We start from the raw sequence: 54,515 nt of genomic DNA, 5'->3' as shown, positions 1-54,515 counted from the left end.
CAGGCACCGAAAAGCTGCACGGGATGCCGCCTGCGGTGATGCTGGCCCGGCTGGTCAAGCGGATGGAGACAGAGCTGCGGCTTTCCGGCTCCATCGGGCTCAGCCATAACAAGTTTCTGGCCAAGCTCGCCTCTGATCTGGACAAGCCGCGCGGATTTTCGGTGATCGGCCGGGCGGAGACGCTGGATTTTCTCGCCCCCAGACCCGTCCGCATGATCTGGGGCGTGGGCGCGGCGGCGCAGGTATCGCTGGAACGCGCGGGCATCCGCACCTTCGCCGATCTGCGCCGGTGGGAGCAGCGCGATCTGGAGGCGCGTTTCGGCAGCTTCGGCGAGCGGCTGTGGCATCTGGCCCGGGGCGAAGATCACCGCCGCGTCTCCGCCAACGCCCCGATGAAAAGCATCTCCAACGAAACCACGTTTTTCGAAGACACCTCGGACCCCGACATTCTGGACGGGCATCTGTGGCGGATGTCCGAAAAGGTGGCCGACCGCGCCAAGGCCAAGGGCAAGGCCGGGCGCGTGGTGGTGCTGAAGCTGAAGCGCGCCAATCACAGCCTGATCACCCGCCGCGTATCGCTGCATGACGCCACCCAGATGGCCGACCGCCTGTACCGCACCGCGCGCGATCTGTTCGATCAGGTGGGCGATCAGGGCCCCTATCGCCTGCTGGGCGTCGGCCTGTCGGATCTGCACCCCGCCGACACGGCCGATCTGTCGGGCGATCTGCTGGACCCGCTTGCCGGAAAACGGGCAGGCGCCGAACGCGCGACCGATGAAATTCGCCGCAAGTTCGGCAGCGATGCGATCGTGAAAGGGCGCGCCCTGCGCTAGCGCCTATTCGGCGGCCATCGGCAATTCGTCGCCCCGGCCGATGTCGGCGATCTCGGCCATGACACCGGCCAGCAGCCTCCGGAAACCGTGAAAATTACCGTTGGGCCGGATCATCTGTTCATTCATGTAAAGCGACCGGTCAATCTCGATCTGCACGGCGTGCTGCCCGCGCGAAGGCAGGCCATAGTGCTGCGTGATGTAGGCCCCGGCGAAAGGCGCATTGCGGCCCACCTTCAGCCCCGCGCTCACAAAGGCCGCTTCGATTCGTTCGATGATGTCGCGATGCGCCGCCGCGCCGAAACGATCGCCCAGAACAACCTCGGGGCGCGGATGGCCGATGCGGGTGATGCTGTCGATCGCCTCATGCGGCATCGAATGACAGTCGATCAGAATCGCCTCGCCAAACGCAGCATGGCTTTCATCCAGCAGCGCCTGCAGCCGCGCATGATAAGGGTGCCAGTGCGTATCCAGCCGCGCGCGGGCCTCGTGCAGCGAGATCTTGCCGGACTGAATCGCCCGGCCGTTGGCCACGACGCGGGGAATCACCCCCAGGCCAGAGCTGATGCGCGGGTTATGCGCCGTCTTGCGCACCCCTTCGATCAACGCCGGGTCCAGTTCGTCGGCGCTGCGGTTCAGATCGACATAGGCGCGCGGCACCGTTGCCGCCAGCAACGGCGCCCCGAGCGTGGGTGCATCCGCGAAAAGCAGATCGACAAAGGCATCCTCGGACGAGCGCACGGCCATCTCGTCAAGCACCGACTTTCGCAGAAAAGCCCAAGGGTAATCCCGCCCGCTGTGCGGCGAGGAAAACACGACGCTGGTCGTGCGGGTCCCTGGCAGCAAGAGTTTGAACGGCGGTTTCGGCATTTACGCTCCCTCTTCCCCATCTGTATAACGACATTTACGAAGTTGCCAAAAGCCCTTGAACCATTTTCCGACTCCTTTTATAGACCTGCGAACCGACGCGGCCCCTCCGCGTCCTATTTGTTTGGGACAGGCGGGATCGGGCGGTCATGGGCGGTTAGCTCAGCGGTAGAGCACTACGTTGACATCGTAGTGGCCACTGGTTCGATCCCAGTACCGCCCACCATGAATTCTCTGCCGTTCAGGCAGCAATGTAACCTAGGCGCACGCCGCGCCGCGATTGAGGAGAAGACCCATGAAGGTCAGGAACTCGCTCCGCTCGCTGAAGCAGCGTCACCGCGACTGCCGCATCGTGCGCCGCAAGGGCCGCGTCTATGTGATTAACAAGACGCAGCCCCGCTTCAAAGCCCGTCAGGGCTGAGCAAGCAGAAAAGCTGAAAAAAGGCCGTCCCGTATCCCGGGGCGGCCTTTTTTCTGTTCAACGTGCGGCAAAGGCCCCCACAATTTGCGCCATCTCAAGGTGGGGGCTTCGAAAATCTGACATATCTATCGTGTCATAGTATGAAACCCGCAACGTTCAGCGATGCCATGAGGGCCTGATGACTGCTCCCAAATCCTCGGAAACCGCGCAAACGCCCACGACCAGGGCCGGCACGCCCAATGTTCCCGCCATTATCGAGCCTGCTTCCGCCCCGCCCAACGGGCACCGGTCGCATCAACATTCCTATGAAACGCTCGACCGGGCCAGCCGGGCGCTCACGGCGCGGCTGACCAATGGCGTTTCCCCCAATGCGGCGGGCGCGGCCTTCAGCGATTTCATGCTGCACCTGTCACGCGCACCGGGCCGTCAGATTGAACTGGCCGAGCGCGCTCAACAGAATTTGATCAAGCTTTTCCTGCACGCAACCGGCCTGACCAGCACCATCGAGAACAGGCCGCCTTTCGAACCGAAGCCCGGCGATCGCCGGTTCGACCATGAAGGCTGGCAAAAACCGCCCTTCAGCCTGTTCAAGCAATATTTCCTGGCCTCGCAGGATTGGTGGGATACGGCCACCGAAGAGGTGCGCGGCACCCGCCGCCGGAGCACAGACCGCGTCGGGTTCATAACCCGGCAGATGCTCGACGTGATGTCGCCGTCAAACTCGCCCTTCCTGAATCCGGAAATCCTGGCGAAGACGATGGAGACAGGGGGCATGAACCTCTATGAAGGCTCCCGCCATTTCGCCGATGACATCATGCGCCAGTTCACCCACACCCGGGCGGAACCGTCCGCCGAATATGAGGTCGGGCGGAACCTGGCCTGCACGCCGGGACAGGTGATCTATCGCAACGAGCTGTGCGAGCTGATCCAGTACAGCCCGCAGACGGACAAGGTGCAGGCGGAGCCGATCCTGATCGTGCCGGCCTGGATCATGAAATACTATATCCTCGATCTCAGCCCCGAAAATTCGCTGATCCGCTATCTTGTCAGCCAGGGCTTTACGGTTTTCACCATTTCCTGGCACAACCCCTCTGCCGACGAGCGTGATCTTTCGCTCGACGATTATCGCAGGCTGGGCGTGATGGCCGCCCTCGACGCGATTTCAAAGATCTTCCCGGGCACCAAGATCCATGCCTGCGGCTATTGCCTCGGCGGCACGATCCTGTCGATCGCGGCGGCCACGATGGCGCGCGACAATGATGATCGGCTCGCCTCTGTCACGCTTCTTGCCGCGCAGACCGATTTCACCGAGGCCGGCGAGCTGATGCTGTTTCTCGACGAAAGCCAGCTGGCCTTTCTGGAAGACATGATGTGGGATCAGGGCTATCTGGATCAGGAACAGATGGCGGGCGCCTTCCGCGCCCTGCGGGCCGAAGACCTGATCTGGACCCGCGCGGTGCGCCGGTACCTGCTGGGCCAGGACGAAGAAGAGTTCGACATTTCCGTCTGGAATTCCGATTCCACCCGGATGCCCTACCGGATGCATTCGGAATATCTGCGCGGGCTGTTCCTCGAAAACCGCCTGACCTCGGGCCGGTTCGCTGTGGAAGGCCGGGTAATCGCGCTGAAAGACATCAACGCGCCCTTCTTCATCATCGGCACAGAGATGGATCACATCGCCCCCTGGCGCTCGGTCTACAAAACCACGCTGTTCACCGACAGCGAATTGACCTTCGTGCTGACGAAAGGCGGCCACAACGGCGGCATTCTCAGCGAGCCCGGCCACCGGGGGCGGCATTACCGCATCGGCCACCGGACCCCCGAAAAGCTGTACCTCGACCCCGATACCTGGGCCGAGCGGCATCCCCCCAAGGAAGGTTCCTGGTGGGTCGAATGGGGCAACTGGCTGCGTGAAAAGAGCAGCCCCGAGATGGTGGCGCCTCCCGCAATGGGCGCCCCGGACGAAGGGCTTTCGCCGCTGGTCGCGGCGCCGGGCACCTATATCTTTCAGTCCTAACGCAGCCCCGGCAGGCAAGCCAGGGCGCCAGTAAAAAGGCCGGTCGAAAGACCGGCCTTGATGCATCTGGCTGTGGGCGGGCCCGTTACGGCGCGCGGCGCCCGCGGATCAGTAAAGATCCTCTTCCAGATCGGTCACGTCATAGTTCAGCGCCTCGAGCCCGCTTTCCAGATAGTCCGACAGTAGCGGCACCCCGAGAAGGTAATCGGCGGTCGGCGTATCGGCCTCGTCGCGGGCGGTCTGGATTGCCTCTTCCAGATCATCGGCACCAAACGTATCCCGGCCGATCCACATCACGGCAACCAGGCTCGCCTGCTCATCCGCGTTGAGGCCGTTGATAAAGGCCCGCAGCTCTTTCTCCGTCGCATCGCCGGCGCGCGCTTCGAGAATCGTATCCGCATCGGCCACATCGCCGGGGCTGTCCCAGCGCCCGACCTTGGCATCGATTTCGCGGGCACGCACGATCACATGGGCCACTTTGTTGGGGCTAATTTCAAGCATCCGAGTCCCCTCCTTCCGAGTTGACGGCAAGTGTCCTTCGTCTTGCCGTGATGCACAAGGGGGAACCGGCGCGATCGGCCCGCCGCCGCCTAATCGCGCTGCGGCAAGGGCACCACGCGGGCGTCTTCTTCGGGGGCCAGTTCCTCGAAATCGAAATTGTCCAGCTTGGCGGCCCGTTTACCCGCGCGCTCGGCCGCGGTGCCGATCCCTTCCAGATCGCCGCGGGCCTGCGCGAAATGGGTATTCAGCTTGCCTACACGCTCCACCACGATCTCGACATCCCGGTGCAGCATTTTCAGCGTCTTGCGGATCGCGCCGGCCTGTTCGCGCATCCGTGCATCCTTCAGGATCGCGCGCATCGTGTGCAGCGTGGCCATGCAGGTGGTGGGCGACACGATCCAGACCCGCGCATCGAACCCCTCGCGCACCAGTTCGGGGAAGTTCGAATGCAGCTCGGCATACACCGCCTCGGACGGCAGGAACATCAGCGCGCCATCGGCGGTCTCACCCTCGATGATATAACGCTCGGAGATCGCCTTTATGTGCCCCTTGACCGATGCCCGCAAAAGCTTGGCGGCCTCGTTCAGCTCCCACTTGGTATCGGCGCGGCGCAGCGCCTCGTAAGCCTCGAGCGGGAACTTGCTGTCCACCACGATGGGGCCCGGCGGGTTCGGCAGGTGGATCAGGCAATCCGCCCGCTTGCCGTTCGAAAGCGTCGCCTGAAGCGTATAGCTGTCTTTCGGCAGGGCCTTGCTGACGATATCGTTCAGCTGGATCTCCCCGAATGCGCCGCGGGTCTGCTTGTTCGACAGAATGTCCTGCAGCGACAAGACATCCCCCGACAGTTTCTCGATATTCGCCTGCGCCTTGTCGATCGTCTCCAGCCGCTGCTGCAGATCACCCAGGGATCGCGCGGTGCGGGTTGCCGTGCCCTGCAGGTTCTCGCCCATCGCCCGGCTGACCTCGGCCAGGCGCTGCTCCATCAGATGCAGCATATTGGTCTGGCTGGCCGCCTGCGCCTCCGACACATGGGTCAGCCCGCCGGCAAGCTGCTGCTGCCCGTCCGACAGCATCTGCACATGGCGGCCCAGCTGATCCATCTGATAGATCAGCGGCGCGCTCATCTGCGCCGAACGCCCGGCCCGGCGCACCGCCATCACCAGAAGGATCAGCACCAGCAACAGCACCGCCGCCCCGGCCAAGGCGGCCAGAACAGGCGGATCAGTCAGAACATAGGTCGTATCGCCGATCTGGATCATGTGCGCCCGAACAGCCTTTCGATATCGCTCAGCTTCAGCTCCACATAGGTGGGCCGCCCATGGTTGCACTGCCCCGAATGCGGCGTGGCCTCCATCTCGCGCAGCAGCGCGTTCATCTCTTCGCCGCGCATCCGGCGCCCCGAGCGGATCGAGCCGTGACAGGCCATCCGGCTCAGAATCGCCTCCATCCGCGCCTTCACCATCTGGCTGTCGCCCAGATCATCCAGCTCGTCCAGAATGTCGCGCAGCATGGCCTGCGCATTCACCTCGCCCAGAATCGCGGGCGTCTCGCGCACCGCTACGGCGCCGCCGCCGAACGGCTCGATCACCAGCCCAATCCGCGCCAGATCCCCGGCAACCTCCAGCAACCGCGCGCAATCGCCCTCGGACAACTCGACGATCTCGGGGATCAGCAGCGCCTGCGCCGCCACGCCGTTCTCGGCCATCTGCCGCTTCAGCTTTTCATACACCAGCCGCTCATGCGCGGCGTGCTGGTCCACGATCACGATGCCATCCGATGTCTGGGCGATGACATAGTTTTCATGCACCTGCGCCCGCGCCGCTCCCAGCGGCAGATCCGCCGGTTCCACGAGTGGCTCCTCCACGCGCGCCGATGGTACGGCCGCCTCGGCAAAACCCGGCGCCTGCGCGGCATGGCTCGCCGCCAGCACCCCAGGCGAAGGCCGGTCCATCTGATAAACCCGCGCCGGCCCGGCAGGTTCGGCCCGCATCGCCCCCAGAACCGCCCCTGCCACGGTGCTCGAGGCCCTGTGCCCCGCCCCGGCCAGCGCATGGCGCAGGGCCGAAACGATCAGCCCCCGCGCAACGCCGGGCTCCCGGAACCGCACCTCGGCCTTGGCCGGATGCACATTCACATCCACCAGATGCGGGTCACAGTCCAGAAACAGCGCCGCGGCCGGATGCCGATCCCGGCTCAGGAAATCCGCATAGGCCCCGCGCAACGCGCCCACCAGCAGCTTGTCGCGCACCGGCCGGCCGTTGACGAACAGATACTGCGCCACCGCAGAGCCGCGCGAATAGGTCGGCAACGCGGCATAGCCGGTCAGATGCAGCCCCTCGCGCCCGGCGTCGATCCGCAGCGCATTCTCGGCAAACTCCGCCCCCATCACCCGCGCCAGGCGCCCGTGCAGCGCGTCGAACATATCGCCGGTCTCGGCGTCGGCGCGAAACGTCACCCGTCCCTCGCCCCCGCCCGACATGTCGCGCAGGGTAAAGCTGACAAACGGCTCGGCCATCGCCAGCCGCTTCACCACCTCGGAAATCGCCTGCATCTCGGCCCGGTCCGAACGCAGAAACTTCAGCCGCGCCGGCGTCGCGAAAAACAGATCCCGCAACTCCACCACGGTGCCCTGGTTCAGGGCCGCGGGCTTCACCGCGCCCATCTGCCCGCCGGCCACCAAAATCTCCGCGGCTTCCGCCCCCGCGCGCGACGTGATCTTCAGCCGCCCCACGGCCCCGAGCGACGGCAGCGCCTCGCCCCGGAACCCGAAACTGTGAATGTTCAAAAGATCAGATCCGTCGATCTTCGATGTCGCATGGCGCGACAGGGCCAGCGGCAGATCCGCCGCCGCGATCCCGTGCCCGTCATCCGCCACCCGGATCAGCGTCTTGCCGCCAGCCGCAACCGCCACATCCACCCGCCGCGCCCCGGCATCCAGCGCGTTCTCCACCAGCTCCTTCACCGCAGAGGCCGGCCGCTCCACCACCTCGCCTGCGGCGATCCGGTTGATTGCAGCCTCATCCAGCTGCCGGATTGCCGGCCGCTCAACGCCTATGTTGGGGTTATACGAATTCATACCACAAGCCATAGCATGGCCCGGCCCGATTCGCCCATGTCCGTTTCACACCGGAAACCCGTCGCCCGCATCTTTCATCTTTCCGGAAATATCCTCGGGGGTCCGGGGGCAGACAGCCCCCGGCCACAACCACAGGCTCAGTTCGTCGTCTCGAGGCCCACCGGCTGCCCCACCACCACGAAATGCAGCGCATCGGCATCCAGAAGCCGCGCCGCCACCCGCCGGATATCGCTCAGCGTCACCGCGTTGATCTTGTCGTTGCGGGTGGCGATGTAATCCACGCCCTGACCCTGCATCTGCATGCCCACCATGATGTTGGCGATCGGCCCGTTCCCGTCGAACCGCAGCGGATAGGCGCCGGTCAGATAGGTCTTCACCGCGTCCAGCTCGGCCTGGGTGATGCCCTCCTGCGCGACACTGGCCCATTCGGCCCGGATCACATCGATCGCCTCGGCCACACGGTTGTTGGCCGAGGCCACCTGCCCCAGCATCAGCGCGGCATGGTCCATCGGGTAGAGATAGGAATACACCCCATAGGTCAGCCCGCGCTTTTCGCGCACCTCTTCCATCAGGCGCGAGCTGAACCCGCCAGAGCCCAGCACCCCGTTCAGCACATAGGCGGCAAAGAAATCCGGGTCGTCCCGGTCGATCCCCTCATGCCCGAACACGGCAACCGATTGCGGCGTGTCGAAAGGCACCACCGTCACCCCGCCCGAAAGCCGGTATTCGGCCTTGCCGGGCATCGGCGCGCCGCGCTCCGGCAGCCCGGCCAGCAGATCGTCCAGCAACACGCCAAGCTCCTGCGCGGTGATGTCGCCCACCGCGCTGACGAACAGCCGGTCGCGCGTCATGACACGCGATTTCGCCTCGATCACATCGGCGCGGGTCAACGCGGTCACATCCTCCTCGCGCCCATTCACCGGCGTGCCATAGGGATGATCGCCGAAGGCCAGTTCGTTGAATGTGTGAGAGGCGATCTTGTCGGGATCCTTGGCATCCGAACGGATCGCTGAAACGACCTGCGCGCGCACACGCTCCACCGCGTCTTGGTCAAACCGCGGCTCGGTCAGCGCAAGGCGCAGAAGATCGACCGCCGCCGCCCTGTTTTCGGTCAGGAACTGCGCCGAAACCGACAGCGCATCGTTGTAGACGTCGAACTCAAAGCTCGCGGCCAGCGCGTCGCGGGCGGTGGCAAAGGCCCGCGCGTCCATCTCGCCCGCGCCCTCTTCCAGAAGACCGGTCATCAGATTGATCGCCCCGCGCTTGCCCGGCGCGTCCAGGCTGGCGCCGCCCTGAAACCGGATTTCCAGCGCCACGAACGGAATTTCGTGGCTTTCGACCAGCCAGGCGTCGATGCCGCCCGGGGATGTCACTTCCTGAATATCAACAGCCGCCCGAACCGGCAGCGCGGCCACGAGGGCCAGAATACAGGCGCATGCAAAGCGGATCATTGGGTCACCTCCGGAACATCTTCGCGCATCAGCCATCCGGTCACCGCCTTCTTGCGATCAAGCACCGCATGCGCGGCCGCCATCACATCCTCGGGCGTCACCTGATCCAGCACATCGGGCCAGTCCTGCACGTCCTGCACCGTCAGGCCCGAGGCCAGTGCCTCGCCATACATCCGGGCCAGCCCCTCGACATCGTCCTTGGCATAGATGTTCGACGCGCGAAGCTGCATCTTCAGGCTCGCGAACATCTCGGGATCGACGCCGGTTTGGAGAAACTCGGCGAGAACCCCGTCCATCGCATCTTCGGCCTGCTGCAGGCCGACCCCCTCGGCGGGCACCACGATCAGCCCGAAGGTCGTGTCATCCAGCGAGGTTCCGCTGTAAAAGGCCGAGGCATAGACAGCCGTCCGGGTCTCGAATTGCAGCTTCTGGCCCAGCAGCGATGTCGCGCCATCGCCGCCCAGCAGGTTGGCCAGATAGACCAGCGCCGCCGCCTCGTCCTGGTCGCCCGCATCGCGTTCGGGCGCCAGATAGCTGCGGATCACATAGGGCTGCGCCACGCGCGGATCGGCAAAGGCGATTCGCCGTTCGGCCAGTTGCGGCGGCTCCTGCGGGCGGGCGCGGGCGGCCCGCGCGCCGCTGGGGGCCAGCGGCCCGTAACGCTCCTGCGCCAGCGCGCGCACCGCGTCGGGCGTTACATCGCCGGCCACCACCAGAATGGCGTTGTCGGGCGTGTAGTTGGCCTTGTAGAAATCCAGCGCGTCCTGGCGCGACAGCGTCTCCATCTCGGCCCGCCAGCCGATGATCGGAATGCCGTAGGGGTGGTTCAGATATTGCGCCGCGCTGCGCTGTTCGCCGAACAGGGCGCTGGCGCTGTTTTCGGTGCGCTGGTTGCGCTCTTCCAGAATCACGTCGCGCTCTGTCAGCACGTCGGCCTCGCTGAGGGTCAGGTTGACCATCCGGTCCGCCTCCAGCGCCATCATCAGATCCAGCCGGTCGGCCGCGACGCGCTGAAAATACGCGGTGTAGTCATAGGATGTGAACGCGTTGTCGGAGCCGCCGTTGGCCTCGACGATTTCAGACACGGCCTTGCCCGGATAGGCGTCGGTCCCCTTGAACATCAGATGCTCGGTGAAATGGGCGATGCCCGACCGGCCCGGCGGCTCATCCGCCGCGCCGACCTTGTACCACACCATGTGAACCACGACCGGCGCGCGGTGATCCTCGATCACCACGACATCCATGCCGTTGTCGAGGGCAAAGCTCGTTACCTCGTCGGCATGCGCGGGCGCGGCCAGAAGGGAAAGGGTGAACAGCAAAAGGCCGGGCAGGCGAGGCATGGCAAACTCCGATCAACGATATATCCAAGCTACGCCGATGCGCCGCCGGTTCAAGACCGGCAAACGCGGATGTGAGAGGCGCCTATTGGTCGGCCAGTGGCGGCGGCGCGCCAACCGTGCGCACACCCGCCCGCCGCCAGCGGGAAAGCTCGGCATCCTGGTCGATCGCCTGGGGGCGGTAGACCTTGAAATAACGCGTCGTGCCGACCAGCCGCTCCAGCAGGCGGCCCCTGTGCGCGCTGCGAAACTCCAGATCCTCGGCTGCCAGCGTCTGGCGGATGCTGCCATCCATGCCGAACCGCGTGGTCTGCGCCACCAGCGCCGCCTCGCGCCCGGGAACTTCAGCGCCCGACAGCCGCGCCGGATTGCCGCCAAGCGCCAGAACCGCATCGGCGATCGGCGTCGGATCCACCCGGTTGGCCCCGCCCGGCGTGGGCGGCGGCAGCGCGGCAAGGTCTTGCGGAACCTCCAGCGGCTTGTTCGGCAGGATCGCAAATTCATCGGGCGTGGAGCTGGAGGAACGGATTTCCATCAGGCTCGGCTCCTTGCCGCCGGAACAGCCCGACAGGGCCACAACCGTGGCCAGAGGGATTGCTGCGAAAACGCGCATGGCACGCATGAAGGCCTCCTTCTCCGGTCTTCGGGTTTGTTTAGCGCAAGGCCGCGGGCGCGTCACGGGGTCTTCTTCGCGTCGGCGAAAAGCACCAGCCCGAGCGCCCCGGCGAAGATCGCGATATCGGCGATGTTGAACGAATAGGGATTGTCGAAGCCGCAGCAGGACATGTTCAGGAAATCCGCCACCGCGCCGTAAAGTACACGGTCCACCACATTGCCCAGCGCGCCCCCCACAAGGCACCCCGCCGCGATCTGTGCCACCGGTGCCAGCGCGGCGCGTGCGGCCCAGCGGATCACCCAGCCCGAGATCACCAGCGCGACCGCCACCAGCACCCAGCGCATGATTTCCGCGCTGTTGGAAAGCAGGCCGAAATTGACCCCCTGATTCCACGCCATGCGAAAGTTCAGATAGGGCGGCCAGACATCGACTGACAGCCGCTCGCGCAGGTTCAGCCCGAACACCACAAGGTATTTCGTGGCCTGATCGGCCACGAAAACCAGAAGCGCGGTAAGGGCAAGAAGGCGCATCCCGATCAGTGCCGGAAATGGCGCATGCCGGTAAAGACCATGGCCAGCCCGGCCTCGTCCGCCGCCGCGATCACCTCTTCATCCCGCACCGATCCGCCGGGCTGGACAACCGCCGTGGCGCCCGCCTCGGCCGCCGTCAGCAAACCGTCGGAGAAGGGGAAGAACGCATCCGACGCCACGACCGAGCCCTGGGTCAGCGGCGCGGCCAGGCCCAGCGCCTCGGCCATGTCCTGGGCCTTGCGGGCGGCGATGCGGGTACTGTCGACCCGGCTCATCTGCCCGGCGCCGACGCCGACGGTGGCGCCATCCTTCACATAGACGATGGCGTTGGATTTCACATGCTTGGCCACGGTCCAGGCAAACAGCAGATCCGCGATCTCCTGCTCGGTGGGCGCGCGTTTGGTCACCACCTTCAGATCGGCGGCGCCGATCGCGCCATTGTCCTTGTCCTGCACCAGAAAGCCGCCCGACACCTGCCTGAACGCCAGCGACGCCACGGACGGATCGGGCAGGCCATCGGTGGTCAGCAGGCGCAGGTTCTTCTTCTTGGCAAAGATCTCGCGCGCGGCCTCGTCGGCGCCGGGGGCGATGACGACCTCGGTGAAGATGTTGGAAATCTCCGCCGCCGTCGCGCCGTCCAGCGGCTGGTTCAGCGCGATGATCCCGCCGAAGGCCGAGGTACGGTCACAATCGAAAGCGCGGCCATAGGCCTCGGCCAGCGTCGCGCCGCGCGCCACACCGCAGGGGTTGGCATGTTTGATGATCGCACAGGCGGGGCCGGAGCCCGCCCCGAATTCCGCCACCAGCTCGAACGCAGCGTCGGTGTCGTTGATGTTGTTGTAAGACAGTTCCTTGCCCTGCCACTGCTTCGCGGTGGCGACACCGGGCCGGGCTGACCCGTCGGTATAGAACGCGGCCTTCTGATGCGGGTTCTCGCCATAGCGCAGGCTCTGGGCCAGCGTCCCGGCAAAGGCCCGGCGGCGCGGGGTCGTCTCGCCGATCGCGGCCGCCATCCAGGTGGAAACGGCCGCGTCATAGGCCGCCGTGCGCGCATAGGCCGCCTGCGCCAGACGCTGGCGGAAGGCAAGCGTGGTGCGGTCGTCATTCGCGTCCAGCTCGGCCAGCAGCGCGTGATAGTCCGCCACATCCACCACCACGTTGACAAAGGCGTGGTTCTTGGCCGCCGCGCGGATCATCGCCGGGCCGCCGATATCGATATTCTCGATGCAGTCGTCATAGGCCGCGCCCTTGGCCACGGTTTCCTCGAACGGATAAAGGTTGACCACCAGCAGGTCGATCGGCGCGATGCCGTGCGCCTCCATCGCGGCCAGATGCTCCTGATCATCGCGCAGGGCCAGCAACCCGCCATGCACCGCCGGGTGCAGCGTCTTGACCCGCCCGTCCATCATTTCGGGAAAGCCGGTCACATCGGCCACGTCACGCACGCTCAGCCCCGCCTCGCGCAGCGCCTTCGCCGTTCCGCCTGTAGACAACAGCTTCACCCCGCGGGCATCAAGCGCGCGCGCGAAATCAAGCAGCCCTGTCTTGTCGGAAACGGAAATCAGCGCGCGGCGAATGGGCACGAGGTCGGTCATCTGCAAAGGGTTCCTTGGTCAGTTCACTCAGACAGCGGGCCATCGTCATCCTGAACCAGGTCCCGCACGCCCTGCGGTGTATCCTGCGCCTTGGCGAGCGTCCAGTTGATCTGCGTCGCCGTGTCCAGCACACGCGAAGAAAGAAGGATCTGGCGGGTCGCGCGCGGCTTCAGCCGGCCTTTTTCAAGATAGACGCTCGGCTCCACCCGCAATTCCGCGTGCCCATCGTGGCGAAACACCCAGATCTCGCCGCTTTTGAGCGCGAGCGATACCGCCGCCCCGCCCATGTCGATCGCCGCATCCACATCCGGGTGCAGATGAAACCGCAGCGCATAGGCGATCCCCTGCAGCTTTGCCCGGTCCATCGCCTTGTCGAACGTCTTGCGATGCGCGTCCGAAAACACCCCCAGCGTATCTTCGCCGCCAAGCTGCCGGCCGTCGGCCGACAGTTCCAGCCGACGCGCATGGGTCAGGCCGTGGCTGCGGACATAGCCGTCATGCCAGGCCACCAGGCTGATCCCGTCGGGCCCGCTGTGCCGTTCCAGCCCGACCTCGCGCGGGCCATCCACCAGAACCTCGGTCATGCGCCGGCCCAGCCCCGCCCTGGCCTTCAGCCGGGCCGAGGAGCATCCTTCGATCGCCAGCGTGGAATGGGATTGCGTCGCCCGCCCCGCGCGCCGCCATTCGGCTCCGAAAGACGCGCCCGACCCGCAACTGACCACCAGCGGCCTGCGCCCCGAGGTCAGCTCCATCGCCAGGGTCGAGGCATGGGCGTTCACCGATGCGGATTCGGCCGGCGGCGGGCCGGCGTCGACGATCACGCTGGTGCGCCCCGCCGACAGCCGCGCATAGCCCATCGCCCGGCCGGCGGCGGCCACGGCCCGCACCCCGGCCGCGGCAAGCGCCTGATCCAGCCGCCCCTCGGCACCGCGCCCACCGCCGTGAAACCGCGCCAGCCCGCCATCGGCATGGCGCAGCGCGCGCAGCGTGGGCGCGATGCGCTCGATCGCTTCGAACTGGTCCTTCGGCGTCATCATGCCCGCGCCCGACAGGGCCGAGGCGGCCCATGTCAGCAATGTGAACACCTCCAGCAGCTCTTCGGGGTTGCGGGTGGGAATGCCGCCTTCGGCGTCGATCTGTTCCCGGCATTCGCGCGCCAATGCCTTTGCGGCGGGGGCAACGTGCCGCTCCATCCCTTCCAGCGCCAGCCCGGCATAGATCAGCCCCGTCAGCGCCTCAAAGCGCGGCAGGCCGGGCGCGGCGGTCTTCCAGCGCCGGCTCAGGAATATGGTCTGCTGCGCGAGCGAGCGGAAATAAGCGTCGGACCCGACCTTTTTCTGCCCGTTCAGCAGGAACAGCGCGTGGTTGATCCAGCGGATCAGCCGCCGCCCCGTCAGATCGGGCGACCAGCCGGCGCCGCGCCCGCGCCCGTGCCTTGCGATCCAGTCCGCCGTCCAGCCCTGCGCGCGGATCCGGGCGGGGCCATCACCGACCGCGGCCAGATCATCGAGCCATGCGAAACCGTGCAGCTCTTCCTCGAACGCGGGCGAGGGCATCGGCAGATCCCAGATCGAGCGGCCCGGCGCCTCCACCAGATAGCCGGCGAACAGGAAGTTGCCGCCGATCAGCTGCCGCCCCTTGGCGAAAGACCCGATCGTGCGCGGCTCCGGCTGCGAGGTAAAGGCCGCCGCCGGCTTCGCCATCGTGGCGATCCGCGCGTGAATGCCGTTCATCCAACGGCAATGCCGGGCTTGCCAGCTTTCGGGGTGCGAAACGCCTGCCATCGTGTCGGGTACTGCTCTGTCGGGCGGCTGAACCTGCTCTTGGCGGAACAATACATTTCGGACGCCGACCTGTCACCGACGAAAAGCCTTCGCGGCCGGCATGGGCCCGAAAAACCGCCCACGGCCGCGCCGGATCAGGCCGCCTTGTGCAAAGCCGCCATGTAAAAGCCATCCAGCCCGCCGCGATCGGACCACATATCGGGGCGCAGGCGCAGCCCGCCCCGCGCCTCGCGCCAGCCGGCTTCGATCCAGGGCGCGGCGGGCTTTTCCACCCGCAGCCCCGGATGGCGCCCAAGCGCCGCGGCAAGCTGATCCTCGCCCTCTTCGGGCAGCAGCGAGCAGGTGCAGAACACCAGCCGCCCGCCCGGTTTCAGCAGTGCGACCGCCCGGTCGATCATCTGCGCCTGAAGCGCGAACAGCGGCTTGATGTCCTTGCCGGTGCGCGTGAACGGCAGGTCGGGGTGGCGGCGGATCGTGCCGGTCGCGGAACAGGGCGCATCGAGCAGCACCGCATCGAACGGCGCATCGGGCTGCCATTCCAGCGCGTCGGCCACCACGATCTTCGCCTCCAGTTCCGTCCGGGCGAGGTTCTCCTCCAGCCGCGCGAGCCGCTGCGCGGAGATATCCAGCGCCGTCACCGTGGCCCCGGCGGCGGCCATCTGCATCGTCTTGCCGCCCGGCGCGGCGCAAAGATCCAGCACCCGTTCGCCCGGCCGCGCGTTCAACAGCTTTGCCGGAAGCGCGGCGGCGGCATCCTGCACCCACCACGCGCCCTCGCCATAGCCTGGCAGCGCCGACACCTGCACCGGCCCTGTCAGCCGGACACTGCCCGTGGGCAGCAGCGCCCCGCCAACCGTGGCGGCCAGCGCGGCGCCATCGCCATCCCTCGGCGTCAGATCCAGCGGTGCGCCCCTGGCATGCGCCGCCTCCATCGCCGTGACGACGGCCCGGCCATAGCTGCTTTCCAGCCGCCCGCGCAGCCAGCCCGGCATGCGCTGCGGCGGCAGCGCAGCCCAGTCTTCGGGTGCCGTCTCGGCCACCTTGCGCAACACCGCATTGGCAAGCCCGGCCATGTGCCGCGTCTTCTGGCCGCGCCGCAGGTTCGCCACGGCCGCATTCACCGCGCCATAGGCGGCGGCGCCGTCTTCCATCATCTCGACGGTGGCAAGCCGCAGCACGTTCAGCACCGCAGGCGGTGGCGGTTTGCGCAGCAGCGGCTTGAGCAGGGCATCGGCCCGCCCCATGTGCCGCAGCACCGAAAGCGCCAGCCGCTGCGCCCGCGCCCGTTCGGCCGGTTCCAGATCGGCAAGCGGGCCATCCTCGCCCGAAATTTCCGCCATCTGCCGATGCTCTTCCAGCACCAGGGTCAGCAGCAGCACCGCCGTTCCCCGCGCCTTGTCGAAACCTTCCGCCATCCGGTGCCCTTCTCTGCGCTTGCCGCCGATCCGCCCGCAGGTATATCAACGCAAGGAAGCCCACAAGGAGGCGCCGCGATGCCCGACGACACGAAAAAAGACCTGCCCCCCGAGGCGATCCGCGCTTTGGCCGAGGCCGAGGAACGCCGCAAGACCGCCGCCGCACAGACGCTGCCCAAAGAGCTTGGCGGCCGCGACGGCCCCGAACCGGTGCGCTATGGCGACTGGGAAAAGAAGGGCCTGGCGATAGATTTCTGACCCGGCGCCGGGTCAGAAGCCCAGCACATCCGCCATGCTGTATTCACCCGGATGCCGGCCCTGACCCCAGAGCGCGGCCTTCAGCGCCCCACGCGCGAAGATGCGCCGGTCTGTGGCCACGTGGCGCAGGATCACCCGCTCGCCCTCGCCCGCGAACAGCACGTCATGCTCGCCCACGATATCGCCGCCCCGGACTGCGGAATAGCCGATCGTGCCCGGCGCGCGCGCACCGGTGATGCCGTCGCGCCCGCGCACGGCCATTGCCGCGTGATCCACGCCGCGCCCCTCGGCGGCGGCCTCGCCCAGCATCAGCGCGGTGCCCGACGGCGCATCGACCTTGTGGCGGTGATGCGCCTCGATCACCTCGATGTCGAAATCCTCGTCCAGCGCGGCGGCGACCTTCCTGGTGATCTCGACAAGAAGGTTGACCCCGAGGCTCATGTTCCCGGCCCGCACCACAATCGCGTGGCGGGCGGCGGCGGCGATCTTTTTCAGATCGCCCGCCGTCAGCCCGGTGGTGCCGATCACATGCACCGCGCGGGCCTGCGCGGCCAGCATGGCCACCTCCACCGTCGCGGCGGGTGTGGTAAAGTCGATCACCGCCTGCGCCTGCGCCATTGCCGACAGCAGATCGTCGGTGACGGCAACCCCCGTCTCCGGTTCGCCCACCAGCGCGCCCGCGTCGCGCCCGATCCATTCGTTGCCCGCGCGCTCCACCGCGCCGACCAGCCGCGCCGCGTCGCTTTCCAGCACGGTGCGGATCAGCATCCGCCCCATCCGGCCCGACGCGCCGGTCACCACAATCCCCGGCCGATCCGTCATCGCATTCTCCTTCGCAAACTTCGGCCCGGTTTAGACCAGCCGCCCGGAGTTGGCAAAGCCTGCCTTGCACGAGGCGCCGGCATCGCCTAGATGCTCTGCATGGCAAAGAACAGGTTCGATACCGGCCCCGGGCCGTCGCAACGCCAGCTTCGCGTGGGCGAACTGGTACGCCGCACATTATCCGATGTGCTGGCGCGCGGTGACATTCACGACCCCGAGCTGAACCGCATGTCGATCACCGTGGGCGAGGTGCGCACCTCGCCCGATCTGCGCATCGCCACCGCCTATGTGCTGCCGTTGGGCGGGCACGGGGCAGAGGATGCGCTTGCCGCGCTGCGCCGCAACCGGCACGAATTGCGGCGGGCGGTGTCCAAGGCGGTGACGCTGAAGTTTTCGCCCGAGATCCGCTTTGCCATCGACGAGACATTCGACCGGATGGATGAAACGCGCCGCCTGTTCTCGCAGGAAAGCGTGCGCCGCGATCTGCAAGAGGATGACGATGAAGAGGCTTAGGCGCCTCTTTGCCGCTCTTCCGTTTGTGTTCCTTCCGGCCCTGGCCAACGCCACCTGCGCGCCGATGGACCATGACGGAACTCCCTATACCGTATGCGCCGTCAACCCGGCGCGCGAAGAGTTGCGCCTGTTCCGGCTGGACCCGGAGGGGCGCGTTCTGGGCAATTTCGGGCGCATCGAAAACATGCTGAACGCCGGCGGCGAGACGCTGACCTTTGCGATGAACGCGGGCATGTATCACCCCGACCGCTCGCCGGTGGGGCTTTACATCGAGGATGGCGAGCAGCAGCGCGGCGCCGTCGCCTCGGCCGGGCCGGGCAATTTCGGGCTTTTGCCCAACGGGTTGCTGTGCCTCACGCAGGGCCGCGCGCGGGTGATCGAGACCCGCCGCTATCTGGCCGATCAGACGGAATGCGACCATGCCACCCAATCGGGGCCGATGCTGGTGACAGGCGGCGCGCTGCACCCGCGGTTCCTGATCGACAGCACATCGCGCTATATCCGCAACGGGGTTGGCATTGCCCCTGACGGCACTGCCTATTTCGCCATCTCCGAACGGCCGGTCACCTTCCATGAATTCGGGCGGCTGTTTCGAGATGCGCTGGGCACACCCGAGGCGCTGTTCCTGGATGGCAATATCTCGCGCCTCTATGCGCCGGAGCTGGGGCGCAACGACGGCGGTTTCCCGCTGGGGCCGATCGTGGGCACCGTCGCGCCACTGCCCCGTTGACGCGGGCCCCGCGCTTGGGTAGCACGCGCACCTTACTTCGCACGGGAGGCAGAACATGGGCCGCAGCCGCAAGGGACGCGACATTTCAGGATGGCTGGTGGTCGACAAGCCTGCCGGGATCACCTCCAGCGCGGTGGTGAACAAGGTCCGCTGGGCGTTCGGCGCCAAAAAGGCCGGCCACGCCGGCACGCTGGACCCCGACGCGACGGGTGTTCTGGCCATCGCCCTAGGCGAGGCGACAAAGACCGTGCCCTATATCACCGACGCGCTGAAGGCCTATCGCTTTACCGTGCGGCTGGGTCAGGCCACCAACACCGATGATGCCGAGGGCGAGGTGATCGCCGAAAGCAGCGACCGCCCCACCGATGAAGAAATCCGCGCCGCCCTGCCCCGCTTTACCGGCGACATCATGCAGGTTCCGCCGAAATTCTCGGCCGTGAAGATCGACGGCGAGCGCGCCTATAAACTGGCCCGCGACGACGAGGAATTCGAGATCGCCGCCCGCCCGCTCTATGTGGACAGTCTTGAAATGGTGGCGCGGCCCGATGCCGATCACGTGACGCTGGAGATGGTCTGCGGCAAGGGCGGCTATGTGCGCGCCATCGCCCGCGATCTGGGGCAGGTTCTGGGCTGCCATGGCCATGTGCGCGATCTGCGGCGCCTGTGGTCGGGCCCGTTCGACGCCGAAGACGGGGTGACGCTGGAACGGATCGAAGAGCTGGCGAAAACCCCTGCGCTGGATGATCTTTTGTTGCCGCTGGAGGAAGGGCTGGCCGATCTGCCCGAACTGCGCTGCACCCCCGAAGGGGCGGCGAAGCTGCGCAACGGCAACCCCGGCATGGTTCTGACCTCGGATGTCGAATATGGCGACGAAGCCTGGGCCTCGTTGAATGGCGAGGCCGTGGCCGTGGGCATCTACCGGGCCGGAGTGCTGCACCCGAGCCGCGTGTTCAACCGCCCGCCCGCGACCTGACCGGCGCGCGTTACCGCGGCGCCGGGCCCGGTTCCAGCGCGGCCAGCACCTCGGCCACCGGCACGTCGCGCGCCAGGGTACCGCTCAGCGAACCGATGGCGCCGGCGTCACAACGCAGGGGGCTTTGCGCGGTGCTGTAAAACAGGTTGACGGCATCGGCCAGAACCTCTGGATCTTCGTTCAGAATGAGCGAGGCGCCGGTGGTCGCGGTTCTGACCCCGGCGCGGCTGCGCCATGTCTGCGCCATCCCTGCGATCTTGCGGCCCGCGACCGCGATGTCGTAGCGGCCCGGGCAGAACGCCGTCTCGCAGGTGCCGACCTGCGCCGAAAGGCCGAACCGGCCCAGCAGCCTTTCGATCAGCGCAACCATCTCGGCATAGGCCGCTTCGATGGTCAGCCCCCCCGCGACCGGGCGGCTTATGGCAAACTGCAACGTGCCGGGCGATACCGGGCACAGCCCCCCGCCCGCGCGACGAACCGCGACAGGCCATCCCGCCGCGGCACAGGCCCGCGCCGCGTCACCGAACCCCGCAAGGCGGGAATCGGACGGCGCCGCGAGCAACCCGCGGGGCGACTGCCAGACCAGCAGCGAAGGCTGATCCGGCGTAAAGGGGCTGGTGTCAAAACCGTCCTGCCGCCGAAGCGCTTCCTCTGCCGAGGCAAAGCGCTTCAGCTGCCGCGCGTATGTGGCGGGCGCCGCCGTGTCAGGCGGCATCCACCGTTCCGATCGCCACACCGGGGCGCACCACGCCGTCCTTGGGAATCACGCGGTGCAGAACTCCGGCCTCCGGGGCCTCGATATCGAAGGTCGATTTCTCGACCATGATCTCGGCCACCACATCGCCCTTGGCAACCGCCGCGCCCTCGCCGAAGAACCAGTTGGCGACGATGCCCTCGGGGTTGAGGTCTGTATCCCAAAGACCGGCGGGTATCAGAATGTCGGCCATGTCACGCGGCCTTGCCAAGGCTTTCGCGCGCGGCGGCGGCAATCTTGTCGGCGCTGGGCAGAACGAACTGTTCCATCGGCCGGCTATAGGGGATCGGCACATCCGGCACGGCCAGACGGCGCGGCGCGGATTTCAGGCAGGCCGGATCACGCTCGGCCACGGTGGCGATGATCTCGCCGCTCAGCCCGAAGCTCTTGTAATCCTCGTCCACCACGATCAGCCGGCCGGTCTTGGCGACCGATTTCAGGATCGTGTCGCGATCCAGCGGCACGACGGTCCGCAGGTCGATCACCTCGGCCTCGATCCCGTCTTTCGCCAGCGCATCCGCCGCGTCGAGCGCCTTGTGCACCATCATCGACAGGGTCACGATGGTCACATCCTTGCCTTCGCGCACCACCTTGGCCTGACCAAAGGGGATGGCGTAATCCTCTTCCGGCACGACCGTCGCCGCGGCATCGGGCGAGGCCATCCAGGCAAGGCCCTGCAACCCCTTGTGGAACATGAACATCACCGGGCTGTCGTCACGGATCGCGGTTTTCATCAGCCCCTTGGCGTCATAGGCGTTCGACGGCGCCACGACCTTGAGCCCCGGCAGATGGGCGAACATGCCGTGCAGCGTTTGCGAATGCTGGCCCGCGTCGGAATACCCGCCGCCGGTGGCCGTCATGATCACCATGGGCACCTTGAAGTTGCCGCCAGAGAAATAGGTGTTCTTGGCCGCCAGGTTATAGATGGCATCCATGCAGACGCCGAAGAAATCGACGAACATCAGCTCGACGATCGGGCGCATGCCGGACATGGCCGCGCCAACGCCCGCGCCGATGAACCCGGTTTCCGAAATCGGCGTGTCGCGCACGCGTGCTTCACCGAACTCGTCAAGCAGGCCGGTTGTGGCCCCGAAGATGCCGCCATAGGTGCCGACATCCTCGCCCATCACGAAAACGGACGGATCGGCGCGCATTTCCTGGGCGATGGCTTCGGAAATGGCGCGCGACATGGGAAGAATACGATTGCTGGTCATGATCTGACTCCTCGAACTGATGTCACGCGAAAACGGCTGTCAGCGCGTCTTCGGGGGCGGGATAGGCAGAGGCGCGGGCAAAGGCGAAGGCCTCATCCACTTCGGCATGGGCCCGGGTGCGGGCCGCGTCGGCCTCGGCCTCGGTGATCGTGCCGTCGGCGATGGCCGCATCGCGCAGACGCCTGATCGGGTCCTTCGCCTTCAGCTCGGCAACCTCATCCTTCGGGCGGTACATCTCGGGGTCGCCCTGGAAGTGGCCGTAGTAGCGGTAGGTCTCGACCTCGATCAGCGTCGGGCCTTCGCCCCTGCGGGCGCGCGCGACCGCTTCGCCCGCCACTTCGAACAGTTTCAGCGTGTCATTGTCGGCCACGTGAAAGCCCGGCATGCCATAGCCCGCCGCCCGCACGCTGTTGTCCGGCACGGCGGTGGATTTCGCCTTGGACACCGAAATGCCCCAACCGTTATCCTCGATCACGAAAATCACCGGAAGGTTCCACAGCGCGGCGAGGTTCAGCGCCTCGTGGAACCCGCCCTGGTTGGCCGCGCCATCGCCAAGGTAGGAAACCGCCACCGCATCCGTGCCCTTGAGCTTGGCGGCTAGGGCCGCGCCGACGGCGGGGCTGGTGCCTTCGGCGATAATGCCGCTGCACGAGAAATTCACCGCCGGATCGAGCAGGTGCATATGCCCGCCGCGCCCGCCGGCAAGGCCGTCAGCCTTGCCGAAAATCTCGGCCGTCATCTTCTTGAGGTCCACGCCCTTGGCGATGGCCACATGGTGCGGCCGGTGTGTTGCCGTCACCGCATCCTCGGTTTTCAGGTGAACACAGACGCCGGCGGCGCAGGGTTCCTGCCCGGCGGCAAGGTGCATCTCGCCGGGGATGGTACCGGCGCCGATGTCGAACTTGGGTGATTTTCCTTCCATGTAGACGGCGGCCATCGTGTCTTCGTAATAGCGCGCCTTCTCCATGGTCTCGTACATCCACAGGATTTGCGATTTATCTGGCATACGTTCGTCCCCCCAATGGTTTGAACTGCTGTTGCACGACAGAAGGGCGGGGCCGTGCGACCCGTGAAACCGGGGTAGGGCAAACCCCACCGTGCCGCATTGATGTGGATCATGGGCGCGGCCCGCTTGAAACCACGGGCCAAACGTTTCACAACACGGGGCATGATCACGCGCACCCATCTGAAGGGCGATGCCGCCTCGACCGCCGTTTATTCCGACTGCGAGCGGTACCGCTATACCCTGACCCGGATCTGGGCACCGGAAGGGGACAAGGCGCTGTTCGTCATGCTCAACCCCTCCACCGCGACAGAGGTGCAGAACGACCCCACCGTCGAACGCTGCGAACGCCGCGCGCGTGCACTTGGCTTTGGCGGGTTCCGGGTGACCAACATCTTCGCCTGGCGCGATACCGACCCCAAAAAGATGCGCACGGCGGCCGATCCGGTGGGGCCCGAGAATGACATCGCCATCGCCGAAAGCGCCCCCTGGGCCGATCGGATCATCTGCGCCTGGGGCACGCATGGCGCACATCTGCAGCGTGGCCCGGCGGTAGAGCGGCTGTTGCGTGCCACGGGCCTGCAGCTGTTTCATCTGGGGCTGACCCAGGCCGGGCATCCCAAGCACCCGCTCTACATCGCCTACACCCAGCACCCCGAAGCCTGGCGCTAACCTCCGGCTAACCATCCGGTCAGAAATCCGCAGGTGGCGGGGCGATTGACGTGTAACCTGAACGTGGTGGTTCCCGTCGCGCGATCGCGGGCGGGTGGTTTCGGGAAGGGTAAGGGTGATGTTTGGCTTGGCAGGTTTGCTGGGTCTTCTGGTGGTCGGCGTGTCGGGGGTTTTCCCGACAGAAGGCCCGGCCGAAGAAGACGGCGAAAACAACGGCGACGGCCCGTTTGCAGAGGGCACGAATGAAAACGACACGATCGAGGGGGGCGATGAAGGCGACTCCATCCTGGCGCATATGGGCGACGATGTCGTCTATGGCGGGGCCGGGGATGATATGCTGGACGGCGGCGCGGGCGACGACCTGCTGATCGGCGCAGAGGGCGATGACACGCTGATCGGCGCCACCGGCGATGACGATCTGCCCGGCGGCCTCGGCGATGACCAGGCCGCGGGCGGCGAAGGCGATGACATGCTTCTCGGCCAGGCCGGGGACGACATTCTGAACGGCGGCGGCGGCGATGACCAGATGATCGGCGGGCCGGGCGACGACATCCTGTCGGGCGGCGAGGGCAACGACGGGCTGATGGGCGGCGAAGGCGATGACATCGTTCTTGGCGGCGGCGGCGCGGATGTGCTGAACGGCAATGCCGGCGATGACACGATCCTCGGCATCACCCCCGATGAGGAATGGGAGGATGACGGCCTTCGCGATTATCTCAATGGCGGCGAAGGCGACGACATGCTGTTTGCCGGAGCCGGGGATAACGTGAACGGCGGCGAAGGGGCCGATGATTTCATCCTGGGCGACTGGATCGACGATGGCGGCCCCGCGCTGATCGAGGATTACGACGCATCCGAAGACACGCTCGCCGTGGTCTATGACGACGAGACCCACCCCGCGCCCATGCTGACGGTCGAAGCCTCGGATGAGGCGCCGGACAACGCGCTGCTGCTGCTTGACGGGCTGCCGCTGGCAGAGGTGGCCGGGGCGGCGGGGCTGGATCTGTCGCAGGTAACACTGGTGCCCAAAAGCGCCGTGGCCGAAGCGATGCGCGCCGCCGCCTGATCCCGGCTTGGCGGCGGCGGGCGGGGCCGTTAGTGTCGGGGCGGACGATCCTGCAAAGGGCAGCGCGCGTGACCGAAAACACCTCCGACACCGACCGGCTGATCGCAGAACTCTCTGCCCTGCGCGAAGAGGTCGACAAGCTCAACAAACACCGCTTCCTGCGCGCGCATGACAATGCCTTTCGCATGATGGGCTACAATTTCCTGCGCGGCCTTGCGGTCGGGCTGGGCACGGTGGTCGGCGCCACGATGCTGGTATCGGTGGCCGCTTATTTCCTGGCGCAGATCGACTTCATCCCGATCATCGGCGACTGGGCCAAGATCATCGCACAGGAGATTCAGATGAACCGGATGGAGCCGGTGCAGTAGCCGCGCACAAGCATCGAGAGCAGCGTTTTCCAGCAGACGGGAATGAAGACGCTGCGCCGGGGCGCCGGGTGCCCGTTCATTCCCCTTCCCTTTCCCGCCGAAATCCCCTATACGCGCGCATCCGCTGGTGAAGCCGGCGGCACACTCTCCATGGGCCCTGCTGGACGACATCCCGGCTTGCGCCATCAACCCTTTTCAGAAAAGGAGACCCCGATGTCGATTACGGCTGAAGAAAAGAACCGCCTAGTCAAGGAATTCGCCACCAAGGAAGGCGACACCGGTTCGCCCGAAGTGCAGATCGCCATCCTGACCTCGCGCATCAACACGCTGACCGAACACTTCAAGACCCACAAGAAGGATAACCATTCCCGCCGTGGCCTCTTGATGATGGTCGCGCAGCGCCGGAAACTTCTGGATTACCTCAAAGGCAAGGAAGAGGCGCGGTATACCGACCTCATCAAGCGCCTCGGCATCCGCCGCTAAATTCGAAGGACGCGCCCTTGTGGCGCGTCTTTGCTATCCCGGGCATGGTTCGGGGCCTCCCCTTCGGGCTCAGTGGGGCAGGGCAGCAAAACACAGATGGGCCACGGGGCAATCAGCCCCGTACGCAATCGGGGGAACGGGAGGGTCCCGCCCCCAACATAGGAAACGAGATGTTTAACGTTACGACGAAATCGATGCAGTGGGGCGACGAGACCCTCACACTTGAAACGGGCAAGGTTGCCCGCCAGGCCGATGGCTCTGTCATCGCCACCCTCGGCGAAACCTCGGTCATGGCCAACGTGACCTTCGCCAAGGAACCCAAACCGGGGCAGGATTTCTTCCCGCTGACGGTTCACTATCAGGAAAAATACTATGCCGCCGGTAAAATCCCGGGCGGTTTCTTCAAGCGCGAGGCGCGCCCGACCGAAAAGGAAACGCTGACCGCGCGCCTGATCGACCGTCCGATCCGCCCGCTGTTCGTGCCCGGCTTCAAGAACGAAGTGCTGGTGATGTGCACCGTGCTGAGCCACGATCTGGTCAATGACCCCGATATCGTTGCGATGATCGCCGCCTCGGCCGCGCTGACCATTTCCGGCGCGCCCTTCATGGGCCCGATCGCCGGTTGCCGCGTTGGTTTCGTGGATGGGGAATACATCCTGAACCCCGACGTCGACGATATGCAGGATCTGCGGAACAACCCCGAGCAGCGGCTCGATCTGGTTGTTGCCGGCACCAAAGACGCGGTGATGATGGTGGAATCGGAAGCCTATGAGCTTTCCGAGGCCGAAATGCTGGGCGCCGTAAACTTCGCGCATCAGCAGATCCAGCCGGTGATCGACCTGATCATCAGCCTGGCCGAAGCCTCGGCGAAAGAGCCGTTCGATTTCCAGTCGCCGGATTACTCGGCGCTGTATGACGCGGTGAAAGCCGCCGGCGAGGCCGCAATGCACGCCGCCTTCGCGATCACCGACAAGCAGGAGCGGACCGCCACCGTTGCCGCCGCGCGCGAGACGGTCAAGGCCGCCCTGACCGAGGAGCAGCTTGAAGATCCGAACCTCGGGTCCGCCTTCAAGAAGCTGGAGAGCTCGGTTCTGCGGGGCGATGTGGTGACCAACGGCAAGCGGATCGACGGCCGCGCGCTGGATACCGTGCGCCCGATCGTCTGCGAAACCGGCCTGCTGCCGCGCACCCATGGCTCTGCCCTGTTCACCCGCGGCGAAACGCAAGGTTTGGTCGTGACCACGCTGGGCACGGGCGACGATGAACAGTTCATCGACGCGCTGCACGGCAACTTCAAATCCAACTTCCTGCTGCACTACAACTTCCCCCCCTACTCGGTGGGCGAAGTTGGCCGCGTGGGCTCGCCCGGCCGCCGCGAAATCGGCCATGGCAAACTGGCATGGCGCGCCCTTCAGGCCGTTCTGCCCGCCGCGACCGATTTCCCCTACACGATCCGCATCGTGTCGGAGATCACCGAATCCAACGGCTCCAGCTCGATGGCGTCTGTCTGCGGCGGTTCGCTGTCGATGATGGATGCGGGCGTTCCGCTGAAGGCGCCGGTTGCCGGTGTGGCCATGGGCCTGATCCTGGAAGATGACGGCCGCTATGCCATCCTGACAGACATCCTGGGCGACGAGGATCACCTCGGCGACATGGACTTCAAGGTGGCCGGTACTGAAAACGGCATCACCTCGCTGCAGATGGACATCAAGGTCGCGGGCATCACGCCCGAGATCATGGAAAAAGCCCTGGCCCAGGCCAAGGCAGGCCGCCTGCACATTCTGGGTGAAATGGCCAAGGCGCTGACCGAAGCCGGCGAATTCTCGGCCCATGCGCCGCGGATCGAAACCATGACCGTGCCCACCGACAAGATCCGTGAAGTGATCGGCTCGGGCGGCAAGGTCATCCGCGAGATCGTGGAAGTGTCGGGCGCCAAGGTCGATATCAACGACGACGGCGTGATCAAGATCGCCTCGGCCAATGCCGACGCCATCCAGAAGGCCTATGACATGATCTATTCGATCGTGGCCGAGCCGGAAGAGGGCAAGATCTACAAGGGCAAGGTCGTGAAGATCGTCGATTTCGGCGCCTTCGTGAACTTCTTCGGCAAGCGTGACGGCCTTGTGCATGTCAGCCAGATCGAAAACCGCCGCCTGAACCACCCCTCGGACGTTCTGAAGGAAGGCCAGGAGGTTTACGTCAAGCTTCTGGGCTTTGACGATCGCGGCAAGGTGCGCCTGTCGATGAAGATGATCGACCAGAGCACCGGCGAAGAGATGGCGGAAGAAAAAGCAGAAGGCTGAGCCAGCCCTGCATGAACAAGGAAAGGCCCCGGTGGAAACACCGGGGCCTTTTTCATTCCGACGATGCCGGGTGGTTACTCGGGCGCTTTGACCGTGCGCAGATAGGAGAAGACTTCCTTCACCTCGCCGAACTTCTCTTTCGCCTGATCGGTGGTCAGCGACAGCGCCACGATCACATCGTCGCCCGGGCGCCAGTTGGCCGGCGTGGCAATCGGCGTGTCCTTGGCGATCTGGATCGCATCCAGCGCGCGCAGGATCTCGTCGAAGTTGCGGCCGACCGACATCGGATAGATCAGCATCAGCTCGATCTTCTTTTGCGGGTTGATGATGAAGGTGGTGCGCACCGTCGCAGTATCAGCGGGGGTGCGGCCATCGGGCAGATAGGCCTCGGCCGGCAGCATGTCATAGAGCTTGGCGATCTTCAGCTCGTCATCGGCGATGATCGGAAAGCCCATCTTGGCGCCGGAAAAGCTTTCGACATCGGCCTTCCACTTCTTGTGCTCTTCCACACTGTCCACGGAAATGCCGATCACCTTGGTGTTGCGCTTGGCAAACTCGTCGGCCAATTGGGCGGCCGCGCCGAATTCGGTGGTGCAGACCGGGGTGAAGTCTTTGGGGTGGGAAAACAGGATTGCATAGCTGTCGCCGATCCACTCGTGAAAATCGATCATGCCTTCGGTGGTGTCGGCGGAAAAATTCGGGGCCGTATCATTGATGCGAAGTGCCATGGAGGTCTTCCTTTCCTGTCTGGCGGAACTAGCTTCCGTATTCTAGATAGATTCCAAATCGTGCGAGTTCATCCCAAACTTGCACAGAAATCGGGCCGGTGACAGAGTGTCGCGCAAATTCCAAGGGAGCGTCCCATGATCGAAAAACGCCAGTTCTATATCAACGGGCAATGGGTTGATCCCAGCGCCGCCAATGATTTCGGCGTTATAGACCCCTCGACCGAAGACACCTGTGCGGTGATCTCTCTGGGGGCCGAGGCCGACACGAATGCCGCCGTCGCCGCCGCCCGCGCGGCCTTTGAAAGCTGGGCTTTTTCGGACAAGGCCGAGCGTCTTGCGCTGATCGAGCGAATCCTCGACATCTACAATCGCCGCTCGGACGACATGGCCGAAGCCATCAGCCTGGAGATGGGCGCGCCGATCGATTTCGCGAAATCATCGCAGGCCACCACAGGCAGCTGGCACATCAAGAACTTCATCCGTGCGATGAAGGATTTCGAGTTTGAGCGCCTGCTGGGCGCGCACGCCCCGCATGACCGTATCCTGATGGAGCCGATCGGCGTGATCGGCATGATCACCCCGTGGAACTGGCCGATGAATCAGGTCACGCTGAAGGTGATTCCGGCCCTGGCGACCGGCTGCACCATGGTGCTGAAGCCTTCGGAAATCGCGCCGCTGTCATCGCTGCTGTTCGCCGAGATCCTCGACGAGGCCGGCGTGCCGGCGGGCGTGTTCAACCTGGTCAACGGCGATGGTGCCGGCGTCGGCACACAGCTTTCGGGCCATCCGGATGTCGACATGATCTCGTTCACCGGATCGACCCGCGCGGGCATCGCGATTTCCAAAAACGCCGCCGACACGCTGAAGCGCGTGCATCTGGAACTGGGCGGCAAGGGCGCCAACATCATCTTCGCCGATGCCGATGAAAAAGCGGTTCAGCGCGGTGCCCAGCACTGTTTCAACAACACCGGCCAGTCGTGCAACGCCCCCACACGGATGCTGGTGCAGCGCGACATCTATGACGACGCCGTGGAAACGGCGGCCGGGGTGGCGACGGGCCTTGCTGTCGGCTCCGGCCATGACAGGGGGCGGCACATCGGCCCGGTGGTCAGCCAGGCGCAGTTCGACAAGGTGCAGGGCATGATCGAAACCGGCATCGCCGAAGGCGCGCGGCTGGTCGCGGGCGGGCTTGGCCGGCCCGAGGGGTTCAATCGCGGCTATTTCGTGCGCCCCACGGTCTTTGCAGACGTGCACAACGACATGACCATTGCGCGGCAGGAGATTTTCGGGCCGGTCCTGTCGATCATCCCCTTCGAGACCGAGGAAGAGGCGATCCGCATCGCCAATGACACCGAATACGGCCTGACCAACTATGTGCAATCGCAGGATGGCGCGCGCACCAACCGCGTGGTCCGGCGGCTTCGCTCGGGCATGGTCGAGGTGAACGGCAAAAGCCGCGCCGCGGGCAGCCCGTTCGGCGGCACGAAACATTCGGGCAACGGGCGCGAAGGCGGTGTCTGGGGCCTTGAGGATTTTCTGGAGGTCAAGGCTGTGTCGGGCTGGGCCGCCGAATAGGCCCATCGTGCCGGGGCGGGCGGTTCGCGCCGGCCCGGTGCCGTCAGAACGGGCATTTGACGCTGAAGCTCATGCCCCGGCCGCCATCGGGGTGGCGCAGCCGCAGGTTTTCGGCATGCAGCATCAGCCGCTCGGCCGCGCGCGCCGCGCCTTCGGCGTAGAACGGATCTCCCAGGATGGGATGCCCCAGCGCCAGCATATGCACCCGCAGCTGATGGCTGCGCCCGGTCTTGGGATAGAGCCTGACCCGCGTCGTGGTCTCGTCACTGCGCACCACGCGCCAGTCGGTGACCGCCGCCCTGCCGTTTTCATGATCGACCATCTGTTTCGGCCGGTTCGGCCAGTCAACGATCAGCGGTAGATCCACGGTGCCGGTCTTTGGCGCCAGCCGGCCCCAGACCTGCGCCACGTAGGTTTTCTTTACCATGCGTTTCTCGAATTGCAGGCCGAGGTGGCGCTGCGCATTCGGCGTCAGGGCAAAGACCATCACGCCAGAGGTGTCGCGATCCAGCCGGTGCACCAGAAGCGCCTCGGGGAACGCGGCCTGAACCCGCGACAACAGGCAATCGGCCAGATGCGCGCCCTTGCCGGGAACAGACAACAGCCCGGCGGGCTTGTTCGCGATCAGCAGCTCATGATCCTGGTACAGGATGTCCAGCGGGGTGTCGGGCGGGCTATAGGCGTCGGTCATGCGCCATCACTTAGTCGAGCAACCGCCGCGCCGCCAGCCCCCGGCCGGAAACTCCGGTGCACGGGTCAGCCTTCGACCACGCCGAAGGTCGCATCCAAAATCGCCTGCAGCCCTTTCGCATCCTCCTGATTGAAGGCGGCGGGCTGATTGCTGTCGATGTCGAGCACGCCCAGCAATTCGCCCCGCCCGCCGCGCACCGGCAGCACGATCTCGGACCGGGTCGAGGCGGCGCAGGCGATATGGCCCGGGAAAGCCTCGACATCATCGACCAGCTGCACCGCGCCGGTGCGCGCCGCCGCGCCGCAGACGCCGCGCGAAAAAGGGATCACCAGGCAGCCGTGCCCGCCCTGGTAGGGGCCGATCTTCAGCACGTCATCGCCCATGTTGCGATAGAACCCGGTCCAGTCGAACCGGTCGTCGGCATGGTGAATTTCGCAGGCAAGCGTGGCCATCAGAGCGATGGTGTCACGCTCGCCCTCCACCAGTGCGGCGACGGTTTTCGCAAGTTCGGTGTAATCCATGCCTCTGCCCTTTCCCGAGGTGCCCGGCGCCGCAGCTTCTGCCGCTTTGCGACTCTCATCCGATGGATACCGGTTGGTAAGGATTGCCGTCTAGCCTGCCCGTGACGGCAACATCAGGAGTGGCAGATGGAACTTCAGGCTAAGGAGCACGGCGATGCGCTGGTCGTGACGGTGATCGACGACCGAATCGACGCCGCCGTGGCGATCCAGTTCAAGGACAGGATGCGCGAAATCTCGGAAACTCCGCATCAGCGCGTCGTCGTCGATATGTCACGCGTCGATTTTCTCGACAGCAGCGGGCTCGGCGCGGTGGTGTCGTTCATGAAATACCTCGGGCCCGAGCGGCGGCTGGAACTTGCCGGGCTGACGCCCACGGTTGCCAAGGTTTTCCGCCTGACCCGGATGGATTCGGTCTTTACCCTGCATGACAGCATCAACGGGGCCGTCGCCCCCGGCGCAACCGCCGCCTGACCGGGGGATGGACCGTGATCGCAGCCCCCCTGACGTCACGCGGAAAGAACAGACTGACACCATGAATACCGCCGATTTCAAACTCTCCTTCCCCGGCGAACCGATGGCCGTGCGTCTGGCCCTGGGCGAGGTGACCTCCTGGATAAGATCCGCCGGCATCGATGAAGAGTTTTGCGGCTCCGTCGAACTGGTTCTGGCGGAGGCGCTCAACAACATCGCCGAACACGCTTATGGCGAAGGCGCCCCCGGCCCCGTCGACCTGGAGCTTCAGCACCGGCCGCCCGAGCTGAAGCTGACCTTGATGGACACAGGGCGCGCGATGCCCGGCGGCCAGCTTCCCGAAGGCCGGGCGGTGAACCCCGATCCCACCCTCGACGATCTGCCCGAAGGCGGGTTCGGCTGGCACATCATCCGGACCCTGACCCGCGAGCTGACCTATTGCCGGGATGGTGGCCTGAACCGGCTCAGCTTCCTGATGGGCCTTGATTGCCACGGAGATGGCCCCGCCTCAAAACAGCCATAATGAATCCACATCGCAGCCCGAATGTCCGGTGATGGTGCAAGTGTAGCTGCATATGGCTTCCCTCGGCGCTGCGTCAACAGCCCCCACCCAGTGCGTGGCGTCGAGGTCTTATGCATCGACTTTTCCCACGAAATCCGTTTGGAATTCCCGCAGCGCAGCCCTAAGGTTCGCAACAACTCAAGGGACGGAAAGCATGCGTGATTTTCATCTTCCGGGCCGGTCGCCCGTGTTCGCACAGAACGGGATTTGCGCCACATCGCATCCGCTGGCGGCCAAGGTCGCGGTGCAGATCCTCGAAGCGGGCGGAAACGCCGTGGATGCCGCGATTGCCGGCGCCGTGCTGCTTGGCATCTGCGAACCACAGATGACCGGTATCGGGGGCGACTGTTTCGTGCTTCTGAAACCGGCCGGCGACGAAAAGATCATCGCGCTGAACGGATCCGGCCGCGCCCCTGCGGCCCTGTCAGCCGAAAAGCTGCGCGTCGCCGGGCAGGCAAAAACCCCAGGTGCGCCGATGTCCGGCATCTCCTCCGGCGGGCCCGAGGCCGTGACCATCCCCGGCGCCATCGACGCCTTCTGCCGACTGTCGAAAGACTGGGGCCGGATCGGGCTCAAGGCCGCGCTCGCCCCCGCGATCCACTATGCCGAGGCGGGCGTACCGGTTGCCCCGCGTACCGCGATGGACTGGCGCATAGCCGCATCCACCCTGCAGGGAGACGCGCGCGATCACTATCTGCTGGCGGGCAAGGCCCCGGTGGCGGGCCAGGTCTTTCGCCATCCGCAACAGGCCGAGGTTCTGCGCCGCGTCGCCCTGGAAGGCCGGGCCGGGTTCTATGAGGGCGAGGTTGCCGAAGACATGGTCGCCGCGTTGCGTGCCCTTGGCGGGGTTCACACGCTGGATGATTTCGCGGCGACGGCCTGCGACTATACCGATCCGGTCAGCGGCGCCTACAAGGATGTCGAAATGGTGGAGCATCCGCCAAACGGCCAGGGCGCGACCGCGATCCTGCTCAACAACATCCTGTCTCATTTCGACGTCGCCGGGATGGATCCCTTCGGCACCGCGCGCGCGCATATCGAGGCGGAGGCCGCCAAGCTGGCCTATGACGCCCGCGACCGGTTTCTGGCCGACCCCGACTATATGACGCGGCTGCCGCATATGCTCTCGCCCGAACTGGGCGCGGATCTCGCCGCGCTGATCGATCCGAAATCGGCGATGCCCGACCCGCGCGCCGCGTCGGACAGGGTGCACCGCGAAACCATCTACCTGACCGTGATCGACAAGGACAGGATGGCGGTATCGCTGATCTATTCGATCTTCCACAGCTTCGGCTCCGGCATCGCATCATCGAAATTCGGGGTGCTGTTCCAGAACCGCGGTTTCGGCTTTTCGCTGGAGCCGGGCCACCCGAACGAGGCGGGCGGTGGCAAGCGGCCGATGCACACGATCATCCCCGGCATGCTGAAAAAGAGCGGCAAGGTGATCATGCCCTTCGGCGTGATGGGCGGCGCCTATCAGCCCAACGGGCATTCCAGGCTGATCACCAATATCGTCGATTTCGGCCTTCACCCCCAGGCCGCCATCGATGCCCCGCGCAGTTTTTCCGACGCCGGCCAGATGATGGTGGAGCGCGGTTATCCTGACAAGGTGCGCGCCGAACTGGCCGAGATGGGCCATAAGGTCGGCACCCCCGAGGTGCCGATCGGCGGCGCGCAGGCTATTCTGATTGACGATGAAAACGGTGTGCTTCAGGGCGCGTCGGACCCGCGAAAGGATGGCTGCGCGCTGGGATACTAGCGGTCAGTTGAGCTGAAACTGAAGCGGGTAATGGCCATCCTCGAAATCGCCGAACAGGTCGGGAAGATCGGGGTGGTCCACCGGCTCTCCGGTTTCGTCGGGCAGCAGGTTCTGCTCCGAGACATAGGCCACGTAATAGCTTTGGTCATTCTCGGCCAGCAGGTGGTAAAACGGCTGATCCTTGGACGGCCGGCTGTCTTCGGGGATGGCGTCATACCAATCCTCGGTGTTCGAGAACATCGCGTCCACGTCGAAAACGACACCCCGAAAGGGGTGTTTCCGATGGCGGACCACCTGCCCAAGATGATATTTAGCCTGCGACTTCAGCATGCCGTTGCAACCCCCACCACTTTGTAGTTACCCCTCGTTTGGCGCAATGTCCATGCAGGCCCCCGCAGAATAAGGAAACAGTGTGTGAACATCGTCCTGACAGTGCTCGAGATTGTGGCCCCGGTTTTCCTGCTGGCGGCGATCGGATTTTTCTGGGTCCGCATGGGGTTTGAGTACCGGGTGGAGTTCGTGACCCGCCTGGCCATGACCCTTTCGGTGCCTTGCCTGATCTTCACTTCGCTGATGAGAACCGAGATCGAGCCGCAGGCGCTGACCACGCTTTCACTTGCCGCGCTCGCCGCCTATGGCGCGGTCACCGTGCTGTGTCTGGCGCTCGTTTCCCTCGGGGGGCTGGATCGGCGCACCTATCTCGCGCCCCTGATCTTCGGCAATACCGGCAATATGGGCCTGCCGCTGGCTTTGTTCGCCTTTGGCGAAACCGGGCTTGGCTATGCCGTGGTCGTGTTCGCGGTGATGGCGATTTTCTCTTTTACCGCAGGGATTTGGATGGTGTCCGGCGATGGCTCGCCGCTGAAGGTGATCAAGGAGCCGCTGGTGGGCGCAACCGTTCTGGGCGGGGTGTTCCTGTGGCAGGGCTGGCACACGCCGCGTTTTCTGACCAACACGCTCGAACTCGCCGGGCAGATGGCGATCCCGATCATGCTGATCACGCTTGGCGTGGCCGTCGCGCGGCTTCGGCCCAGCCATGTGCCCCTGTCGCTGTGGCTGTCGCTGGCCAAGGTCGTGCTGTGCATCGCGGCGGCCTGGATCGTCGGCCGGCTGTTCGGTCTGGCGCCGGAACCCTTCGCGGTTCTGGTGCTTCAGATCTCGACGCCTGTCGCCGTCACGTCCTATCTGCTGGCCGAGAAATACGGGGCCGACGCGGATGCGGTGGCCGGGCTTGTCGTCGTTTCGACGCTGCTGTCGGTTGCGACAATACCTCTCACCCTCGCATTTTTGATCTGACCCGGCATGTTGCCCGTTCCAAACGGGCGGCATTTTACGTATTCTGCCAAAAAACAAAGAATGCGAGAGGCAGATGAGCAGACTTCTTCGCGTAGCCGTACTGGCCCTTCTGGCCGGTTGCGGCGGAGGGTATGACAGCCCTCCGCGCAATCTTGATGACGCTTGCAGCATTGTCAGCCAGCGCCCGAAATACCTGCGCGCCATGAACAGGACAGAACGCCGCTGGGGCGTGCCGGTACATGTGCAGATGGCCACGATCTATCAGGAAAGCAAATTCGACGGTGATGCCCGCACCCCAGTGAGCTATGCGCTCGGCATCATCCCGATGGGCCGCCAAAGCTCTGCCTATGGCTATGCCCAGGCGCTCGACGGCACATGGGATGAATACCGGCACGCGACGGGCAACCGCCGCGCCAGGCGCGACCGGATCGATGACGCCACCGATTTCATGGGCTGGTACATGAACAAGACGCGCACGCGCAACGGGATCTCCCTGTCGGACGCGCGCAATCAGTATCTGGCTTATCACGAGGGCCACACCGGCTATGCCCGTGGCAGCTATCGCAGCAAAAGCTGGCTGATCCGGGTGGCGGATGAGGTCGCGTCGCGGGCGACGACCTATCGTGTGCAACTGGCGCGCTGCCGCTAGTCTCCGGCCCTGTTCCGTGCCTCGAGGACGATGTTGAACAGGCTCGGCGCGAGCTTCATCCCTGTCTCGAACGCGCCCAGCTCCACCGTGGTGATGCCGCCGGCCTCGTCGGTGATCACCCATTTCCGCAGGCGCACGGGGTTGTCGGCAAACACCAGCCTGATGGTGCCGTATTCCGGATGCTCCGGGTCCTGCGCGACAACGGCCGTCATATCGCCTTCGGCCATGTGTCCCACCACCATGCGGGCATCGTCCAGATTGATGTTGCGCGCCAGGATCAGGTTCAGTGGTGTTCGTGCCAGCGGGTATTGCTCGGGCGGCTGGTTCGACTTGGGATCGAAAACCGCGACCTGCCCGCCGCCGGCCATCACCAGCGCATCATTCGGCGCGGCATATTCAAACCGGGCGCGCCCCGGCCGCTGGATATAAAGCCGGCCGCCGGACACCGAGCCATCCGTGTTGATCTGTCTGAAATCGCCCTGCGCCGTGGTCAGCCCGTTCAGATAGGCCGAAAGCCGCGACAGCGGAATTTCCGCGGCCACGGCCGGAAGGGCGATAAAGGAGGCGGCAAGCGCCATCAGTGTCATGCGCAGTTTTTTCATAGGGCTGATCTAGGCACTTTCCCGCGGCGTTTCACCTGCCGCGCCCTCACGAAATGGCGAGCGGCGGATTACTGCTGTTCCGGCACTAGGATCTCGCGCTTGCCCACATGGTTGGCGGGGGATACGACGCCCTCTTCCTCCATCTGCTCTACAAGGCGGGCGGCCTTGTTATAGCCGATGGCCAGCTTGCGCTGGATGTAGGAGGTCGAGCATTTGCGGTCCTTCAGCACGATCGCGACAGCGGTATCGTAAAGCGCATCTTCCAGATCGTTGCCGCCACCAAGGCCCAGCACCATGTCGATATCGCTTTCCTTGCCCTCATCCGGGCCATCGACAACGCCACTCATGTATTCCGGCGGGCCGTAGGATTTCAGATAGGTGACGATTTCTTCGACCTCTTCATCCGAAACAAAGGGCCCGTGAACGCGCGTGATCTTTGACCCGCCCGCCATGTAGAGCATGTCGCCCATACCCAGAAGCTGCTCCGCCCCCTGCTCGCCCAGAATGGTGCGGCTGTCGATCTTCGACGTCACCTGGAACGAGATCCGTGTGGGGAAGTTGGCCTTGATCGTGCCGGTGATCACATCGACCGAGGGCCGTTGCGTGGCCATGATCAGATGAATGCCCGAGGCCCGCGCCATCTGCGCCAGCCGCTGAATGCAGGCCTCGATCTCTTTGCCCGCAACCATCATCAGATCTGCCATCTCATCGACGATCACCACGATATAGGGGATCGCCTCGGGCGCGAATTCCTCGGTCTCGAAGATCGGATCGCCGGTTTCGTCGTCAAACCCGGTCTGGACGGTGCGGTTGAACATCTCGCCCTTGGCCAGCGCGTCGCGCACCCGGCCGTTATACCCGTCGATATTGCGCACGCCCATCTTCGACATCTTGCGATAGCGCTCTTCCATCTCGCCCACGACCCACTTGAGAGCCACGACCGCCTTTTTCGGGTCGGTCACAACGGGCGACAGAAGATGCGGGATACCGTCATAGACGGACAATTCCAGCATCTTGGGATCAATCATGATCAGCCGGCATTCCTCGGGGCTGAGCTTGTAAAGCAGGCTCAGGATCATGGTGTTGATCGCCACCGATTTACCCGAGCCGGTGGTCCCGGCGATCAGAAGGTGGGGCATCTTCGCCAGGTTGGCCACAACCGGGTCGCCGCCGATATCCTTGCCCAGGGCCAGCGGCAGGCGCATGTTGCTGTCGCCGAAATCGCGGGCCGAAAGGATTTCGCGCAGCACCACCTTTTCGCGATTCACATTCGGCAGTTCGATGCCGATCACCGACCGCCCCGGCACGGTGGACACCCGCGCCGACAGCGCCGACATGCTGCGCGCGATGTCATCGGCAAGGCCGATCACGCGGCTGGCCTTCAGGCCCGGCGCCGGCTCCAGCTCGTACATCGTGACAACGGGGCCGGGGCGCACGCTGACGATTTCGCCCTTCACGCCATAATCATCCAGCACGTTTTCAAGCATCCGCGCGTTCTCTTCCAGCGCCTCGTCGCTCAGGTGATGACGCTCGACACTGACCGGGTTGGTCAGAAGCGACAGCGGCGGATGCTCATATTCAGTGCCCGCCTGATCATCGAAACGCAGCGCGGGCTGCGCCTCGGCCCGGGCCTGACGCGACGGCTGGGCAGGCTTTTTCGGCGGATGCTGCACAACCTTGCGCGGCTGCGCCACCGGCAGATCATAGGCGGCGGCATCATATGCCGGTTCGTCATCGAAAATCTCGGGCTCCAGCTCCGGCTCCGGCGCCACCGTCAGGGCCTGCGGCGGCGGCGGCATGCGCGACGGCGTGTCGATGATCAGCGGCTGCGGCCCGCGGCGGCGCGCGATGGCGGCGGCGGCCGGGTTCGATGCGCCCTGCAGCACCGGCTCGATGCGCGGCGCCTGCACCGGCGGCTCGGCCCGCGCGGCGTGAAGAGGCGGCGCCTGACGCACACGGCTGCGGATCACATCGGCGATGCGCGCCTTGATACGCTCTTCCGACATCGGCTCGGCCCCCTCCGCGCCTTCGGGCAAGATCGGCTCCACGAGTTCCGGCTCGGGATCCGGCGCGCGTTTGAGCAGGCTGGGCACCCGCGCCAGCAGGCCGGTCTTTTCGCGCGGCCCGGCGATCGGCGCCGGGGCTTGGGGCATCGGCGCGCGGTGAACCACCGGCTCTGCCGCATGGGCCATGCGCAGCGCGGCCTGTTCCTGCTTGCGGGCATGATGGCGGGCCTGCAACGCCCGTGCGCCATGCACCGCACCGCTGGCTCCGCGTCCCAGCAGCGTCATCAGGCTGGCGTAGGCCATGATCGCCCCGACCAGCATGAACCGGCCCAGCGCCGCAAGCTCTGCCCGGTCAAAGCCCAGCACGAACAGCGCCATGCCGATCATGGCCAGGAACACCACCGCCGCCATCAGCTTCAGGCCCAGCGTGGCCGAAACCGGAACAATGTTCACCAATGCGCCCAGAATGGTTTCGCCAAACAGCCCACCCATACCGAAATCATGGGTCCAGCCCGGTGTCGGAACCAGGGACGCGGCATAGACCGACGCCAGCGCGATGGCGATCGGCGCGAAGATCACCCGGCCCATCGCGCGTTCCTCACCCCGGTGCAGCACGAAGCGGACGCCCCAGACGCCGAACACCAGTGCCAGACCCCAGCCACCCAGCCCCACGATCACATGCAGCGGCGAGGCGATCGAGGCCCCGAACCGGCCCAGCAGGTTGGCGGCAGGCGCATCGGTGGCCGAGAGCCAGCTTGGATCTTCCGGCACGTAAGAGGCGATCAGCATCGCCGTCATCACCGCCAGCACGATCAGCGCAATGCCCAGCAGTTCCTTGCCCCGCCGTTCGATCGCAGCCTGCATGTTGGCATCAAAAAGCGGATCGCGCTGTTTCATCTGATACGAAGCCATCCCTCGTCCTTACCTGTAGAGACAGTCACGAAGCTTGCTAAGCCCGTGCTGCATTTCTGTGATTGGGGCCACCATCGCGACCCGGATAAAATCCTTGCCCGGATTATGCCCGCCCACGTCGCGGGCGAGATAGGCGCCGGGCAGAACCCTGACGCCGGTTTCCTGCCACAGCGTCAGCGCCGCGGCCTCGCCATCCTCCACCGGCAGCCACAGGAAAAACCCGGCCTGCGGCGGAACATAGCCCGGCACATCGGCGAAAATCGCATCGGCGGCAGTGAATTTGCGGCGATAGAGCGCACGGTTTTCATCGACATGCGCCTCGTCGGCCCAGATCTGTTCCGCCACCCGTTGCAGCGGCAGCGGCAGCGGCGCCCCGGCATAGGCGCGCAGTTGCCTGATCCGCGCGACGCTCTGCGCCCCGCCCGCCACAAAGCCAGAGCGCAACCCCGGCAGGTTGGAGCGTTTGGACAAGGAATTGAACGCCACCACACGCTCGGGATCGGCTTGCCTGGCCGCCTGCAACGCGCCCACGGGTGCCGCATCGCGGTAGATCTCGGAATAGCATTCGTCGGCGAAGATCTGGAAATCATGCTTTTCGGCCAGCGCGATCAGGTCTTGCCAATACTCCGCCGTCGCCACGGCCCCCTGCGGGTTGGAGGGCGAGCACAGATAGGCAATCGCCACCCGGTTCAGCACATCCGCGCCCAGTGCGCCGTAATCGGGCAGAAACCCCGTTTCCGGCCCGGCGGGCACATAGACAGGCTCGGCCCCAACGGCCAGCGCGGCCACGGCATAGACCTGATAGAACGGGTTGGGCATCAGAACGACCGGTCGCTTGCCGCGCACCGTTTCGGGGCAAAGGGCGAGCGCGGCGTTGAACAACCCCTCTCGCGTGCCGTTCAGCGCCATCACCTGCGTGCCGGGATCGACCGAAACGCCGTAGCGGCGCCCGATCCAGCCTGCGATCGCGGCGCACAGCTCCGGCGTGCCATCGTTGGGCGGGTATTTCCCGAAGCCGGCGACATTTTCGGCGATGATCTGGCCCACCCAGGGCGGAAACGCGTGTTTTGGCTCGCCAATGGTCATATGCAGCACGTCGCCCCCCGGCGCATGCACGTCGAGAAGGCCGCGCAAGCGCGGAAACGCGTAATCTGGCAGGTTCGAAAACCGCTCCGGAAAGGTCATAGGACCACTGTACTGCCTCAAGGGATCGGGGTCATATCGCCCCGTTTGCACAAAGAATACCCACAGATTTGCGCCCGGTCCAGAAAAAGCCCGGATATTTCGGACCCTGCCGCGCAAAGATGTGTCTTTTACGCCAGCGCCGCCTCGGCCGCGGCCCCCAGCCGCAACAACCGCTCTTCGCTGTGCGGCGGGGTCAGGAACATGATGCCGGTGGACGGCAGGCCGGTCGGCAGGCTCAGCGCCGCGCCGCCCATCAGGTTGCCGATGCGGGTGTTGCGCAGGGTCAGCAGGTTTTCGGTAACGTAATACTCTGTATCCGCCATCAGCCGCTTGGCATCCGGCGGCAGGTTTGCCGCGGTCGGGATGATTACAGCGTCGAACCCGGCGGTCTTTTCCGCCCAGACCCGGCGCAGGCGGCGCAGTTTCTGCCAGGCGGACACGAACGCCACCCCGCCATAATCGCGGCCCGCGCGGAACCGTTCGAGTATCGCCGGGAACATCTTTTCCGGCGCGGCTTCGATCACATCTTTCCAGGTGGCATAGGCCTCTGTCGTGAACAGCACGCCGGCAAGCTCCATCGCCTGTTCCACCTCGGGGATTTCGCGGTGGGCAACGGTTGCCCCGGCGGCCTGCAACCTCTCCACCGCGCTTCGGAAGCCGGCGCGCGGGGCGCCGCGCAGCCCGTCCATCGCGATGGTGTCGAGCACCATCAGGCGCACCCCGGTCAGGCTGGCGCCGCGCAGATCGGCGGCGCGCCCACCTTCGAGCATCGCAAGCATCAGCGCCGCATCCTCGACCGTGCGGCACAGCGGCCCCACGGTATCAAAGCTTTCGGCCAGCGGCACCACGCCCTTCAGCGACAGCCGCCCCGCCGTGGTCTTCAGCCCCACGAGATCATTCCACGCCGCCGGGATACGCACCGATCCGCCCGTGTCCGAACCGATGCCGCAGGCCGCCAGCCCAAAGGCGACCGACGCGGCCGCGCCCGAAGACGAACCGCCCGGAACCGCATCAGCATCGTTCAGGCAGGGTGGTGTTTGCGTCACCGGATTCAGCCCCAGGCCGGAAAACGCCAGTTCCGACATATGCGTCTTGCCCAGGCAGACCGCCCCGGCGGCGGTGGCATTGCGCAGAACTTCGGCATCCGCTTCGGGCACCCGGCCCTGCAACAGGGCCGATCCCGCCTCCGTCGCGATGCCGGCAGTGTCAAACAGGTCTTTCCACGAGATCGGCACGCCGTCCAGCGGGCCCCGCCGGTGACCGGATCCCGCCCGTTTGCGCGCGGCTTCCGCCTCGGCCAGGGCACGTTCAGCGGTGACCCGGGCATAGATGCGCGGGGTCATCGGATGCGCCGCGATCGCATCCAGATAGGCGCCGGTCAGTTCCAGCGGGTCGATCTGCCCCGCCGCGATTCCGCGCCCCAGCGCACCCGCGCTCATGGTCAGCCATTGCCTGCGCATTTCGCTCTCCCCGCTTTGCCGGAATGACGGTAGCGGCCTCGCGGCGCATGGACAATCCCGCGCGGCCGCGCATAGTGCGGGGCATGACATATGATTCCGACGTGCTGATCGTGGGGGGCGGGCTGAACGGCTCTGCCCTGGCGCTGGCCCTGGCCCAGGGCGGGCTGAGCGTGACGGTGGTTGATGCCATTCCTGCCGACACCCGCGGCACCTCGGGGTTCGACGGGCGCAGCTACGCGCTGGCGCTTGCCTCGCAGCGGCTGTTATCGGCGATCGGCCTGTGGGCGGGCCTTGCCGCGGATGCGCAGCCCATCCTTGAGATCAAGGTCTCTGACGGTCATGCCGGAGAAGGCCCCGCGCCTTTCGTGCTGGAGTTCGACCATGCCGAGATCGAGGAAGGCCCGATGGGCTTCATGATCGAGGATCGCTTTCTGCGCCGCGCCCTTCTGAGCGCGATGGCCGCCGAACCGCGCATCACCCACCTTGCCGGTACAACCGTCGTGGCGCAGGATGTGCAGTCCGCCGGCGTGACCGTGACGCTTGCTTCTGGCGGCACCCGCACCGCCCGGCTTCTGGTCGGGTGCGACGGGCGGCGCAGCGGCACGGCGGATCGCGCGGGGATCGCGCGCACCGGCTGGGACTACGGGCAAACCGCGCTGGTCTGCGCCATCGGCCACGAAAAGCCGCACCATGGCATCGCGCATCAGTTTTTCATGCCGCCGGGGCCGTTGGCCATCCTGCCACTGCCGGGCAACCGCTGTTCGATTGTCTGGAGCGAGACCCATGAACAGGCCGCCGCCATTCAGGCGCTGGACGACGTCGGCTATCTTGCCGCGCTACGCCCGCGCTTCGGCGATTTTCTGGGCGAGATTCACCTTGCCGGCACCCGCTTCACCTATCCGCTGAGCCTGACCCTCGCCAATGCGCTGATCGGCGATCGTCTGGCGCTGGTCGGTGATGCCGCGCATGGGGTGCATCCGATTGCCGGACAGGGGCTGAACCTTGGCCTGCGCGATGTCGCCGCCCTGGCCGAGGTGCTGGTAGACGCCTGCCGCCGCGGCGAAGAGATCGGCGCGCGCGATGTGCTGGAGCGGTATCAGCGCTGGCGCCGCTGGGACACGGCAACCCTTGCGCTTGCGACGGACGGGTTCAACCGGCTGTTTTCGAACGACAACCCCCTGCTGCGTGCGGTGCGCGACATCGGGCTGGGCGCCGTGAACGCCATGCCCGGCCTGCGCCGCCGCTTCATCCGCGAAGCCGCTGGGCTGAACGGGGAACTGCCGCGCCTGATGAAGGGCCGCCCGATCTGACGCCGCGCGCAGGCTATGCGATCTCGCGCGCCTCATCGACCAGCATGATCGGGATTCCGTTGCGGATCGGAAAGGCCAGATGCGCCGCTTTCGACACCAGCTCCTGCTTTTCCGCGTCATAGCTCAGCACACCCTGCGACACCGGGCACACCAGCGCCTCCAGCATGCGGCGGTCGGCCTTGGGTTCGTCGGTCATTGCATCATCTCTTCGTTATTGCCGCCACGCAGGGCGAATTCCAGCAAGGTCGAAAGGGTTTCGCGCCGATTGGTCAGCGTCGGCGCCTCCAGCAGGGCCTGCTTGTCTTCCGGCGCGAAGGGGCACAGCATCGACAGAGAGTTGATCAGCAATTCATCATCCGCCGCCTTCAGGCTTTCCCAATCGGTCGAGAGGCTGCGGTCATGGAAATAGCGCCTCAGCAGATCCATGAAACAGGCCCGGTCGAACCCATTGTCCTGTTCCGCATGGCCCAGATCCCTGTCGAACCCGGCCCAGCTGACATCGGCGCGCAGATAGGGGCAGAAGCCCGAAACCTCCTGCCGGATGCGATAGCGCGAGATGCCGGACAGGGTGATCATGTAGCGCCCGTCCTCCGTTTCAGAAAACGCGGTGACGCGCCCGGCGCAGCCGATCGCATGCAGCTTTTTCGCGTCGCCGCCCGGCACTTGCCGGGGCTGCACCATGCCGATCAGCCGGTGCGGCGTCTTCAGCGTGTCATCGAGCATCGCAAGGTAGCGCGGCTCGAAGATATTCAGCGGCAGCCGCGCCCGGGGCAGCAGCAGCGCGCCCGGCAAGGGGAAGACGGGAATCGCCTTCGGCAGATCAGCGGATGAGAACATACCGATCAAGGTAGCTCTTCCCGACGGTCAGGCAAATATAATGGATGACAGCTTGCGCCGGCCCGCCAGCGCGATCGGATCCTGCGGTTTCAGCGCATCGAAGATCGTGAAAAGCTGCGCCTTGGCGGCGCCGTCGTTCCATTCACGGTCGCGGCGGAACAGATCCAGCAATTCATCCACGGCCGCCTCGACCTCGCCCGCCGCATGCAGCGCCTGCGCCAGATCGAACCGCGCCTGAAGGTTGTCGGGATCGGCATCCACCGCCGCGCGCAGTTCGGCCACCGGCCCGGCCTTGGCGGCCTGACGGGCCAGCGCCACCTGCGCGCCCGCCGCCTCTACTTCCGGGGTGGCTGCCACAGCCTTGGGCGCGGCATTCAGCAGCGCCTCGGCCTGATCGACCTCCCCCAGTGCCAGATGCGCGCGGATCATCCCGCCATAGGCGGCGGCATTCTCGGGCTCTTCGCCCAGGATCGCGGCAAAGGTCTGCGCCGCATCGACCACGGCCCCTTCGGCCAGCATCTGCTCTGCGGCCTCGACCGCTTCGGCCAGGCCGCCATCACCCGCGCCGCCGCCTGCCGCGACCACCCGTTCGATGAAGGCCGCGATCTCGGCCGGGGGCACCGCGCCCTGAAAACCGTCGATCGGCTGACCGTCGAAAAAGGCATAAACCGTCGGGATCGACTGGATGCGCAGCTGCGCCGCGATCTGCTGGTTCTCGTCGACGTTGACCTTGACCATGCGCACCTTGCCGCCCGCCTCGGTCACCGCTTTTTCCAGCGCCGGGCCAAGCGATTTGCAGGGGCCGCACCACGGCGCCCAGAAATCGACGATGACCGGCACTTGCTTACTGGTCTCGACGACATCCTGCATGAAGGTCGCTTCCGAGCTGTCCTTGATCAGGTCATCGGCCGGGGCCGCATTCGGGGTTCCACCAAGTTCAAGCATATCCGTCCTCGGGTTTCAGGCGCGTTTGCCCTTATATGTGCGCCTTGGGCGAAAAACCCAAGACCCAATGTCACAGATCGAAGCTCGCAAAGACCGGCGCATGGTCGCTCGGCTTTTCCCAGCCCCGTGCCGCGCGCAGAATGCGCGAGCCATGCGCGGCGTTCGAGATATCCGGCGTGGCCCAGATGTGATCGAGCCTGCGGCCCTTGTCCGCGGCGTCCCAATCCCTCGCGCGATAGGACCACCAGCTGTAAAGCAGCCCCTGGGGAATATCGGCCCGCGTGACATCCACCCATCTGCCCGCCTCCTGCGCCTGGCCCAGATGCTCCACCTCGATCGGGGTATGGCTGACGATCTTCAGCAACTGCTTGTGGTTCCAGACGTCATCCTCGCGCGGGGCGATGTTCAGATCGCCCACCAGAATCGATTTCTCGGGCGCGTCGCCATGAAACCAGTCGCGCATTTCAGTCAGGTAATCCAGCTTCTGGCCAAATTTCTCATTCACCATGCGATCCGGCACATCGCCGCCGGCGGGCACGTAGAAATTGTGGATGGTCACGCCGTTTTCCAGCCTCGCAGCCACATGCCGCGCGTGGCCCAGCCCGGCGAAATCCATCTCTCCGACATCGGCGATGGGCAGCTTCGACAGGATCGCCACCCCGTTATAGCCCTTCTGCCCCCGCGCCACCACATGGCCGTAGCCCAGTGCCCGGAACCCCTCCAGCGGGATCTTGTCGACCGGGCTCTTGCATTCCTGCAGGCACAGCACATCCGGCGCTTCCTCGGCCAGCAGCTTCAGCACGATTGGCTCGCGCAGCCGGACGGAGTTGATGTTCCAGGTGGCGACGGTGAAGGGCATGGGCAGGCTCCGGTTGCAGGGTCGCGCAAACCTAGGGCCTTGGCCGGCCCGGCTCAAGCCACGCATTCGCGACAACAAAAAGGCCCGGCGAAACCGGGCCTCTTGCAAAACTCGCGCCGGGTTCAGAACGTGGGCAGCGGCGGCAGCGCCTGACCCAGCCATTTTTCCGAGATCGCGTTCAGCTCTCCGCCCAGCTTCTTGTGCAGGATGAAGACGTTGACCCACTGAAGCAGGTCGTAATTGCCCTTCTTCACACCGATGAAGGCCGGGCTGTCCTTGATGATGAACTTGCGCTCCAGCGACATATCGGGGTTCTTTTCGGAAATCTCGGCCGCGGCGGTATTGCCCGAAACCAGCACATCCACCTGCCCCGAGATGAAGGCAGACAGGGTGGCCGCGTTATCGCCGAACCGAATGATCTCCACGTCCGTGCCTTCGGTCAGCTTGGTCAGTTCCAGATCCTCCAGCGTGCCACCGGTCAGGCCGACCTTGAAGCCGGCCAGATCGGCAGGCCCCGCAATCGCCTTGTCGGCCGAAGCGAAGGCGCCGGAATAGAACGGCGCATAGGCGGCTGAAAACCAGATCGACTTGGCCCGCTCGGGGTTGGCGCCCATCACCGAAACCACAAGATCAACCCTGTCGGTTTCCAGAAACGGGATACGCTGCTTCGACACGACCGGCACCAGCTCCAGCTCGACGCCCAGGTTTTCCGCGATCAGCTTGGCCACGTCCACGTCATAGCCCTCATGCTCGCCCTCGGCGCCCAGCGCGCCGAAGGGCGGGAAGCTTTCGGGTACGGCGATCTTGACCTTGCCGGCGGACAGGATGTCCGACAGATCGGCAAGCGCCGGGCTGGCAGCCGCGACAAGCGCGGCGGCGATCAGTGTCTTGAACAGTTTCATGATGGTCTCCCTCTTGGTTATCAACTCAGGCAGCGGTGGGTTTGGGCACGTTCCCGAACGTGCCGAGGCGCCGCTCCAGCCAACGGGCGTAAAGCGACAATGGAAAACACAGGCTGAAATAGATCAGCGCCATCAGCGGGAAGATGATGAACGGCTCGGTGCCGTCGACCGGCGCATTGGCCCAGCGCTTGCCGATGCTCATCAGATCGTGAAACCCGATGATATAGGCCAGCGACGTGCCCTTGATGATCTGCACCATGAACCCGACCGTGGGCGCCAGCGCGACCCGCAGCGCCTGCGGCAGAATGATCAGCCGCAGCGTCGGCACAAACCGCAGGCCCAGCGCATGGCCCCCCTCCCACTGACCGCGCGGCAGGCTTTCCAGCGCGCCGCGCCACACATCCGACAGATAGGCGCTGGAATAGAGCGTCAGCGCCGCCGAAGCGGCGAACCACGGGCTGATATCCAGGTTCAGCAAACGCGGCACGCCCAGCCCGAACAGGAATAACAGCATCAAAAGCGGCGCCGACTGGAACAGCCAGATATAGCCGATCGCGATCCGCTTGGCCGCCTTCGACGGCGACACCCGCAACAGCGTGATCAGCGCCCCGACGAACCCGCCCCCCAGAAACGCGATCAGCGACAGATAGATCGTGTATTGAGTCGCCTCGATCAGCTGAAACAGCACGATGCCTTCGGGCTTGCCGAACAGGGTGACGAACAGATCCTTCAACGCGCGACCTGCCAGGCGAACAGCCATCTTTGCACCAGCGCCAGCACGGTTTTGAAAACGAGCGACAGCAGGATGTAGATCACCGTCAGGGTGAAGAACACCTCGAACGAGCGAAAGGTGCGGCTGTCGATATACATGCCCGCCTCTGTCAGGTCGCGCACCCCGATTTCCGACATCACGCCGGTGGTCAGGAACAGAAAGATGAACTGGCTGTTCAATGAGGGGTACATGCGAGCGATCGCCTGCGGCAGCACGATCTTTCGGAACGCGGTCAGCGGCCGCACCCCCAGCGCCCGCGCGGCCTCCAGCTGTCCCTCACCGACGGTGGTGAACCCCGCCCGCAAGATCTCGGAGAAATAGGCCGAGAAATTCAGCGTCAGCGCCAGGATCGCATGGCCCCAGAACGGCCACTGATACCCCAGCAACAGCGGCAGCCCGAATGCCACAAAGAAAAGCTGCACGATCAGCGGCGTGTTGCGGATAAACTCGACATAGGCCGCCGCCACGTGGCGCAACACCGGCATCCGGCGATAGCGCGCGCCAGCCAGAAGCAGCGCGGCGAGAAACCCCAGAAGCCCAGACAGCGCCGTCAGCCCGGCGCTCGTCATCGCGCCCCGGAACAGAAGTTCCAGATACTCGGGGTTCCGGTAGATCTCGAAAAAGCGCAATTCCATCCGCGCAGCTAAGCGGCTTGGCCCCGGCGCCTAAACCCCGCGACGCCCCGCACCCGCGCTCAGCACAGCGCTGCACAATGCAGATGCGTCGAATTGACGCGACGCACAAAAAAAGGGCCCGGACGCGAAAGCCCGGGCCAGTCCAACAGGGAGGTTGCCACGTCATTACCCCGACCTGGCCAAGGGATGCCTGCACTACAATCCTGCCCTCAACGCTTCATACCCGCCGATTCAGGCAACACTGTGACCTCACGCCACCAGACGGTAGCCGCCGCTTTCCGTCACCAGAAGCCGCGCATTCGACGGGTCGGGCTCGATCTTCTGGCGCAGCCGATAGATGTGGGTCTCCAGCGTATGCGTGGTCACCCCGGCGTTATAGCCCCAGACCTCGTGCAGCAGCACATCGCGCGCCACCACACCCTCGGAGGCGCGGTAAAGGAACTTCAGGATGTTGGTCTCTTTCTCTGTCAGCCGGATTTTCCTGTCGTCCTCATCCACCAGCATCTTCATCGCCGGCTTGAACGTATAGGGCCCAAGCTGAAACACCGCGTCTTCGGATTGCTCATGCTGGCGCAGCTGCGCCCGGATGCGGGCCAGAAGCACCGGAAACTTGAACGGCTTGGTCACGTAGTCATTCGCGCCCGCGTCCAGCCCCAGAATGGTGTCGGCATCGCTGTCATGCCCGGTCAGCATCAGGATCGGGCATTTGACCCCCTGCTTGCGCATCAGCCGGCACAACTCGCGCCCGTCGGTGTCGGGCAGGCCTACGTCCAGGATCACCAGATCATAAATCGCTTCCCTGGCCTTCTCCATCGCCTCGGCGCCGCTGCCGGCTTCGAAAACGTCGAAATCCTCGGTCATCACCAATTGTTCGCTCAGCGCCTCGCGCAGGTCGTCCTCGTCATCGACAAGCAGGATTTTCTTCAGATTTCCCATGCCGCTACTCCTCGTTTTTCCTGAACACAGATGTTCGGCACCACGGGGTTCGGCAAGATTTGCTGCAACATTCTCACGCAACCGTGTCGCAATTGCCGCCTTTGTTTCATATTTCAGGCAAACAGGTTACACCCTGTCGCAGAAAAACCGAAAGAGGACGGCCGATGCGCCTTGGCCCCACCCCCGTCGAACGCCTTGCCCGCGCCCGCGCCGATCTGCGCATGGGGGTGCCCGTCGTGCTGGGCGGGCCCTCTGGCGGGCTGGTGTTTCTGGCCGCCGAAACGCTGGATCCCGCGCGCCTGGCACAGCTCACGGCGATGGCCGCGCACCTGACGCTGGTCATCACCACCCGCCGCGCCGCCACGCTCAAGGCCCGCGCCTATGACGGAGATATCGCCCGGCTGCGCGTGCCTGCCGATGCCTCCCCCGGCTGGGTCCATGCAGTGGCCAACCCGGCGGACGACCTGAAATCCCCGATGAAAGGCCCGTTCCAAAGCCTGCGCGGCGGCGATGCCGCCCCGCATCGCGCCGCCATCGCCATCACCAAATCCGCGCGTCTTCTGCCTGCGGTGCTGACGATGGAACTGTCCGATCCCGCCGCCTTCGCCGCCGAACATGGCCTGACCATGGTGCTTCTGGCCGAAGCCGAAACCGCGATCCAGGCGTCCAGCCCGCTGAACCCGGTCGTCAGCGCCCGCGTCCCGCTGGACGTGTCAGAGGCCGGGCGCGTGCATGTCTTCCGTCCCGAAGACGGGGGCGAAGAACATTACGCCATCGAAATCGGCGCCCCCGCCCGCAACACGCCGGTTCTGGCCCGCCTGCACTCCGCCTGTTTCACCGGCGATCTGCTGGGCTCGCTGAAATGCGATTGCGGCCCGCAGTTGCGCGGCGCGCTGGCCCAGATGGGGCGCGAAGGCGCGGGCGTCCTGCTCTATCTCAATCAGGAGGGGCGCGGCATCGGCCTGGCCAACAAGATGCGTGCCTATTCGCTTCAGGATCAGGGCTTTGACACGGTCGAGGCCAATCACCGGCTGGGGTTCGAGGATGATGAGCGTGATTTCCGCCTCGGCGCCTCGATCCTCAAACAGATGGGCTTTTCGCAGGTGCGGCTGATGACGAACAATCCCGCCAAGCTGGCCATGCTGGCCGCCAACGGTCTCACCGTCACCGAACGCGTTCCGCTGAAAGTCGGCGAAACCGGGCATAATGCCCATTACCTGGCCACCAAGGCGGCAAAGTCGGGCCACCTGCTGTGACCCCGCGCGCGGATGACCTCGTGGTAACGCGCTGGGGCGCCCGGTTCCTCGGCCGCCGCCTGGCCTGCGCCATCGGCAAGCGCGGCCTCACAGCGAATAAACGCGAAGGCGACGGCGCCACCCCGACCGGCCCGCTGCGTCTCTGCGCCGCCGCCTTCCGCGCCGACCGGCTGCCGCGCCCGGGCGGCATACTCCCGCAGCGCGCCATCGGCCCGCGTGATATCTGGTCGGACGACCCCGCCGATCCGGCCTATAACCACGGGCTCACCGCATCCGGCCACCCGTTCAGCCACGAACGCCTGCGCCGCCCCGACCCGCTCTACAACCTGATCCTGATGACCGATCACAACTGGCCCGATGCCACACCGGGCAAGGGCTCCGCCATCTTCCTGCACCGCTGGCGCAAACCGCGCCACCCGACTCAGGGCTGCATCGCCTTCGCCCCGGCCGACCTCCGGTGGATCGCACAAAACTGGCGCCCGCGCTCACGGATCCTCATCAAACCCTGACGCGCACCCGCTTCATCTTTCCGAAAATATCCCCGCCGGAGGCAAGATTCTCCGGCGCCGCACTACCCGTAGGCGCGCTCTCCGAATATCGCCGACCCGACCCGCACATGCGTCGCGCCCAGCGCGATCGCCCGCTCGAAATCGCCGCTCATCCCCATCGACAGCCCGTCCAGCCCGTTGCGCGCCGCGATCTTCGCCAGCAGCGCGAAATGCAGCGAAGGCTCCTCTTCCGCCGGCGGGATGCACATCAGCCCCCGCACCGGCAAATCAAGCGCGCGGCACTGGGCCACGAACGCATCCGCCTCGTCCGGTGGCACACCGGCCTTTTGCGGCTCCTCGCCCGTGTTCACCTGCAAGAACAGCTCGGGGCATTGCCCGCGCTCCTGCGCCAGACCGGCCAGCCGCTGCGCCAGTTTCAACCGATCCACCGAATGGATCGCGTCGAACAGCTCCACCGCCTGCCGCGCCTTGTTGCCCTGCAGCGGCCCGATCAGATGCAGCGCGACCCCTTCGAACCGCTCCATCAGCGCCGGCCACTTGCCCGCCGCCTCCTGCACCCGGTTCTCGCCGAACACCCGGTGGCCCTGTTCCAGCACCGCCTCGACCCGGTTCAGCGGCTGCACCTTCGACACCGCGATCAACGTAACCGCGCCGGGCGCCCGCCCGGCCGCCGCCTCGGCCTTCGCCACGCGCGCCTTGATCTCGTTCAGCCCCATCAGCCCCTCCGCCTAAATCGAATCGCCCAAAGCCTCGAACAGCGCCCCCAGATCATCCTCGTAATGCTCCCAGGCCTTTGCCGAAGATCTATAGATCGGCTGGCGCACCTGATAAACGCTCAGCGTCGAAACCCGCCGCTTGTTCTGGTGGAAATTCAGGCACTGATCCTCCCACTCCAGATCACAGGCGGCGATCAGCTTGCGCGATTCCTCCTCGGGATTGGCGATCAGGGCCTCGTATTCAATCTCGTAAAACCCGCCCGGCAGCTTGTCGCGCCAGAAATCCACCATCTCTTCGAACATCCGGTAGTAGAGACCCAGATCCCGCAAATCATAGCCGTAGCGATGCGTGCCTTCGGGAAACAGGTTCTTGTAGATCGACACAAGCGTATCGCGCGGGTCGCGCCGCACCAGCACCATACGCGCCTTCGGCAGCGCAAGCCGGACGGCACCCGTCACCATATAGGTCTGGATCGACTTGTCGGTGATCCGTTCCTTGCCCGGGCAAAGCGCCCGCAGCCGCGCTTCGGTGCCGAATCCGATGTCGCGGATCACATCGTCGCTCAGCTCCGAAAACGGGCGGTAGCCGCCGCCTTCGCGCACCATCGCCGAGGATACCTGCCGCGCCACATAGCCGACTTCGCCCGCCCCGCCGACCGAAGAGTGGCTGGCAAGGATCTGCTCGACGAGCGTGGTGCCCGAACGCGGCATGCCGGTAACGAAGATGGGCGCGAAATCGGTGGTGCCGGCAATCTTACGGGCCTGGAAATCCGCACCTGCGAAAGCGGCCTTCAAGCCGTCGATCTCGGCGCGGCGCTCTTTGATGTCATAGGGAAAGCGTTTGCGCATCAGCGCGTTTGCCGGGTTCAGATAGGCGAAAACGCGGCCGAACTGCCTGGTATCTTCCAGGACCTTGGCCAGCGCGAAGCCCAGGTTCATCCGGCTTTCATCGCTCAGCCCCGGGTCATCGAACCGCGCCTGCATCTCCGCGATCAGCGGGTCGCCGGGCTGCACCTTGTGTGATGCGATGAACATGCGGTAATTTTCGCCGTTCTCCGGCTCCAGCGCGATCGCCTTGCGAAACAGTTGTTCGGCCTCGTCAAACCGCCCGAGTGTCTGCAGCAACAGCGCCTTCGCGCCATACGCGCGCGCCATGTCCGGGGCGGCGGCGATGGCGGCGTCGAACGCCTCCATCGCGGCCTCTTCCTGCCCCGCCGAAGACAGGGCCTGTGCCAGGCTTACGCGCGTCGCGGCCCGGCTATCGCCCTGCGCGATGGCGGCGCGAAACGCGGCGATGGCGCCTTCGTGGTCCCGCAGCCTGCCCAGCTCCAGCCCCAGATGCACATGCGCCTCGATCAGATCGGGCCGGGCGGCGGCGGCACGGCGCAGCGCATCGGCCGCGCCCTTTGACTCGCCCTTCTGCGACAGCGCGATACCAAGGTTGAGCAGGGCCGTGGGCATGCCGGGCGCGTATTTCAGCGCCTCGCGGATCTGCTTCAGCCCTTCGTCCGCATGCCCGGTCTCCACCAGGAAGCGCCCGTAATTGTTATGCGCCTCGGCAAAGGCCGGATCCAGCCGAATGGCCGATTCGAAGCCTTGCCGCGCGGCCGCGTTCTTGCCCTGCCGGGCCTGCGCATTGGCCAGGATGTCGGCGATGATCGCCACATCCGGGTGACGGGCGCGCAATGCGGTGGCCTTTTTCTCTGCTTCGGCGAAGGCACCCGTGTTCAGCAAACCGATCAGCGCCCGGATGTCGGCAGGCGCGGCCGTCCCTGTTCCCGTCGCGCTGCGGACCTTGGCGGGGGCAAGCTGCTCTTGCAGACGCAGCACGAGCCTGGCGTCAAGCCGCGCGGCCTTGACCTTTTTCAGAAACGCCCTGGTCGCCGCGGGATCACCCTGTGCGGCAACCGCCCGCGCATAACCCTGCCAGATCGCGGCCTCTGTCGGTTTTTCCCGAAGCGCCGTTTCGAAATGCCCAACCGCCTTTTGCGCCTCGTCGCGTTCCAGCGCGATACGGCCAAGCTGAAAGTGAACCTCGGGCAGTTTCGGGCGGACACCCAGGATCGTCCGGTATTTCGCTTCCGCCGCGTCCAGGTTCCCTGTCCCCTGAAGCTGCAGCGCTTCCTTGAAGAGCCTGGAAATCTGACTGGGGTTCAGCGGCAGCATGGCGGGCGCTCTCCGGATGGGCGAGGTTTCGCCCCCGCCTAGCACGCGCCACCAGGGTTGTCGATTTGAAGCGCGCAAAAGAAAAGAGCGGGCAAACCGCCCGCTCTTCCCTTAACCAAATGTTCTTCTGGATCAGAAGGACATCGCGATGCCGAGCGAGTAGGACTCTTCGTCCTCTTGGACACCGTCGTAGTCGCTCGAGCCGTAACCGGCCTGGATAACGGCACCGCCACCCAGGTCGTAGTTCACGAGCAGGCCGAAACCGCTTTTGTCCGGGGTGTCGTCATAGTCATATTCGCCGTAGTTGGCAGCGAAGGTCCATGCGTTCATGGTGTAAGCAACACCGAGACCGTAGTGGGTCGCGTCACCGTAGTAGGTGGCCGTGGTGTCCGGCGCATCTTCCTGGTAGTCGGTGTAGTTCACAGCAACTTCGAAGCCGTTGCCGAAGTCAGCATAGATCGAGCCGGAGATCGCGTCGAACTCGGTGTCGCCACCGGTCTGGTAGCCCAGACCAAAGCCAAGGCCGATGCCCGAAGCCAGATCGACACCGTAGGAGAAGCCCAGAGCGTAGATGTCGTCATCGCCGCTGACGGGGTCATCGCCACCATCGTTGTTCTGCTCCATCGACGCCGAGATACCGAAATCGCCGAAGGAAT

Annotated in this window: 56 protein-coding genes and 1 tRNA gene (2 of these 57 running past the window's edge); 22 read left to right on the top strand and 35 right to left on the bottom strand. The window is 65.3% G+C overall.

Annotated elements, in window-relative coordinates:
- Nucleotides 1–833, top strand: the 3' portion of a protein-coding gene (locus GGR17_RS08305; RefSeq protein WP_054540093.1) for a DNA polymerase IV. Its footprint begins 421 nt before the window's first position; 833 of the gene's 1,254 nt are visible here — the last part of the coding sequence; the start codon falls outside the window, past its left edge; the stop codon is at nucleotides 831–833.
- A 3-nt stretch (nucleotides 834–836) separates the two neighbouring features.
- Here GGR17_RS08305 and GGR17_RS08300 read toward each other — a convergent pair whose 3' ends face one another.
- The gene (locus GGR17_RS08300) at nucleotides 837–1,700 is read right to left on the bottom strand and encodes an N-formylglutamate amidohydrolase (protein WP_054540094.1); all 864 of its coding nucleotides are present in this window, start codon (nucleotides 1,698–1,700) and stop codon (nucleotides 837–839) included.
- Nucleotides 1,701–1,848: 148 nt separating this feature from the next.
- Here GGR17_RS08300 and GGR17_RS08295 point away from each other — a divergent pair.
- The 3 genes from GGR17_RS08295 to GGR17_RS08285 all read left to right on the top strand — a co-directional run bounded on the left by GGR17_RS08295 (nucleotide 1,849) and on the right by GGR17_RS08285 (nucleotide 4,135).
- Nucleotides 1,849–1,923, top strand: a tRNA-Val gene (locus GGR17_RS08295).
- Between the two features lie 69 nt (nucleotides 1,924–1,992).
- Nucleotides 1,993–2,118, top strand: coding sequence for a type B 50S ribosomal protein L36 (gene ykgO / locus GGR17_RS08290; protein ID WP_037210500.1), 126 nt, complete (start codon nucleotides 1,993–1,995; stop codon nucleotides 2,116–2,118).
- Between the two features lie 178 nt (nucleotides 2,119–2,296).
- Nucleotides 2,297–4,135: a PHA/PHB synthase family protein gene (locus GGR17_RS08285; RefSeq protein ID WP_054540095.1), complete on the top strand. Its 1,839-nt coding sequence runs from the start codon at nucleotides 2,297–2,299 to the stop codon at nucleotides 4,133–4,135.
- Between the two features lie 108 nt (nucleotides 4,136–4,243).
- Here the strand turns inward: GGR17_RS08285 and GGR17_RS08280 are convergent, their stop codons facing one another.
- From GGR17_RS08280 to GGR17_RS08235, 10 genes are all read right to left on the bottom strand, one after another.
- Nucleotides 4,244–4,636, bottom strand: coding sequence for a DUF3775 domain-containing protein (locus tag GGR17_RS08280; RefSeq protein WP_037210502.1), 393 nt, complete (start codon nucleotides 4,634–4,636; stop codon nucleotides 4,244–4,246).
- Nucleotides 4,637–4,725: 89 nt separating this feature from the next.
- Entirely contained in the window at nucleotides 4,726–5,895 is a 1,170-nt protein-coding gene (locus GGR17_RS08275) for a DNA recombination protein RmuC (RefSeq protein ID WP_054540096.1), read from the bottom strand.
- A complete protein-coding gene (gene mutL / locus GGR17_RS08270; protein WP_054540097.1) occupies nucleotides 5,892–7,712 on the bottom strand; it encodes a DNA mismatch repair endonuclease MutL in 1,821 nt (606 codons plus the stop codon). The genes GGR17_RS08275 and mutL overlap by 4 nt, the downstream gene beginning before the upstream one ends.
- Before the next feature lie 137 nt (nucleotides 7,713–7,849).
- Nucleotides 7,850–9,163 carry a M16 family metallopeptidase gene (locus GGR17_RS08265; protein ID WP_173585971.1) on the bottom strand — a complete coding sequence of 438 codons (1,314 nt, stop codon included), beginning with the start codon at nucleotides 9,161–9,163 and terminating at the stop codon, nucleotides 7,850–7,852.
- Entirely contained in the window at nucleotides 9,160–10,503 is a 1,344-nt protein-coding gene (locus GGR17_RS08260) for a M16 family metallopeptidase (RefSeq protein WP_054540098.1), read from the bottom strand. Before GGR17_RS08260 ends, GGR17_RS08265 begins: the two co-directional genes overlap by 4 nt.
- 82 nt (nucleotides 10,504–10,585) lie before the next feature.
- The gene (locus GGR17_RS08255) at nucleotides 10,586–11,122 is read right to left on the bottom strand and encodes a DUF3035 domain-containing protein (RefSeq protein ID WP_054540099.1); all 537 of its coding nucleotides are present in this window, start codon (nucleotides 11,120–11,122) and stop codon (nucleotides 10,586–10,588) included.
- A gap of 53 nt (nucleotides 11,123–11,175) precedes the next feature.
- Nucleotides 11,176–11,646: a signal peptidase II gene (lspA, locus tag GGR17_RS08250; RefSeq protein WP_054540100.1), complete on the bottom strand. Its 471-nt coding sequence runs from the start codon at nucleotides 11,644–11,646 to the stop codon at nucleotides 11,176–11,178.
- A gap of 5 nt (nucleotides 11,647–11,651) precedes the next feature.
- On the bottom strand, nucleotides 11,652–13,241 hold the full coding sequence (gene purH, locus GGR17_RS08245) for a bifunctional phosphoribosylaminoimidazolecarboxamide formyltransferase/IMP cyclohydrolase (protein WP_054540101.1): 1,590 nt from the start codon (nucleotides 13,239–13,241) through the stop codon (nucleotides 11,652–11,654).
- A gap of 23 nt (nucleotides 13,242–13,264) precedes the next feature.
- Entirely contained in the window at nucleotides 13,265–15,025 is a 1,761-nt protein-coding gene (locus tag GGR17_RS08240; protein WP_054540102.1) for a heparinase II/III family protein, read from the bottom strand.
- 134 nt (nucleotides 15,026–15,159) lie between these two features.
- Nucleotides 15,160–16,440 (bottom strand): RsmB/NOP family class I SAM-dependent RNA methyltransferase, encoded by a 1,281-nt coding sequence (locus tag GGR17_RS08235; protein ID WP_054540103.1) that lies wholly within the window; start codon nucleotides 16,438–16,440, stop codon nucleotides 15,160–15,162.
- A gap of 78 nt (nucleotides 16,441–16,518) precedes the next feature.
- Between GGR17_RS08235 and GGR17_RS08230 the strand changes: the two genes are divergently transcribed.
- Nucleotides 16,519–16,698 (top strand): DUF1674 domain-containing protein, encoded by a 180-nt coding sequence (locus GGR17_RS08230; protein ID WP_037209998.1) that lies wholly within the window; start codon nucleotides 16,519–16,521, stop codon nucleotides 16,696–16,698.
- Nucleotides 16,699–16,710: 12 nt separating this feature from the next.
- Here GGR17_RS08230 and dapB read toward each other — a convergent pair whose 3' ends face one another.
- Nucleotides 16,711–17,520, bottom strand: a complete 810-nt coding sequence (gene dapB, locus GGR17_RS08225; RefSeq protein ID WP_054540104.1) for a 4-hydroxy-tetrahydrodipicolinate reductase — start codon at nucleotides 17,518–17,520, stop codon at nucleotides 16,711–16,713.
- A gap of 99 nt (nucleotides 17,521–17,619) precedes the next feature.
- Here dapB and rbfA point away from each other — a divergent pair, with 99 nt between their 5' ends.
- The 3 genes from rbfA to truB are packed head-to-tail and all read left to right on the top strand — an operon-like array spanning nucleotide 17,620 to nucleotide 19,736.
- On the top strand, nucleotides 17,620–18,033 hold the full coding sequence (gene rbfA / locus GGR17_RS08220) for a 30S ribosome-binding factor RbfA (RefSeq protein WP_037210008.1): 414 nt from the start codon (nucleotides 17,620–17,622) through the stop codon (nucleotides 18,031–18,033).
- Complete coding sequence (locus GGR17_RS08215; protein WP_054540105.1) at nucleotides 18,020–18,763, top strand: phosphodiester glycosidase family protein; 744 nt, start codon at nucleotides 18,020–18,022, stop codon at nucleotides 18,761–18,763. The genes rbfA and GGR17_RS08215 overlap by 14 nt, the downstream gene beginning before the upstream one ends.
- 55 nt (nucleotides 18,764–18,818) lie before the next feature.
- A complete protein-coding gene (truB, locus tag GGR17_RS08210) occupies nucleotides 18,819–19,736 on the top strand; it encodes a tRNA pseudouridine(55) synthase TruB (RefSeq protein ID WP_054540106.1) in 918 nt (305 codons plus the stop codon).
- 10 nt (nucleotides 19,737–19,746) lie between these two features.
- On the opposite strand, the gene GGR17_RS08205 is transcribed toward truB, so the two are convergent.
- The 4 genes from GGR17_RS08205 to GGR17_RS08190 are packed head-to-tail and all read right to left on the bottom strand — an operon-like array spanning nucleotide 19,747 to nucleotide 22,710.
- Complete coding sequence (locus GGR17_RS08205) at nucleotides 19,747–20,451, bottom strand: lipoate--protein ligase family protein (RefSeq protein WP_054540107.1); 705 nt, start codon at nucleotides 20,449–20,451, stop codon at nucleotides 19,747–19,749.
- Nucleotides 20,441–20,683, bottom strand: a complete 243-nt coding sequence (locus tag GGR17_RS08200) for a lipoyl domain-containing protein (RefSeq protein ID WP_054540108.1) — start codon at nucleotides 20,681–20,683, stop codon at nucleotides 20,441–20,443. The genes GGR17_RS08205 and GGR17_RS08200 overlap by 11 nt, the downstream gene beginning before the upstream one ends.
- 1 nt (nucleotide 20,684) lies before the next feature.
- Complete coding sequence (locus tag GGR17_RS08195; RefSeq protein WP_037209988.1) at nucleotides 20,685–21,704, bottom strand: alpha-ketoacid dehydrogenase subunit beta; 1,020 nt, start codon at nucleotides 21,702–21,704, stop codon at nucleotides 20,685–20,687.
- A 22-nt stretch (nucleotides 21,705–21,726) separates the two neighbouring features.
- Entirely contained in the window at nucleotides 21,727–22,710 is a 984-nt protein-coding gene (locus GGR17_RS08190; protein ID WP_037209987.1) for a thiamine pyrophosphate-dependent dehydrogenase E1 component subunit alpha, read from the bottom strand.
- 162 nt (nucleotides 22,711–22,872) lie between these two features.
- On the opposite strand from GGR17_RS08190, the gene GGR17_RS08185 reads away from it, so the two are divergent.
- The 5 genes from GGR17_RS08185 (at nucleotide 22,873) to pnp (ending at nucleotide 27,599) form a co-directional block, all read left to right on the top strand.
- Nucleotides 22,873–23,379 (top strand): DUF1643 domain-containing protein, encoded by a 507-nt coding sequence (locus tag GGR17_RS08185; protein WP_054540494.1) that lies wholly within the window; start codon nucleotides 22,873–22,875, stop codon nucleotides 23,377–23,379.
- A 118-nt stretch (nucleotides 23,380–23,497) separates the two neighbouring features.
- A complete protein-coding gene (locus GGR17_RS08180) occupies nucleotides 23,498–24,445 on the top strand; it encodes a calcium-binding protein (RefSeq protein ID WP_054540109.1) in 948 nt (315 codons plus the stop codon).
- 68 nt (nucleotides 24,446–24,513) lie between these two features.
- The gene (locus GGR17_RS08175; RefSeq protein WP_037209984.1) at nucleotides 24,514–24,813 is read left to right on the top strand and encodes a DUF5665 domain-containing protein; all 300 of its coding nucleotides are present in this window, start codon (nucleotides 24,514–24,516) and stop codon (nucleotides 24,811–24,813) included.
- 213 nt (nucleotides 24,814–25,026) lie between these two features.
- Entirely contained in the window at nucleotides 25,027–25,296 is a 270-nt protein-coding gene (gene rpsO, locus GGR17_RS08170; protein WP_037209983.1) for a 30S ribosomal protein S15, read from the top strand.
- A gap of 170 nt (nucleotides 25,297–25,466) precedes the next feature.
- Nucleotides 25,467–27,599 (top strand): polyribonucleotide nucleotidyltransferase, encoded by a 2,133-nt coding sequence (gene pnp, locus GGR17_RS08165; RefSeq protein ID WP_054540110.1) that lies wholly within the window; start codon nucleotides 25,467–25,469, stop codon nucleotides 27,597–27,599.
- Between the two features lie 74 nt (nucleotides 27,600–27,673).
- Here pnp and GGR17_RS08160 read toward each other — a convergent pair whose 3' ends face one another.
- Entirely contained in the window at nucleotides 27,674–28,327 is a 654-nt protein-coding gene (locus GGR17_RS08160) for a peroxiredoxin (protein ID WP_054540111.1), read from the bottom strand.
- Nucleotides 28,328–28,462: 135 nt separating this feature from the next.
- On the opposite strand from GGR17_RS08160, the gene GGR17_RS08155 reads away from it, so the two are divergent.
- On the top strand, nucleotides 28,463–29,902 hold the full coding sequence (locus tag GGR17_RS08155; RefSeq protein ID WP_054540112.1) for an aldehyde dehydrogenase family protein: 1,440 nt from the start codon (nucleotides 28,463–28,465) through the stop codon (nucleotides 29,900–29,902).
- A gap of 43 nt (nucleotides 29,903–29,945) precedes the next feature.
- On the opposite strand, the gene GGR17_RS08150 is transcribed toward GGR17_RS08155, so the two are convergent.
- Entirely contained in the window at nucleotides 29,946–30,593 is a 648-nt protein-coding gene (locus GGR17_RS08150) for an RluA family pseudouridine synthase (RefSeq protein WP_054540113.1), read from the bottom strand.
- A gap of 65 nt (nucleotides 30,594–30,658) precedes the next feature.
- Nucleotides 30,659–31,114 (bottom strand): GAF domain-containing protein, encoded by a 456-nt coding sequence (locus GGR17_RS08145; protein WP_054540114.1) that lies wholly within the window; start codon nucleotides 31,112–31,114, stop codon nucleotides 30,659–30,661.
- Nucleotides 31,115–31,240: 126 nt separating this feature from the next.
- Between GGR17_RS08145 and GGR17_RS08140 the strand changes: the two genes are divergently transcribed.
- The 3 genes from GGR17_RS08140 to GGR17_RS08130 all read left to right on the top strand — a co-directional run bounded on the left by GGR17_RS08140 (nucleotide 31,241) and on the right by GGR17_RS08130 (nucleotide 33,906).
- Entirely contained in the window at nucleotides 31,241–31,585 is a 345-nt protein-coding gene (locus tag GGR17_RS08140; RefSeq protein WP_037209973.1) for an STAS domain-containing protein, read from the top strand.
- A gap of 61 nt (nucleotides 31,586–31,646) precedes the next feature.
- A complete protein-coding gene (locus GGR17_RS08135) occupies nucleotides 31,647–32,108 on the top strand; it encodes an ATP-binding protein (RefSeq protein ID WP_052071507.1) in 462 nt (153 codons plus the stop codon).
- A 193-nt stretch (nucleotides 32,109–32,301) separates the two neighbouring features.
- Nucleotides 32,302–33,906, top strand: coding sequence for a gamma-glutamyltransferase family protein (locus GGR17_RS08130; RefSeq protein WP_054540115.1), 1,605 nt, complete (start codon nucleotides 32,302–32,304; stop codon nucleotides 33,904–33,906).
- 3 nt (nucleotides 33,907–33,909) lie between these two features.
- On the opposite strand, the gene hspQ is transcribed toward GGR17_RS08130, so the two are convergent.
- Nucleotides 33,910–34,236, bottom strand: a complete 327-nt coding sequence (gene hspQ / locus GGR17_RS08125; RefSeq protein WP_037209970.1) for a heat shock protein HspQ — start codon at nucleotides 34,234–34,236, stop codon at nucleotides 33,910–33,912.
- 84 nt (nucleotides 34,237–34,320) lie between these two features.
- On the opposite strand from hspQ, the gene GGR17_RS08120 reads away from it, so the two are divergent.
- Both GGR17_RS08120 and GGR17_RS08115 read left to right on the top strand, forming a co-directional pair.
- Entirely contained in the window at nucleotides 34,321–35,202 is an 882-nt protein-coding gene (locus tag GGR17_RS08120) for an AEC family transporter (RefSeq protein ID WP_054540116.1), read from the top strand.
- A gap of 73 nt (nucleotides 35,203–35,275) precedes the next feature.
- Nucleotides 35,276–35,851: a transglycosylase SLT domain-containing protein gene (locus GGR17_RS08115; RefSeq protein ID WP_054540117.1), complete on the top strand. Its 576-nt coding sequence runs from the start codon at nucleotides 35,276–35,278 to the stop codon at nucleotides 35,849–35,851.
- Here GGR17_RS08115 and GGR17_RS08110 read toward each other — a convergent pair.
- The 4 genes from GGR17_RS08110 to GGR17_RS08095 all read right to left on the bottom strand — a co-directional run bounded on the left by GGR17_RS08110 (nucleotide 35,848) and on the right by GGR17_RS08095 (nucleotide 42,016).
- Nucleotides 35,848–36,453 (bottom strand): LolA family protein, encoded by a 606-nt coding sequence (locus tag GGR17_RS08110; protein ID WP_054540118.1) that lies wholly within the window; start codon nucleotides 36,451–36,453, stop codon nucleotides 35,848–35,850. The genes GGR17_RS08115 and GGR17_RS08110 overlap by 4 nt on opposite strands.
- 68 nt (nucleotides 36,454–36,521) lie before the next feature.
- Nucleotides 36,522–39,371, bottom strand: coding sequence for a DNA translocase FtsK (locus GGR17_RS08105; protein WP_054540119.1), 2,850 nt, complete (start codon nucleotides 39,369–39,371; stop codon nucleotides 36,522–36,524).
- A gap of 9 nt (nucleotides 39,372–39,380) precedes the next feature.
- Nucleotides 39,381–40,556, bottom strand: a complete 1,176-nt coding sequence (locus GGR17_RS08100; RefSeq protein ID WP_054540120.1) for an aminotransferase class I/II-fold pyridoxal phosphate-dependent enzyme — start codon at nucleotides 40,554–40,556, stop codon at nucleotides 39,381–39,383.
- 128 nt (nucleotides 40,557–40,684) lie between these two features.
- Nucleotides 40,685–42,016: an amidase gene (locus GGR17_RS08095; protein ID WP_054540121.1), complete on the bottom strand. Its 1,332-nt coding sequence runs from the start codon at nucleotides 42,014–42,016 to the stop codon at nucleotides 40,685–40,687.
- Nucleotides 42,017–42,063: 47 nt separating this feature from the next.
- Here GGR17_RS08095 and GGR17_RS08090 point away from each other — a divergent pair, with 47 nt between their 5' ends.
- A complete protein-coding gene (locus GGR17_RS08090) occupies nucleotides 42,064–43,326 on the top strand; it encodes an FAD-dependent monooxygenase (RefSeq protein ID WP_173585972.1) in 1,263 nt (420 codons plus the stop codon).
- 13 nt (nucleotides 43,327–43,339) lie between these two features.
- Here the strand turns inward: GGR17_RS08090 and GGR17_RS08085 are convergent, their stop codons facing one another.
- From GGR17_RS08085 to GGR17_RS08050, 8 genes are all read right to left on the bottom strand, one after another.
- Nucleotides 43,340–43,522, bottom strand: coding sequence for a Trm112 family protein (locus GGR17_RS08085; RefSeq protein WP_037209547.1), 183 nt, complete (start codon nucleotides 43,520–43,522; stop codon nucleotides 43,340–43,342).
- Entirely contained in the window at nucleotides 43,519–44,163 is a 645-nt protein-coding gene (locus GGR17_RS08080; protein ID WP_054540122.1) for an LON peptidase substrate-binding domain-containing protein, read from the bottom strand. Before GGR17_RS08080 ends, GGR17_RS08085 begins: the two co-directional genes overlap by 4 nt.
- A gap of 27 nt (nucleotides 44,164–44,190) precedes the next feature.
- Nucleotides 44,191–45,108: a thioredoxin gene (gene trxA, locus GGR17_RS08075; protein WP_054540123.1), complete on the bottom strand. Its 918-nt coding sequence runs from the start codon at nucleotides 45,106–45,108 to the stop codon at nucleotides 44,191–44,193.
- A 70-nt stretch (nucleotides 45,109–45,178) separates the two neighbouring features.
- Nucleotides 45,179–45,967, bottom strand: a complete 789-nt coding sequence (locus tag GGR17_RS08070) for an exodeoxyribonuclease III (protein ID WP_054540124.1) — start codon at nucleotides 45,965–45,967, stop codon at nucleotides 45,179–45,181.
- 122 nt (nucleotides 45,968–46,089) lie between these two features.
- Nucleotides 46,090–46,869 carry a transporter substrate-binding domain-containing protein gene (locus tag GGR17_RS08065; protein ID WP_054540125.1) on the bottom strand — a complete coding sequence of 260 codons (780 nt, stop codon included), beginning with the start codon at nucleotides 46,867–46,869 and terminating at the stop codon, nucleotides 46,090–46,092.
- A 25-nt stretch (nucleotides 46,870–46,894) separates the two neighbouring features.
- Complete coding sequence (locus GGR17_RS08060) at nucleotides 46,895–47,629, bottom strand: amino acid ABC transporter permease (RefSeq protein WP_081940232.1); 735 nt, start codon at nucleotides 47,627–47,629, stop codon at nucleotides 46,895–46,897.
- Nucleotides 47,599–48,276 (bottom strand): amino acid ABC transporter permease, encoded by a 678-nt coding sequence (locus tag GGR17_RS08055; RefSeq protein ID WP_054540126.1) that lies wholly within the window; start codon nucleotides 48,274–48,276, stop codon nucleotides 47,599–47,601. Before GGR17_RS08055 ends, GGR17_RS08060 begins: the two co-directional genes overlap by 31 nt.
- A gap of 249 nt (nucleotides 48,277–48,525) precedes the next feature.
- On the bottom strand, nucleotides 48,526–49,212 hold the full coding sequence (locus GGR17_RS08050) for a response regulator transcription factor (RefSeq protein ID WP_037209556.1): 687 nt from the start codon (nucleotides 49,210–49,212) through the stop codon (nucleotides 48,526–48,528).
- A 164-nt stretch (nucleotides 49,213–49,376) separates the two neighbouring features.
- Here GGR17_RS08050 and ribA point away from each other — a divergent pair, with 164 nt between their 5' ends.
- Nucleotides 49,377–50,468 (top strand): GTP cyclohydrolase II, encoded by a 1,092-nt coding sequence (ribA, locus tag GGR17_RS08045; protein ID WP_054540127.1) that lies wholly within the window; start codon nucleotides 49,377–49,379, stop codon nucleotides 50,466–50,468.
- Nucleotides 50,465–50,977, top strand: a complete 513-nt coding sequence (locus GGR17_RS08040) for a L,D-transpeptidase family protein (RefSeq protein WP_054540128.1) — start codon at nucleotides 50,465–50,467, stop codon at nucleotides 50,975–50,977. Before ribA ends, GGR17_RS08040 begins: the two co-directional genes overlap by 4 nt.
- Nucleotides 50,978–51,039: 62 nt before the next feature.
- Here the strand turns inward: GGR17_RS08040 and GGR17_RS08035 are convergent, their stop codons facing one another.
- The 3 genes from GGR17_RS08035 to GGR17_RS08025 form a co-directional block, all read right to left on the bottom strand.
- Entirely contained in the window at nucleotides 51,040–51,693 is a 654-nt protein-coding gene (locus tag GGR17_RS08035) for a YggS family pyridoxal phosphate-dependent enzyme (RefSeq protein WP_054540129.1), read from the bottom strand.
- A 12-nt stretch (nucleotides 51,694–51,705) separates the two neighbouring features.
- Nucleotides 51,706–53,859, bottom strand: a complete 2,154-nt coding sequence (locus GGR17_RS08030; RefSeq protein WP_054540130.1) for a tetratricopeptide repeat-containing sulfotransferase family protein — start codon at nucleotides 53,857–53,859, stop codon at nucleotides 51,706–51,708.
- A gap of 132 nt (nucleotides 53,860–53,991) precedes the next feature.
- Nucleotides 53,992–54,515 carry the 3' portion of a porin gene (locus GGR17_RS08025; protein WP_054540131.1) on the bottom strand. The gene runs 460 nt beyond the window's last position, so only the last 524 of its 984 coding nucleotides appear in the window; its start codon lies off the right edge, out of view — the gene reads right to left on this strand; the stop codon is at nucleotides 53,992–53,994.

It is taken from the genome of Actibacterium naphthalenivorans (assembly GCF_014196965.1).
Taxonomy (GTDB): Bacteria; Pseudomonadota; Alphaproteobacteria; order Rhodobacterales; family Rhodobacteraceae; genus Actibacterium_A; species Actibacterium_A naphthalenivorans.
Note: the sequence above shows the minus strand (reverse complement) of the source record. Positions and strands in the feature narration are given on the sequence as shown.

Bases quoted from the DNA above. Each gene is read 5' to 3' on its own strand.
- GGR17_RS08300 (WP_054540094.1), bottom strand. From the start codon at position 1,700: ATGCCGAAACCGCCGTTCAAACTCTTGCTGCCAGGGACCCGCACGACC.
- ykgO (WP_037210500.1), top strand. From the start codon at position 1,993: ATGAAGGTCAGGAACTCGCTCCGCTCGCTGAAGCAGCGTCACCGCGAC.
- GGR17_RS08285 (WP_054540095.1), top strand. From the start codon at position 2,297: ATGACTGCTCCCAAATCCTCGGAAACCGCGCAAACGCCCACGACCAGG.
- GGR17_RS08280 (WP_037210502.1), bottom strand. From the start codon at position 4,636: ATGCTTGAAATTAGCCCCAACAAAGTGGCCCATGTGATCGTGCGTGCC.
- GGR17_RS08275 (WP_054540096.1), bottom strand. From the start codon at position 5,895: ATGATCCAGATCGGCGATACGACCTATGTTCTGACTGATCCGCCTGTT.
- mutL (WP_054540097.1), bottom strand. From the start codon at position 7,712: ATGAATTCGTATAACCCCAACATAGGCGTTGAGCGGCCGGCAATCCGG.
- GGR17_RS08265 (WP_173585971.1), bottom strand. From the start codon at position 9,163: ATGATCCGCTTTGCATGCGCCTGTATTCTGGCCCTCGTGGCCGCGCTG.
- GGR17_RS08260 (WP_054540098.1), bottom strand. From the start codon at position 10,503: ATGCCTCGCCTGCCCGGCCTTTTGCTGTTCACCCTTTCCCTTCTGGCC.
- GGR17_RS08255 (WP_054540099.1), bottom strand. From the start codon at position 11,122: ATGCGTGCCATGCGCGTTTTCGCAGCAATCCCTCTGGCCACGGTTGTG.
- lspA (WP_054540100.1), bottom strand. From the start codon at position 11,646: ATGCGCCTTCTTGCCCTTACCGCGCTTCTGGTTTTCGTGGCCGATCAG.
- purH (WP_054540101.1), bottom strand. From the start codon at position 13,241: ATGACCGACCTCGTGCCCATTCGCCGCGCGCTGATTTCCGTTTCCGAC.
- GGR17_RS08240 (WP_054540102.1), bottom strand. From the start codon at position 15,025: ATGGCAGGCGTTTCGCACCCCGAAAGCTGGCAAGCCCGGCATTGCCGT.
- GGR17_RS08235 (WP_054540103.1), bottom strand. From the start codon at position 16,440: ATGGCGGAAGGTTTCGACAAGGCGCGGGGAACGGCGGTGCTGCTGCTG.
- GGR17_RS08230 (WP_037209998.1), top strand. From the start codon at position 16,519: ATGCCCGACGACACGAAAAAAGACCTGCCCCCCGAGGCGATCCGCGCT.
- dapB (WP_054540104.1), bottom strand. From the start codon at position 17,520: ATGACGGATCGGCCGGGGATTGTGGTGACCGGCGCGTCGGGCCGGATG.
- rbfA (WP_037210008.1), top strand. From the start codon at position 17,620: ATGGCAAAGAACAGGTTCGATACCGGCCCCGGGCCGTCGCAACGCCAG.
- GGR17_RS08215 (WP_054540105.1), top strand. From the start codon at position 18,020: ATGAAGAGGCTTAGGCGCCTCTTTGCCGCTCTTCCGTTTGTGTTCCTT.
- truB (WP_054540106.1), top strand. From the start codon at position 18,819: ATGGGCCGCAGCCGCAAGGGACGCGACATTTCAGGATGGCTGGTGGTC.
- GGR17_RS08205 (WP_054540107.1), bottom strand. From the start codon at position 20,451: ATGCCGCCTGACACGGCGGCGCCCGCCACATACGCGCGGCAGCTGAAG.
- GGR17_RS08200 (WP_054540108.1), bottom strand. From the start codon at position 20,683: ATGGCCGACATTCTGATACCCGCCGGTCTTTGGGATACAGACCTCAAC.
- GGR17_RS08195 (WP_037209988.1), bottom strand. From the start codon at position 21,704: ATGACCAGCAATCGTATTCTTCCCATGTCGCGCGCCATTTCCGAAGCC.
- GGR17_RS08190 (WP_037209987.1), bottom strand. From the start codon at position 22,710: ATGCCAGATAAATCGCAAATCCTGTGGATGTACGAGACCATGGAGAAG.
- GGR17_RS08185 (WP_054540494.1), top strand. From the start codon at position 22,873: ATGATCACGCGCACCCATCTGAAGGGCGATGCCGCCTCGACCGCCGTT.
- GGR17_RS08180 (WP_054540109.1), top strand. From the start codon at position 23,498: ATGTTTGGCTTGGCAGGTTTGCTGGGTCTTCTGGTGGTCGGCGTGTCG.
- rpsO (WP_037209983.1), top strand. From the start codon at position 25,027: ATGTCGATTACGGCTGAAGAAAAGAACCGCCTAGTCAAGGAATTCGCC.
- pnp (WP_054540110.1), top strand. From the start codon at position 25,467: ATGTTTAACGTTACGACGAAATCGATGCAGTGGGGCGACGAGACCCTC.
- GGR17_RS08160 (WP_054540111.1), bottom strand. From the start codon at position 28,327: ATGGCACTTCGCATCAATGATACGGCCCCGAATTTTTCCGCCGACACC.
- GGR17_RS08155 (WP_054540112.1), top strand. From the start codon at position 28,463: ATGATCGAAAAACGCCAGTTCTATATCAACGGGCAATGGGTTGATCCC.
- GGR17_RS08150 (WP_054540113.1), bottom strand. From the start codon at position 30,593: ATGACCGACGCCTATAGCCCGCCCGACACCCCGCTGGACATCCTGTAC.
- GGR17_RS08145 (WP_054540114.1), bottom strand. From the start codon at position 31,114: ATGGATTACACCGAACTTGCGAAAACCGTCGCCGCACTGGTGGAGGGC.
- GGR17_RS08140 (WP_037209973.1), top strand. From the start codon at position 31,241: ATGGAACTTCAGGCTAAGGAGCACGGCGATGCGCTGGTCGTGACGGTG.
- GGR17_RS08135 (WP_052071507.1), top strand. From the start codon at position 31,647: ATGAATACCGCCGATTTCAAACTCTCCTTCCCCGGCGAACCGATGGCC.
- GGR17_RS08130 (WP_054540115.1), top strand. From the start codon at position 32,302: ATGCGTGATTTTCATCTTCCGGGCCGGTCGCCCGTGTTCGCACAGAAC.
- hspQ (WP_037209970.1), bottom strand. From the start codon at position 34,236: ATGCTGAAGTCGCAGGCTAAATATCATCTTGGGCAGGTGGTCCGCCAT.
- GGR17_RS08115 (WP_054540117.1), top strand. From the start codon at position 35,276: ATGAGCAGACTTCTTCGCGTAGCCGTACTGGCCCTTCTGGCCGGTTGC.
- GGR17_RS08110 (WP_054540118.1), bottom strand. From the start codon at position 36,453: ATGAAAAAACTGCGCATGACACTGATGGCGCTTGCCGCCTCCTTTATC.
- GGR17_RS08105 (WP_054540119.1), bottom strand. From the start codon at position 39,371: ATGGCTTCGTATCAGATGAAACAGCGCGATCCGCTTTTTGATGCCAAC.
- GGR17_RS08100 (WP_054540120.1), bottom strand. From the start codon at position 40,556: ATGACCTTTCCGGAGCGGTTTTCGAACCTGCCAGATTACGCGTTTCCG.
- GGR17_RS08095 (WP_054540121.1), bottom strand. From the start codon at position 42,016: ATGCGCAGGCAATGGCTGACCATGAGCGCGGGTGCGCTGGGGCGCGGA.
- GGR17_RS08090 (WP_173585972.1), top strand. From the start codon at position 42,064: ATGGACAATCCCGCGCGGCCGCGCATAGTGCGGGGCATGACATATGAT.
- GGR17_RS08085 (WP_037209547.1), bottom strand. From the start codon at position 43,522: ATGACCGACGAACCCAAGGCCGACCGCCGCATGCTGGAGGCGCTGGTG.
- GGR17_RS08080 (WP_054540122.1), bottom strand. From the start codon at position 44,163: ATGTTCTCATCCGCTGATCTGCCGAAGGCGATTCCCGTCTTCCCCTTG.
- trxA (WP_054540123.1), bottom strand. From the start codon at position 45,108: ATGCTTGAACTTGGTGGAACCCCGAATGCGGCCCCGGCCGATGACCTG.
- GGR17_RS08070 (WP_054540124.1), bottom strand. From the start codon at position 45,967: ATGCCCTTCACCGTCGCCACCTGGAACATCAACTCCGTCCGGCTGCGC.
- GGR17_RS08065 (WP_054540125.1), bottom strand. From the start codon at position 46,869: ATGAAACTGTTCAAGACACTGATCGCCGCCGCGCTTGTCGCGGCTGCC.
- GGR17_RS08060 (WP_081940232.1), bottom strand. From the start codon at position 47,629: ATGGCTGTTCGCCTGGCAGGTCGCGCGTTGAAGGATCTGTTCGTCACC.
- GGR17_RS08055 (WP_054540126.1), bottom strand. From the start codon at position 48,276: ATGGAATTGCGCTTTTTCGAGATCTACCGGAACCCCGAGTATCTGGAA.
- GGR17_RS08050 (WP_037209556.1), bottom strand. From the start codon at position 49,212: ATGGGAAATCTGAAGAAAATCCTGCTTGTCGATGACGAGGACGACCTG.
- ribA (WP_054540127.1), top strand. From the start codon at position 49,377: ATGCGCCTTGGCCCCACCCCCGTCGAACGCCTTGCCCGCGCCCGCGCC.
- GGR17_RS08035 (WP_054540129.1), bottom strand. From the start codon at position 51,693: ATGGGGCTGAACGAGATCAAGGCGCGCGTGGCGAAGGCCGAGGCGGCG.
- GGR17_RS08030 (WP_054540130.1), bottom strand. From the start codon at position 53,859: ATGCTGCCGCTGAACCCCAGTCAGATTTCCAGGCTCTTCAAGGAAGCG.